General features: G+C 38.3%; 51 protein-coding genes and 1 pseudogene (2 of these 52 cut by a window edge). 18 read left to right on the top strand and 34 right to left on the bottom strand.

Annotated features, from left to right (window positions below; translation table 11 throughout):
* The 8 genes from ICJ55_RS10175 to ICJ55_RS10140 form a co-directional block, all read right to left on the bottom strand.
* Window positions 1-749, bottom strand: partial view of an FAD-dependent monooxygenase gene (locus ICJ55_RS10175; RefSeq protein ID WP_188156697.1) — the 5' portion only. The gene continues 436 nt to the left of window position 1, outside the view; the window shows 749 of its 1,185 coding nt (coding positions 1-749); it begins with the start codon at window positions 747-749; the stop codon falls past the left edge of the window.
* Between the two features lie 87 nt (window positions 750-836).
* Entirely contained in the window at window positions 837-1,703 is an 867-nt protein-coding gene (gene rapZ, locus ICJ55_RS10170; RefSeq protein WP_188156696.1) for an RNase adapter RapZ, read from the bottom strand.
* Between the two features lie 9 nt (window positions 1,704-1,712).
* A complete protein-coding gene (locus ICJ55_RS10165) occupies window positions 1,713-2,243 on the bottom strand; it encodes a PTS sugar transporter subunit IIA (protein ID WP_188156695.1) in 531 nt (176 codons plus the stop codon).
* A gap of 42 nt (window positions 2,244-2,285) precedes the next feature.
* Complete coding sequence (lptB, locus tag ICJ55_RS10160) at window positions 2,286-3,011, bottom strand: LPS export ABC transporter ATP-binding protein (RefSeq protein ID WP_188156694.1); 726 nt, start codon at window positions 3,009-3,011, stop codon at window positions 2,286-2,288.
* A gap of 9 nt (window positions 3,012-3,020) precedes the next feature.
* Window positions 3,021-3,527: a lipopolysaccharide transport periplasmic protein LptA gene (gene lptA, locus ICJ55_RS10155; protein WP_188156693.1), complete on the bottom strand. Its 507-nt coding sequence runs from the start codon at window positions 3,525-3,527 to the stop codon at window positions 3,021-3,023.
* A 24-nt stretch (window positions 3,528-3,551) separates the two neighbouring features.
* Window positions 3,552-4,136, bottom strand: a complete 585-nt coding sequence (lptC, locus tag ICJ55_RS10150; RefSeq protein WP_188156692.1) for an LPS export ABC transporter periplasmic protein LptC — start codon at window positions 4,134-4,136, stop codon at window positions 3,552-3,554.
* A 146-nt stretch (window positions 4,137-4,282) separates the two neighbouring features.
* Window positions 4,283-5,086 carry an exodeoxyribonuclease III gene (gene xthA / locus ICJ55_RS10145; protein ID WP_188156691.1) on the bottom strand — a complete coding sequence of 268 codons (804 nt, stop codon included), beginning with the start codon at window positions 5,084-5,086 and terminating at the stop codon, window positions 4,283-4,285.
* Window positions 5,087-5,180: 94 nt separating this feature from the next.
* Window positions 5,181-6,557, bottom strand: coding sequence for a Na+/H+ antiporter family protein (locus ICJ55_RS10140; protein WP_188156690.1), 1,377 nt, complete (start codon window positions 6,555-6,557; stop codon window positions 5,181-5,183).
* Window positions 6,558-6,772: 215 nt separating this feature from the next.
* Between ICJ55_RS10140 and ICJ55_RS10135 the strand changes: the two genes are divergently transcribed.
* Window positions 6,773-8,431, top strand: coding sequence for a putative transporter (locus tag ICJ55_RS10135; RefSeq protein ID WP_188156689.1), 1,659 nt, complete (start codon window positions 6,773-6,775; stop codon window positions 8,429-8,431).
* Between the two features lie 72 nt (window positions 8,432-8,503).
* Here ICJ55_RS10135 and malQ read toward each other — a convergent pair whose 3' ends face one another.
* Window positions 8,504-10,582, bottom strand: coding sequence for a 4-alpha-glucanotransferase (gene malQ, locus ICJ55_RS10130; RefSeq protein WP_188157729.1), 2,079 nt, complete (start codon window positions 10,580-10,582; stop codon window positions 8,504-8,506).
* Window positions 10,583-10,664: 82 nt separating this feature from the next.
* The gene (malP, locus tag ICJ55_RS10125; protein WP_188156688.1) at window positions 10,665-13,034 is read right to left on the bottom strand and encodes a maltodextrin phosphorylase; all 2,370 of its coding nucleotides are present in this window, start codon (window positions 13,032-13,034) and stop codon (window positions 10,665-10,667) included.
* Window positions 13,035-13,197: 163 nt separating this feature from the next.
* Between malP and malT the strand changes: the two genes are divergently transcribed.
* The gene (malT, locus tag ICJ55_RS10120; RefSeq protein ID WP_188156687.1) at window positions 13,198-15,924 is read left to right on the top strand and encodes an HTH-type transcriptional regulator MalT; all 2,727 of its coding nucleotides are present in this window, start codon (window positions 13,198-13,200) and stop codon (window positions 15,922-15,924) included.
* A 101-nt stretch (window positions 15,925-16,025) separates the two neighbouring features.
* On the opposite strand, the gene ICJ55_RS10115 is transcribed toward malT, so the two are convergent.
* The 4 genes from ICJ55_RS10115 to malE all read right to left on the bottom strand — a co-directional run bounded on the left by ICJ55_RS10115 (window position 16,026) and on the right by malE (window position 21,919).
* The gene (locus ICJ55_RS10115) at window positions 16,026-18,083 is read right to left on the bottom strand and encodes an alpha-amylase (RefSeq protein ID WP_188156686.1); all 2,058 of its coding nucleotides are present in this window, start codon (window positions 18,081-18,083) and stop codon (window positions 16,026-16,028) included.
* A 70-nt stretch (window positions 18,084-18,153) separates the two neighbouring features.
* Window positions 18,154-19,044 carry a maltose ABC transporter permease MalG gene (gene malG / locus ICJ55_RS10110; RefSeq protein ID WP_188156685.1) on the bottom strand — a complete coding sequence of 297 codons (891 nt, stop codon included), beginning with the start codon at window positions 19,042-19,044 and terminating at the stop codon, window positions 18,154-18,156.
* Window positions 19,045-19,096: 52 nt separating this feature from the next.
* Window positions 19,097-20,635: a maltose ABC transporter permease MalF gene (malF, locus tag ICJ55_RS10105; RefSeq protein WP_188156684.1), complete on the bottom strand. Its 1,539-nt coding sequence runs from the start codon at window positions 20,633-20,635 to the stop codon at window positions 19,097-19,099.
* Between the two features lie 93 nt (window positions 20,636-20,728).
* Window positions 20,729-21,919, bottom strand: coding sequence for a maltose/maltodextrin ABC transporter substrate-binding protein MalE (gene malE / locus ICJ55_RS10100; protein WP_188156683.1), 1,191 nt, complete (start codon window positions 21,917-21,919; stop codon window positions 20,729-20,731).
* 357 nt (window positions 21,920-22,276) lie between these two features.
* Here malE and malK point away from each other — a divergent pair, with 357 nt between their 5' ends.
* The 3 genes from malK (at window position 22,277) to malM (ending at window position 25,744) form a co-directional block, all read left to right on the top strand.
* Window positions 22,277-23,395, top strand: coding sequence for a maltose/maltodextrin ABC transporter ATP-binding protein MalK (gene malK, locus ICJ55_RS10095; protein WP_025235595.1), 1,119 nt, complete (start codon window positions 22,277-22,279; stop codon window positions 23,393-23,395).
* Between the two features lie 97 nt (window positions 23,396-23,492).
* Window positions 23,493-24,764, top strand: coding sequence for a maltoporin (locus tag ICJ55_RS10090; RefSeq protein WP_025217808.1), 1,272 nt, complete (start codon window positions 23,493-23,495; stop codon window positions 24,762-24,764).
* 83 nt (window positions 24,765-24,847) lie between these two features.
* Window positions 24,848-25,744, top strand: coding sequence for a maltose operon protein MalM (gene malM, locus ICJ55_RS10085; RefSeq protein ID WP_188156682.1), 897 nt, complete (start codon window positions 24,848-24,850; stop codon window positions 25,742-25,744).
* 105 nt (window positions 25,745-25,849) lie between these two features.
* On the opposite strand, the gene ICJ55_RS10080 is transcribed toward malM, so the two are convergent.
* The 3 genes and pseudogenes from ICJ55_RS10080 to oppB all read right to left on the bottom strand — a co-directional run bounded on the left by ICJ55_RS10080 (window position 25,850) and on the right by oppB (window position 29,290).
* Window positions 25,850-27,445 carry an ABC transporter ATP-binding protein gene (locus ICJ55_RS10080; RefSeq protein ID WP_188156681.1) on the bottom strand — a complete coding sequence of 532 codons (1,596 nt, stop codon included), beginning with the start codon at window positions 27,443-27,445 and terminating at the stop codon, window positions 25,850-25,852.
* Between the two features lie 9 nt (window positions 27,446-27,454).
* Window positions 27,455-28,303, bottom strand: a pseudogene (oppC, locus tag ICJ55_RS10075) (oligopeptide ABC transporter permease OppC); the annotation flags it as partial.
* Window positions 28,304-28,366: 63 nt separating this feature from the next.
* Window positions 28,367-29,290, bottom strand: a complete 924-nt coding sequence (gene oppB, locus ICJ55_RS10070) for an oligopeptide ABC transporter permease OppB (RefSeq protein ID WP_188156679.1) — start codon at window positions 29,288-29,290, stop codon at window positions 28,367-28,369.
* 214 nt (window positions 29,291-29,504) lie between these two features.
* Here oppB and ICJ55_RS10065 point away from each other — a divergent pair, with 214 nt between their 5' ends.
* Genes ICJ55_RS10065 through ICJ55_RS10055 form a run of 3 tightly spaced genes read left to right on the top strand, consistent with a single transcriptional unit; the run spans window position 29,505 to window position 31,719 of the window.
* On the top strand, window positions 29,505-30,185 hold the full coding sequence (locus tag ICJ55_RS10065; protein WP_188156678.1) for a CDP-alcohol phosphatidyltransferase family protein: 681 nt from the start codon (window positions 29,505-29,507) through the stop codon (window positions 30,183-30,185).
* Window positions 30,166-30,792, top strand: coding sequence for a lysophospholipid acyltransferase family protein (locus ICJ55_RS10060; RefSeq protein ID WP_188156677.1), 627 nt, complete (start codon window positions 30,166-30,168; stop codon window positions 30,790-30,792). The genes ICJ55_RS10065 and ICJ55_RS10060 overlap by 20 nt, the downstream gene beginning before the upstream one ends.
* A gap of 3 nt (window positions 30,793-30,795) precedes the next feature.
* Window positions 30,796-31,719, top strand: coding sequence for a phosphatidate cytidylyltransferase (locus ICJ55_RS10055; RefSeq protein WP_188156676.1), 924 nt, complete (start codon window positions 30,796-30,798; stop codon window positions 31,717-31,719).
* Between the two features lie 69 nt (window positions 31,720-31,788).
* On the opposite strand, the gene ruvB is transcribed toward ICJ55_RS10055, so the two are convergent.
* From ruvB to ICJ55_RS10000, 11 genes are all read right to left on the bottom strand, one after another.
* Complete coding sequence (ruvB, locus tag ICJ55_RS10050) at window positions 31,789-32,793, bottom strand: Holliday junction branch migration DNA helicase RuvB (RefSeq protein WP_025236422.1); 1,005 nt, start codon at window positions 32,791-32,793, stop codon at window positions 31,789-31,791.
* 10 nt (window positions 32,794-32,803) lie between these two features.
* Window positions 32,804-33,409 carry a Holliday junction branch migration protein RuvA gene (gene ruvA / locus ICJ55_RS10045; protein ID WP_025236421.1) on the bottom strand — a complete coding sequence of 202 codons (606 nt, stop codon included), beginning with the start codon at window positions 33,407-33,409 and terminating at the stop codon, window positions 32,804-32,806.
* Between the two features lie 107 nt (window positions 33,410-33,516).
* Window positions 33,517-34,143: a LysE family transporter gene (locus tag ICJ55_RS10040; RefSeq protein WP_188156675.1), complete on the bottom strand. Its 627-nt coding sequence runs from the start codon at window positions 34,141-34,143 to the stop codon at window positions 33,517-33,519.
* Window positions 34,144-34,148: 5 nt separating this feature from the next.
* Window positions 34,149-34,622 carry a phosphatidylglycerophosphatase A family protein gene (locus ICJ55_RS10035; protein ID WP_188156674.1) on the bottom strand — a complete coding sequence of 158 codons (474 nt, stop codon included), beginning with the start codon at window positions 34,620-34,622 and terminating at the stop codon, window positions 34,149-34,151.
* 5 nt (window positions 34,623-34,627) lie between these two features.
* The gene (gene thiL, locus ICJ55_RS10030) at window positions 34,628-35,608 is read right to left on the bottom strand and encodes a thiamine-phosphate kinase (protein ID WP_188156673.1); all 981 of its coding nucleotides are present in this window, start codon (window positions 35,606-35,608) and stop codon (window positions 34,628-34,630) included.
* Window positions 35,609-35,669: 61 nt separating this feature from the next.
* Window positions 35,670-36,083 (bottom strand): transcription antitermination factor NusB, encoded by a 414-nt coding sequence (gene nusB, locus ICJ55_RS10025; RefSeq protein ID WP_188156672.1) that lies wholly within the window; start codon window positions 36,081-36,083, stop codon window positions 35,670-35,672.
* 79 nt (window positions 36,084-36,162) lie between these two features.
* The gene (gene pilQ / locus ICJ55_RS10020) at window positions 36,163-37,476 is read right to left on the bottom strand and encodes a type IV pilus secretin PilQ (RefSeq protein ID WP_188156671.1); all 1,314 of its coding nucleotides are present in this window, start codon (window positions 37,474-37,476) and stop codon (window positions 36,163-36,165) included.
* 8 nt (window positions 37,477-37,484) lie between these two features.
* Entirely contained in the window at window positions 37,485-37,898 is a 414-nt protein-coding gene (locus ICJ55_RS10015; RefSeq protein WP_188156670.1) for a hypothetical protein, read from the bottom strand.
* A 1-nt stretch (window position 37,899) separates the two neighbouring features.
* On the bottom strand, window positions 37,900-38,433 hold the full coding sequence (locus tag ICJ55_RS10010; protein ID WP_188156669.1) for a hypothetical protein: 534 nt from the start codon (window positions 38,431-38,433) through the stop codon (window positions 37,900-37,902).
* A 1-nt stretch (window position 38,434) separates the two neighbouring features.
* Window positions 38,435-38,956, bottom strand: coding sequence for a hypothetical protein (locus ICJ55_RS10005; protein WP_188156668.1), 522 nt, complete (start codon window positions 38,954-38,956; stop codon window positions 38,435-38,437).
* Entirely contained in the window at window positions 38,932-39,633 is a 702-nt protein-coding gene (locus ICJ55_RS10000) for a competence protein ComA (protein WP_188156667.1), read from the bottom strand. Before ICJ55_RS10000 ends, ICJ55_RS10005 begins: the two co-directional genes overlap by 25 nt.
* Window positions 39,634-39,758: 125 nt before the next feature.
* Here ICJ55_RS10000 and ICJ55_RS09995 point away from each other — a divergent pair, with 125 nt between their 5' ends.
* The 5 genes from ICJ55_RS09995 (at window position 39,759) to ICJ55_RS09975 (ending at window position 46,460) form a co-directional block, all read left to right on the top strand.
* Window positions 39,759-42,308, top strand: coding sequence for a penicillin-binding protein 1A (locus ICJ55_RS09995; RefSeq protein WP_188156666.1), 2,550 nt, complete (start codon window positions 39,759-39,761; stop codon window positions 42,306-42,308).
* A 230-nt stretch (window positions 42,309-42,538) separates the two neighbouring features.
* Entirely contained in the window at window positions 42,539-43,063 is a 525-nt protein-coding gene (gene aroK, locus ICJ55_RS09990) for a shikimate kinase AroK (protein ID WP_025236410.1), read from the top strand.
* 29 nt (window positions 43,064-43,092) lie between these two features.
* Window positions 43,093-44,181 carry a 3-dehydroquinate synthase gene (gene aroB, locus ICJ55_RS09985; protein ID WP_188156665.1) on the top strand — a complete coding sequence of 363 codons (1,089 nt, stop codon included), beginning with the start codon at window positions 43,093-43,095 and terminating at the stop codon, window positions 44,179-44,181.
* Between the two features lie 8 nt (window positions 44,182-44,189).
* Window positions 44,190-45,017 (top strand): Dam family site-specific DNA-(adenine-N6)-methyltransferase, encoded by an 828-nt coding sequence (locus ICJ55_RS09980; protein ID WP_188156664.1) that lies wholly within the window; start codon window positions 44,190-44,192, stop codon window positions 45,015-45,017.
* 84 nt (window positions 45,018-45,101) lie between these two features.
* Entirely contained in the window at window positions 45,102-46,460 is a 1,359-nt protein-coding gene (locus tag ICJ55_RS09975) for a sodium-dependent transporter (RefSeq protein WP_188156663.1), read from the top strand.
* A gap of 85 nt (window positions 46,461-46,545) precedes the next feature.
* On the opposite strand, the gene ICJ55_RS09970 is transcribed toward ICJ55_RS09975, so the two are convergent.
* Window positions 46,546-47,934, bottom strand: a complete 1,389-nt coding sequence (locus ICJ55_RS09970) for an SLC13 family permease (RefSeq protein WP_188156662.1) — start codon at window positions 47,932-47,934, stop codon at window positions 46,546-46,548.
* A gap of 220 nt (window positions 47,935-48,154) precedes the next feature.
* Here ICJ55_RS09970 and ICJ55_RS09965 point away from each other — a divergent pair, with 220 nt between their 5' ends.
* The 3 genes from ICJ55_RS09965 (at window position 48,155) to ICJ55_RS09955 (ending at window position 51,409) form a co-directional block, all read left to right on the top strand.
* Window positions 48,155-49,330, top strand: a complete 1,176-nt coding sequence (locus ICJ55_RS09965; protein ID WP_188156661.1) for a phosphoglycerate kinase — start codon at window positions 48,155-48,157, stop codon at window positions 49,328-49,330.
* A 103-nt stretch (window positions 49,331-49,433) separates the two neighbouring features.
* The gene (fbaA, locus tag ICJ55_RS09960; protein ID WP_027074148.1) at window positions 49,434-50,510 is read left to right on the top strand and encodes a class II fructose-bisphosphate aldolase; all 1,077 of its coding nucleotides are present in this window, start codon (window positions 49,434-49,436) and stop codon (window positions 50,508-50,510) included.
* Window positions 50,511-50,614: 104 nt separating this feature from the next.
* Window positions 50,615-51,409, top strand: a complete 795-nt coding sequence (locus tag ICJ55_RS09955; RefSeq protein ID WP_188156660.1) for a peptide ABC transporter ATP-binding protein — start codon at window positions 50,615-50,617, stop codon at window positions 51,407-51,409.
* 85 nt (window positions 51,410-51,494) lie between these two features.
* Here ICJ55_RS09955 and aspA read toward each other — a convergent pair whose 3' ends face one another.
* Together aspA and sodC are read right to left on the bottom strand one after the other, a co-directional pair.
* Window positions 51,495-52,922 (bottom strand): aspartate ammonia-lyase, encoded by a 1,428-nt coding sequence (aspA, locus tag ICJ55_RS09950; protein WP_188156659.1) that lies wholly within the window; start codon window positions 52,920-52,922, stop codon window positions 51,495-51,497.
* Between the two features lie 214 nt (window positions 52,923-53,136).
* Window positions 53,137-53,676, bottom strand: coding sequence for a superoxide dismutase family protein (gene sodC, locus ICJ55_RS09945; protein ID WP_188156658.1), 540 nt, complete (start codon window positions 53,674-53,676; stop codon window positions 53,137-53,139).
* A gap of 165 nt (window positions 53,677-53,841) precedes the next feature.
* Here sodC and asd point away from each other — a divergent pair, with 165 nt between their 5' ends.
* Both asd and ICJ55_RS09935 read left to right on the top strand, forming a co-directional pair.
* Complete coding sequence (gene asd / locus ICJ55_RS09940; protein WP_188156657.1) at window positions 53,842-54,957, top strand: aspartate-semialdehyde dehydrogenase; 1,116 nt, start codon at window positions 53,842-53,844, stop codon at window positions 54,955-54,957.
* 111 nt (window positions 54,958-55,068) lie between these two features.
* Window positions 55,069-55,995, top strand: a complete 927-nt coding sequence (locus tag ICJ55_RS09935; protein ID WP_188156656.1) for a LysR family transcriptional regulator — start codon at window positions 55,069-55,071, stop codon at window positions 55,993-55,995.
* 73 nt (window positions 55,996-56,068) lie between these two features.
* Here ICJ55_RS09935 and ftsX read toward each other — a convergent pair whose 3' ends face one another.
* The 3 genes in view from ftsX to ftsY are tightly spaced (at most 9 nt apart) and all read right to left on the bottom strand, a layout consistent with a single transcriptional unit that may run on beyond the window.
* Complete coding sequence (ftsX, locus tag ICJ55_RS09930; protein WP_188156655.1) at window positions 56,069-57,001, bottom strand: permease-like cell division protein FtsX; 933 nt, start codon at window positions 56,999-57,001, stop codon at window positions 56,069-56,071.
* A 9-nt stretch (window positions 57,002-57,010) separates the two neighbouring features.
* Complete coding sequence (gene ftsE / locus ICJ55_RS09925; RefSeq protein ID WP_188156654.1) at window positions 57,011-57,664, bottom strand: cell division ATP-binding protein FtsE; 654 nt, start codon at window positions 57,662-57,664, stop codon at window positions 57,011-57,013.
* A protein-coding gene (ftsY, locus tag ICJ55_RS09920) for a signal recognition particle-docking protein FtsY (protein ID WP_188156653.1) crosses the window boundary here: on the bottom strand, window positions 57,657-57,671 show its 3' portion. 1,476 nt of this gene lie beyond the right edge of the window; 15 of the gene's 1,491 nt are visible here — the last part of the coding sequence; its start codon lies off the right edge, out of view — the gene reads right to left on this strand; the stop codon is at window positions 57,657-57,659. The genes ftsE and ftsY overlap by 8 nt, the downstream gene beginning before the upstream one ends.

Genomic DNA, 57,671 nt, shown 5'->3' with positions numbered 1-57,671 from the left:
GCTTTATTAAAGTCGTGCTCGCTGCAATCGCTCAAGGTTTTGGCTTTTTCTGGTGGTAATGACCAAACAATTGAGCAAAGATTTTCATCTGCCATTGGTAAGAAAGCCAAAATGCTATCTTCAGCAAAGATTTGACGAGCAGTTTTATTATGCTTTTCCGTTGTTTTTACATTACACACTAAGGCGGTATGTTGATAATCTTTGCTGGTTAAGGGGATTTTAGTTTGATGACGAACCCAAGAATTTGCTCCATCAGCACCTACCACTAATTTAGCTGAGATCATTTCACCATTATCGAGTGTTAAAAATGCCCCATTCTCGCTTATACCTAATGTTTTCGGGGTTGCGACAATATATTCCACATTGGATTGTTGAGATACTTGTTGCCAAAGAGAGTGTTGAATAACCGCATTTTCAATAATAAAGCCAAGTTGTGATAAGCCTAACTGCTTAATTTCGGCATCGTTATTATCGAAATGAATGTTGGCAAAGCTGTCTTTTTCCCAAACAAACATTTCAGTATAAGGGGAGAGGCGATGTTCGGGAATTTGTTGGAATGCTCCAATTTGCTCCAACATTTTTTGGCTTGAGGCGTTGATAGCACTGACACGGTGGTGAGTTTTGCTATCATCAAATTGAGGCGTGTTTTTTTCAATGATTTTAATTTGGCAGTTGGTCTCTTTTAATAATCCTGCAAGAGCAAGCCCAACCATTCCGCCGCCAATAATAACAATATCTGTAGATTTCATAACTGATTACATTTCAAAATTTACAAGCGGTCAAAATTTTTCTAAAAATTGCAATTTATGGAAGAAATTTAACCGCTTGTAGCTTAACTAATTAGAGGTTTTTTTATGATGTTTTTCCAAACTTTTATGGCGAATTTGTACATTCTTGCCTTTCGCTTGGAAATATTTTGCCAATTGCTCGGCAATAAATACAGAACGGTGTTTCCCGCCGGTACAACCAATCGCAATAGTCAGATAGCTACGGTTATTTTTCTCTAACATTGGTAGCCACATTTCTAAATAGTTGCGTGTTTGGTAGATGAAATTATGTACGTCGGTTTGGCGTTCTAAAAAATCGATCACAGGCTGTTCCAAACCGGTCATTGGGCGTAATTCTGGGTTCCAATGCGGGTTAGGTAAAAAACGGACATCAAACACATAATCGGCATCGGCAGGCAAGCCGTATTTAAAACCGAAGGATTGGAAAATAATTTTAAGTTCTTTATCGCTAGAACCTTTTAATAAATGACGTAGATTTTCTGCCAACTCGTGTGAAGAGAGATTGCTGGTATCAATAATATAGTTAGCATTTTGTACTAATGGCTCAAGCAATTTCCGTTCGAGATCAATAGCTCCTTCCAATGAAAGATCATTTTGAGTGGAGAGTGGATGAATACGACGAGAGTCGCTATAACGGCGAATGAGCGTATTACGATCACAATCTAAGAAAATCAGCTTAGCATTTAAAGGTTCAAGCTGAGTGATTAACTCTTCAATGGCATTAGGCGTATTCGGTAGATTGCGAATATCTAAGCTAATGACCGCAGAACGATTTTCTTGGGTAAGATAGTAGGTTAAGGTTGGAATTAACGCTAAAGGAATATTATCAACGCAGTAATAACCAGCATCTTCTAATGCTCTTAATGCCACTGACTTACCGGAGCCGGAATGCCCACTGATAATGATTAATTCCATATTGCCTCACTATTCTTCTTCATCTTTTGGGTGATTATCAGCATACACCAAAATTTGCCAAATATCCTCTGCTGATTCTGCTGCTCGGAGTTGTTTTAATAAGGATTTATCCGTTAATTGTTTAGCAATTTGTGGCAAGCAGCTTTTATATTGCTCGCAGCTATTTTCAGGGAACATAATAGCATAAATAAGATCAACATCTTTGTTGTCTTGTGCTTCATAATCAATAGCTTCTTCTAACTGCAAAAATACCGCAATTGGTTTATCTAATGTTAAGGTTTCGCAAGCGGGTAATTTTGCGTGAGGAAGTGCAATACCTTGATTTAAACCTGTAGAACCTAACTTTTCACGCTTAAATAAATTCGCAAAACAGTCAATAGGGCAGATGGCTTCATTCTGTGTTTCTGCTTGTTGTAAGTGTGGTTGATTAATGGATTCGGCTATCACTTTTCCCACTAACTCTAACGCCCGTTTTTTACTGGAAACTAACACGCCTTGACGAATGTTTTCCGGGCTTAAAAATTCTGTTAATTTTGTCATAATTTTCATCTAAAGATGAAATCCCCTAAAAAGGGGATTTAGTTAAAGTTTGAATTGATCGCCTAAATAAACACGTTTTACATCCGGATTTTCAAGCACTTGCTGTGGCGTACCACTGGCAATCATTTCACCACTCCCTACAATATAAGCACGTTCGCATACATCTAAGGTTTCACGCACGTTGTGGTCGGTAATCAGAACGCCTAAACCACGCTCTTTTAAATTCACAATAATTTTTTTTATATCGATCACCGAGATAGGATCAACTCCGGCGAAGGGTTCATCTAACAGAATAAATTTCGGATTTGCAGCTAATGCACGGGCAATTTCCACACGACGACGTTCTCCACCGGAGAGCGATTGCCCTAAACTGTTGCGGATGTGCTCAATATGAAATTCAGCAATAAGTTCCTCAGCACGAGCTTTACGTTGTTCGTTATTAATATCTTTACGCACTTGTAGCACAGACATTAAATTATCATACACGCTCAAACGGCGGAAAATTGAGGCTTCTTGCGGCAGATAGCCAATGCCTTGTTTGGCTCGGTCGTGCATTGGTAATGTACTGATATCTTCATTATCAATGCGAATTGTACCGTGATCGTGGCGAACCAACCCAACAACCATATAGAAAGTAGTTGTTTTACCTGCACCGTTCGGACCAAGCAAGCCAACAATTTCACCTGATTTTACATTCAGACTGACATCTTTTACCACTTGGCGTTGTTTATAACTTTTCGCTAAATGTTCTGCATAAAGTACAGACATAGACTAACCCTATTTTTTCTTGTTATCTTGAAGTTCGTTTGGAATTAACACGGTTTTTACACGTGATTTACCGCCGCTAGTTGCTTTGAGTTGCTGTTTTTTTACATCGTAAGTAATTTTTTCAGCTTTAATAAAACTACCTTGCTGTTTTAATTCAGCATTGCCGATTAAGGTTAAAAATTCCGAATTTAAGTCATAGTGAACACTGCTGCCTTTGCCATTTACTGGCTTACCATTGTCCAATGTTTGTTGAAAGGTAACAGGCGAACCTGTGGCATCAATGGTTTCTTTTTTACCCTCTTGACGAGTAATTTTTACATTTTCAGCAGTTACTTTAATAGAGCCTTGTGTAATCACTACGTTGTCGCTAAAGGTAACGATATTATTTGTCATATCTAAAGATTGGCTGCCCGAATCAATATTGATAGGTTGATCGGTATCACCTTTTAACGCATAAGCTGAAAAACTGCTACCTAGTAACATTGTTACTAAAATAGATTTAAACATTAATTTCATTTTTATTCCTTATCCAAAAGCAAATTATTCTTTTGTTTCTTTAATAATAGTCGGTTCAATGTAAGATTTTACTTCTTTTTGCAAGGTGGTAACCTGCTGTTTTAAGTTACCTTTTAATCCAACCCCTGTTGTCGTAAAACCAGAACCTATTGATTTGACCGTACTTTCGGTAAAAATATCCTGCGTATTTAAATCAACGGTTAAAGTATCTGTAGTGATTTGTTGTAAACGGGAGGCAGGATCTAACGCATCAAGTTTGATATTACCTTTTAAATTGAGCATTTTTTCTTTGGTAATTTCAGCGTAATCAGCACTGATTTTCCATTGTTTTTGCGTAGATTCTTTCGCAAAAAGTTCAATAAAAGGTTTAAAAAACTCGGTTCGCTCGGTGGATTCATAACGTTTGATTTCCGTAGCCTGAGCGAAATATTGTGGATTGCCTTTCAAATCATAAACTGTGGTGGACATTTTATTCCCTACATATTCAGGCTGCCCTTCCTTTTTAATCAGCTGATCAAGCCCTGTGTTATCTTTCTCTTGTAAGCTGTAATACCAACCGCCGAGTATGGCAACAATAATCAGTAAAATAACGGTTAAGCGTGTATTCATAATCTAAATATAGTCTAAAAATAGTGTTTGATTGTAGCACAAATTTGAAAAGGGATATAGTATGACGTGAAAATGCAAAAAAGTGAGAAAAAACAACCGCTTGTGAAAGCACTACAAGCGGTTAAAAAAGTAAATTTTTTTGCAAATTATTTAAAGGTTGCCCAAACAGGGGAGTGGTCAGATGGTTTTTCCATCGCACGAATTTCTAAATCAATTCCTGTTTCTACACAACGCTCAGCAAGTGATTTTGAGGCGAGAATTAAATCAATACGCAAGCCGCGATTGTCGTCAAAGCCTTTAGATCGATAATCAAACCACGAGAATTTATCGTTTACTTCCGGGTTAGCAACACGGAAAGTATCAACTAAACCGTAGCTGTGTAAGCGATCTAACCATTCCCGTTCTTCGGGTAAGAAAGAGCATTTACCATCACGCAACCAACGTTTACGGTTCGGCTCGCCGATGCCGATGTCTAAATCTGTTGGGCTGATATTCATATCGCCCATAATGATAATTGGATTTTCTGGCTTTAGCTCGGTTTCCAAGTAGTGTTGCAAATCGGCATAGAATTTCTGCTTGGCAGGGAATTTGGTTTCGTGGCTACGATTTTCTCCTTGTGGAAAATAGCCGTTTAACACGGTTAAAACGCCAAAATCGGTTTCGATATCTGCCATAATCATTCGCTTTTGAGCATCTAACATATCGGTTGGGAAGCCTTTACGCACAGCAATAGGCTCTTTTTTAGTTAATAAGGCAACGCCATAATGCCCTTTTTGTCCGTGATGGAAAACGTGATAGCCCAAATGATTGACTAAGTCGTAAGGGAAATCTTCATCAGCCACTTTGATTTCTTGTAATCCTAATACATCTGGTTGGTGTTTTTCGATAATGGCTTCAAGCTGATGTGGACGAGCTCGCAATCCATTGATATTAAAAGAGATAAACTTCATTCTATGTAACCTGATTTTGTAAAATATAAATGAAAATAGACCGCTTGTGAGTTTACAAGCGGTCTTTTTTTCGCAAAATTTTGCGTATTATAACTTAAAGTGTCATTGCTGCAATCCAGCCAAACACTAATAGTGGAATATTAAAGTGGATAAAGGTTGGCACAACGGAATCCCAAATGTGGTCGTGTTTGCCGTCAGCGTTCAAGCCTGATGTTGGACCAAGCGTAGAATCTGATGCTGGAGAACCTGCATCGCCTAATGCGGCTGCTACACCCACAATCGCCATTGTTGCAAGTGGTGAGAAACCAAAAGACACACAAAGTGGCACGTAGATTGAGGTAATAATAGGTACAGTTGAGAATGATGAGCCAATTCCCATTGTAATGAATAAGCCAACTACGAGCATTAATAATGCTGCCATCTCTTTTGATGAGATGACATCACGCAGGCTTTCCACTAATGCTGGCACACCACCGGTTGAATTAACCACGCCGGCAAAACCGGAAGCAGCAATCATCACAAAGCCGATCATCGCCATTAAACGTAAGCCTGCTTGGAAAACATCATTGCTCTCTTTTAATCTAAATACGCCACCCAGAGCAAAAATCACTAAGCCGACTAAACCACCGATAATGGTTGAATTTGTTGCTAATTGTACCGAACAGGTTGCGACAATTGCTAAAATGCTAATGCCGATATGGAAAGGTTTAACGTTAGCTACTCGAGTTTCAATATCATCAACAGTTGGTTCAGGTGTATTTTCTGCATAGACACGAGGTTTACGGTATGAAATAAAGAATGCAAAAAGTAAACCAACAATCATACCTAATACAGGAATAAGCATTGCTTTTGTCATCTCAGCAGTGGTTGCCACTAATTGAAATTGCTCGCCTGCTTGATTAATATTTTTTACTAAAATGCTCTCAATAAAGATTTGCCCGAAACCTGCCGGAATTAGCATATACGTGGCGGTTAAACCAAATGTTAAAGCACAAGCAACCGCACGGCGGTCAATCTGTAATTTATTCATCACACTTAATAGTGGTGGAATTAAGATAGGAATAAAGGCAATGTGAATTGGAATTAAGTTTTGTGAAGACATTGCAAAAGCAACTAGCACAAATAATACAATGTATTTAAACCAAGTTACAGAGCGACCAGACGGGCTGTGTCCGAATGATTTAATCACTTTATAAGCTAATAAATCGGTTACGCCTGATTTTGAAAGAGCTACTGCAAAAGCACCAAGCACGGCATAGTTCATTGCTGTTTCTGCACCGCCACCTAAGCCACCGGTAAAACTTTTTATTGTTTTTTGTAGTGCATCAGTAAATCCGACACCTTCAACACCTAAATTGCCGATTAAGCCACAGGTAAGTGCCGAAATAATAAGAGCGATTACCACGTTAATTCTAAGCAAGCTCAGTACTAATAACACGATAATCGAAATAAAAACTTCGTTAGATAACATTGTGTTTGTCCTTAAGTAATAAAAATAGTGTTTAATTTACCCCAAAAAATAGAGTTGTCGAGAATTTTTTTTAAATTAGGGAACTTTTTTGAAAATTAGCATTGGAGTAATGCTATCAATATTTATTTTTTTGATATAGATCGCATTTTTGGTTTTTGAGATTTGCTAAAATTAACTACCATTTTTGAGGTATTTCGTATTAGATAGAGGCTGTTATGAGCGAAATTGCACTTACTGTCAGTTTATTATCTTTAGTGGCAGTACTTGGTTTATGGATTGGTCATATCAAAATTAGAGGCGTTGGTTTAGGCATTGGTGGTGTGTTATTTGGCGGGTTATTGGTGTCCCATTTTATGGCACAATTTGGTGTAAAACTTGATGCCCACACTCTCCATTTTATTCAGGAATTCGGTTTAATTTTATTTGTTTACTCAATAGGTATTCAAGTAGGTCCGGGTTTCTTTGCTTCCCTTAAACATTCAGGCTTAAAGCTCAATGGTTTTGCCGTTTTAATTGTGTTACTTAGTGGTGTCCTTGTTGTTCTTATTCATAAATTGTTCGGTGTTCCATTACCTGTGATTTTAGGCATTTTCTCGGGAGCGGTTACTAACACACCTTCTCTTGGGGCTGGTCAACAAGTGCTTGCCGAACTAAGTGGCGAAAATGTAACCGAAATGATGGGTATGAGCTATGCCATTGCTTATCCGTTTGGGATTATCGGTATTCTGTTGGCAATGTGGTTAATTCGTATCATCTTAAAAGTTAATATTGATAAAGAAGCAGAAGCTTTTAACCAATCTCAAAATCAAGGTAAAGAACAACTCAGCACTTTAAATGTGCGTTTAACAAATCCTAATATTAACGGTTTAACACTTAATCAATTACCTGATTTTGATTTGCACGAAGTTTCCTACTCTCGTTTAAAAAGAGGTGAGGAGCTTTCTATTCCCCGAGTAGATACGGTATTACAAGTTGGTGATATATTACATTTAGTAGGCGATCAAGCATCGTTACATAAAATGCAAATTATTTTGGGCGAAGTTGCAGATGTATCTGTTTCCACAAAAGGCACAATTTATCGTTCAGAACGAGCAGTAGTTACTAACGAAAAAGTATTCGGCAAACAAATTCGTCAATTAATGCTCAAAGGCAAATATGATGTTGTGATTTCACGCCTCAACCGTGCTGGGGTAGAGTTAATCCCAACGGGCGATATGACGCTGCAATTCGGTGATGTATTGAATTTAGTTGGTCGTCAAGCTGATATTGAAATGGTAATGACGATTATCGGCAATGCTCAATCGAAATTACAACAAGTCCAAATGTTACCTATTTTTATTGGGATTGGTTTAGGCGTGCTACTTGGCTCTATTCCAATTTATTTACCGGGCTTCCCTGTTGCGTTAAAGCTGGGTTTAGCCGGAGGACCTCTGGTGGTGGCTCTCATTTTGGCAAGAATTGGCAGCATTCGTAAACTTTATTGGTTTATGCCACCGAGTGCGAACCTTGCTCTGCGTGAAATTGGGATTGTGCTTTTCTTAGCGGTTGTTGGTTTAAAATCGGGCGGAAGATTTCTTGAAACATTACTCAGTAGCGAAGGTATGGAATGGATTCTCTTTGGTGCAATCATCACCTTCTTTCCGCTTATGATTACAGGATTGATTGCCAGAATTTACGCCAAAATGAACTACCTAAGTCTTTGTGGATTACTTGCCGGTTCAATGACCGACCCACCGGCTCTTGCATTCGCTAACGAAATCAAAGAAGGTAACGGTGCAGCTGCTCTCTCTTATGCTACTGTTTACCCACTTGTAATGTTTCTACGCATAATGTTGCCACAAGTGCTGGCGATAATGCTTTGGGTTGCAGGGTAGTATTCTTCTTAATATACGAAAGGGGTAAAAGAATAAATTCTTTTACCCCTTTTTCTGTTTACTGTGTATTTGTTATTTTTCTTTACGGATTTTGTTCACTTTCCTCAATAAAGCTTGGATTGCAGTATCAGCAAAAATATCTTCAATATTTACGGTCAAGCGACGTCGCCAGTTGGCATATTGCGTACTGGTTCCCGGTATATTAACCGGCTCGGTCATGCCCAACCAATCTTCAGGTTGGAAGCCGAATAGTCCGCTACTCACATTTGCTACATACTTTTGTAAACGATGAATAAATGAGGTATTTACCGCGGAATTGAGCTGTTCGTTGATTTCAGGTTCTATCGTGACATTATGTTGCTTTAGTCGTTTTAATATTTTTGCTTTTGCATTTACCCGTTCTTGTTTCAGAATTGCCAGAATTTCTGCATTCGGATATACACCGAATTTTTCGCCTAATTCAAAATCATAGCCTCGCCAATAACCATTAATAGTTGGTAAATCATGAGTGCTTAACGTTGTCATTGCTTGATAAGGATAATGCTGCAAATCACGGCTTTGGCCATGTTCGTCAAATTCAAAGTAGAAGATTTTGTAAGACAAAATACCTGCATTTTTGAGTTTGCTGACAATTTCTTTTGGCACAGTGCCTAAATCTTCACCGATAATCAGGCATTGATGGCGTTGGCTTTCAAGTGCCAAAATAGCAATTAAATCATCAACAGGATAACGGATATAAGCACCATTCACTGCACTGTCGCCTTTTGGAATCCACCATAATCGTAATAAAGACATAATATGGTCAAGGCGTAATGCTCCGCAATGCTTCATATTAGCTCTGACCAACTCAATAAACGGGCGGTAGGCTTGTTGTTTTAACACGTGTGGATTCATTGGGGTTAAGCCCCAGTTTTGTCCTTGTGGACCTAATACATCAGGTGGAGCACCGACAGACGTATTTAAACAATAAAGTTGTTTGTCATTCCACGTTTCTGCTCCATTGGGGCTGACGCCAACGGCGAGATCGCGATACATACCAATGTTCATATTTTGCTGACGGCAAATTGCATCACATTCTGCTAATTGCTGATCGGCAATGAATTGCAACCAAAGGTAAAATTCCACGTCTGCTTTATGTGTTTCTCTAAATTGTTGTACGGCAGCAGAATGATAATCTTGGTACGCTTTCGCCCAGAAATCCCAGCCCCATTGGTCCGCAAATTGTGTGGATAAATATTGATGAAGAGCATCAAATGTAGCTTGAACTTGTAGACTCTCACCACCTTTTTGTACAAATTCAGTGAAGGCTGAGTCGGAACAAGCGGTCATATTTTGCTGGAATTTTGCAAAAGCAAAGCGTAGCCCTTTCAATTTCAATGGAATGATTTGATCGTAATTTAACCAGGCTTGATTGCGTAATTGAGATAACTGTTGCTGGATTTCAGCGGAATGAAACCAAGTTTGAGCTTCATCGCTTTGTTGAAATTCTACCAACTGATTGACATCAATGTAGGCGATATTCAGCCATCGGCGAGAGGATGGGCTGTATGGGCTTGCAGAATTCGGGTTTGCCGGAAAAAGAGAGTGAATCGGATTCAAGCCAATAAAATCTGCTTGGTAAGGTGCAATTTGTTGGATGAAGTTTTTTAAATCACCAAAATCACCGATTCCCCAGTTGTTGGCTGATTTTAAGGTGTAGAGCTGTAGAAATGTTCCCCATAATTTTTTTTGTTCAAGCACGGCTTGAGGTTGATAGCAACGCTCCGGAGCGATAATAATAGTGCAATTAAAGGTTTTATCTACCGTGTTTAGTTGTAATTGGTGATAACCTAAAGGTAAGTCTTGGGGTAATGTAATTCCCCGAGCTTTAATTTTACCGGAAATAACTTGGCTTGAGTTTTCTAGTTGGAGCTGCCAATTGCCGGTTAATGGATTTTTTTTATCGGCTAAATGGAAAGGTAAAAAACAGGGTTGGTGCTGATAAAAAATTTTGACAGCAGGAATTGGTGTAGAGCTTACTTGAATATTGCCGTTAAATGTTTTGAATAAAGTATATTTTATTTTTTCGGACGCTGATTTTTTTACACCACGTTCATCGAAAAAATAGGGCATAATACCTGCCCGATGATATTGTTTGGTAGTTATTTTCATCATTTTTCTCCACATATCAAATATATATGAAATACAACAGAAAATAGGCGACTTCCTGTTGAGAAGAAGTCGCCCGAAGTTATTATCTATTCAACCAAATACGTTGTTGATAATCTTTAATTGAGCGGTCTGAGCTAAACGTACCTAAACGGGCAGTATTTAAAATCGCACTACGTAGCCAAGCTTCTTGATCTAAATAGGCTATACCAATTTTCTCTTGTGTTTGGCGGTAGCTGTCAAAATCGGCAAAGACTAGGAACGGATCGCGTTCTAGCAGGCTGTCTAACATTAGTTTGAATGTTTCTTTATTGCCGTGAGAGGCTTTCCCTTTGGCTAAGAAATCAACCGCATTTTTCAGAATCGGATCTTGATTGTAATAGGTTTTAGGCTGATAACCTTTTGCTAACAGTTCCCGCACGCTTTCTACGGTATGTCCGAAGATAAAGACATTTTCCTCACCCACCATCTCGGCAATTTCCACATTAGCTCCATCTAGTGTACCTAATGTTAATGCACCGTTAAGTGCCAATTTCATATTACCGGTACCGGAGGCTTCTTTTCCTGCCATTGATATCTGCTCTGAAACATCGGCAGCGGGAATAATTTTTTCAGCAAGGCTGACTCGATAATCCGGTAGGAATACCACTTGTAGTCTATCATTCACTTGTTTATCGTTGTTGATAATATCTGCCACATTGTTAATGGCGTGAATAATATTTTTTGCTAAATAATAACCCGGTGCCGCTTTGCCTGAGAATAGGAATACACGTGGAGTGTAATCTTGGTTTGGGTTAGCTTTTAGCGACTGATAGGTCGCAATAATATTTAATAAATTTAAATGTTGGCGTTTATATTCGTGGAAACGCTTGATTTGTACATCAAAAATCGCACTTGGATTGACATTTAATCCTAGTGTTTTATGGATTTCATTTGCTAAAACCACTTTATTGTTACGTTTAATACGTTGATATTCTTCACGGAAGCCGGTGTCATCAACATATTTTTCAACGCCTTTTAATAATTCCAGATCGTGTGTCCAATCTTGTTTTAAGGTACGATCCAATAAATCACTTAATTGTGGGTTTGCTTGTCTAATCCAACGACGAGGTGTGATGCCGTTAGTAACATTACAGAATTTTGTTGGGAACAATCGGTGATATTCCGGGAATAAGTCGGTTACTAAGAGATCCGAGTGAATTTCTGCAACACCGTTTACACGGAAACAGGTAACAACGCAAAGGTTAGCCATACGCACACGATAGTCAAATAGTACGGCTAATTTTTCCCAAATTTTGGCATCATCGCCAAATTCCGCCCGTACTTGGTTGTGGAAAATATCATTGATTTTTTCCACAATTTGGTAATGGCGAGGTAATAATTGCTTAAATAGGCGTTGATCCCATTGCTCAAGAGCTTCAGGTAATAAGGTATGATTAGTGTAAGCAAAGGTATTTGAGCAAATATCCCAAGCCTGTTCCCAAGTGAATTGGTGATCATCTAACAGTACACGCATTAATTCAGGTATAGCGAGTGTTGGGTGAGTATCATTCAATTGGATTACTTGGCGTTTAGCCAAATCTTCTAACGGATAACCTTCGCTGAGGTGGCGATCTAAAATATCTGCCACAGAGCAGGCACAATGGAAGTATTGTTGCATTAAGCGTAATTTTTGCCCTGCTTTATGGTTATCATTTGGGTAAAGTACTTGCGTAAGTGCGGCTGCATTGACAATAGTTTTATCTGCAGTTAAGAATTTACCGTCATTAAAAGCATCAAAATCAAAAGATTGATCACTATCTGCCTGCCATAAACGCAGCGGTTGAATGATGTTATTTTTGTAACCTACGATTGGCAAATCAAATGCTTTACCTTGAATTGTTAATTTAGGTTGCCACTCATATTGATCGGCTTGAATTTGTTTGATTTTTCCACCAAACCCGATATGACGGGTTTTAGATGGATTAAAACGATGCCAAGGGTAGCTATCACGAGCCCAAGTATCCGGAGCTTCTTTTTGCATTCCCTCTTTAAAGCTTTGTTTGAATAGACCGTATTGATAGTGAAGCCCGTAGCCGGTCGCATTTTGTCCAACAGTTGCCATTGAGTCTAAAAAACAGGCAGCAAGACGACCTAATCCACCATTTCCCAATGCTGGATCACGCTCTTGCTCTAAAACATCTACTAATTCAACTTGATATTGTTTAAGATATTCACGAATTTGTTCGTAATATCCTAAATTCATTAAATTATTGCCGGTTAAACGACCGATTAAAAATTCCATCGAAAGATAGTTTACGTGGCGTGATTCTGTCGGTTTAGTTGCAGGCTGACTATAAATAAGTTCAAGGGAACCTTCTGCAACGACTTGGTACCATTGCTGTAAGGTGAAGTGTTTTGGATCTGCCACATCAAAGTAGCGACAGTATTTTTCTACAATAGAATTAAATGTCATAGGAAACCCCCAGTTAAAAATGAACACCGCTATTATGTGAAATCCGAATAAAATCAAATCATCCTTATAATCACCTTGTGTGGTATGATTATTAGGAAGTAGTTAGAACATAAATGGAGGATATATCATCCCCATTTTGTTATGAGGGAAAATAGAATTTATTATGTTAATACCATCAAAACTTGTTTGTTCTTTTCGATTACAAAACAGCATCCCTAGAAAACGTTTAATTCAAGAATTAGACAAATCTTGCAGTTATCCGGTTGTATTAATAAATGCACCAGCCGGTTATGGCAAAACTACCCTAGTTTCTCAATGGATTGAAAATAAAAAGAATATCGGCTGGTATGCGTTAGATGAAGGCGATAATAATTCGGATCGTTTTGCTGCTTATTTTAGTGCTGCCTTGCATTCTGCAATTAATGAAGAAATAGATGTATTGTTAGAGGAAAATCGCAAAGCTAATTTATTAGCTTTATTTAATCAATTATTGATTAAAGCAGCGGCGTTTTCGGAACATTTCTATCTTGCTATTGATGATTATCATATTATTGAAAATGATGAAATTCATGAGGCATTAAAATATTGGATTAAACATCAGCCATCTAATATGACGCTTATCTTGATTTCTCGATCTATTCCGCCGTTAAGTGTTGCGAGTTTAAGAGTACAAGAACAATTGTTGGAAATCGATATTAACCAACTTATGTTTGATCACCAAGAAAGTACTGCGTTTTTTCAAGCAAGATTAGGTTCAGAGTTAAATCAGCAAGATGCTATCGCACTTTGTAACGAAGTTGAAGGTTGGCCAACGGCTCTTCAGTTAATTAGCCTTTTTGCGAAAAATAAATCGCATACACTACAAGTGCCACTGCAAGATATTGCCAAACGCTTAGCCAAGTCGAATCATTTTCATATCAACGAATATTTAGCTGATGAAGTGCTCAATAAAGTAGATGAAGAAACCAGATTGTTTATTTTACGTTGTTCCGTATTACACTCAATGAATGAATCGTTGGTACAAGCAGTTACCGGAGAGCAGAATAGTCGAACTAAATTAGAATCTCTTGAAAAACAAGGCTTATTTTTGCAACAAATGGCAAACAGTAAATGGCAGAGCAGTGATGATAGTTGGTGGAAATTCCATCCGCTTTTTGCTTCCTTTTTGAATTTATGTTGTCAAAATGAGTTGTATGCTGAACTGCCACAATTGCATCAAAAAGCGGCGAATGCGTGGTTACAATTAGGCTATGTAACCGAAGCCCTGCATCATGCAATGCAGTTATCGGATACCGGATTATTGCTCAATATTTTAGGCAAGCACGCGTGGACTGTATTTCATCAAGGTGAGTTAAAATTATTGGAAGAGAGTTTAAATTGTTTGGATTACGCACATTTAACCGAACATACTAATTTAGTTTTACTCAAAGCTTGGCTGGTGCAAAGCCAGCACCGTCATAGTGAAGTAGGTGGTATTTTGGCAGATTTTTCTCGAGCTTTGACGGAAAATAAGATTGAGTTAAGTAAAACTGCCAATGCGGAATTCAATGTACTACGGGCTCAGATTGCTATCAATTCCGGTGATGAAAATACGGCACTTCAATTAGCCTCAGAAGCGTTAAATGATCTCTCGGAAAATGCTTATTACGCTCATATTGTTGCCACCTCAATTATTGGAGAAGCTCATCATTGTCATGGCAATCTGGCAGAAGCGTTAGTAATGTTACAAAAAGCAGAGCGTATGGCACGCCAACACCATACTTACCACAATATTTTATGGTCGCAGCTTCAACAATCTGAAATTTTGCTTGCTCAAGGTTTTTCACAAGCTGCCTATGAAATGCTAGATAAAGCAAGTAACTTCGTAAAAGAAAACCACTTACAAAAAGTGCCGATGTATGAATTCCTGCTACGTTCTAAGGGAAAAATTTTGTGGGAATGGTATAACTTGGATAAAGCTGAGTCGATGGCAGTTGCCGGAATGAATGCCTTATCTAAATTTGAAGACAAGTTACAATGCTTAACCTTACTCACTAAAATTTCATTAGCTCGTGGCAATTTGGATAACACTGCTCGCTTATTAGGTGAAGTTGAGCAGTTAGAGCATTCTCACTCTTATCACCACGACTGGATTGCGAATGCTGATCAAGTGAGGATGTTTTATTGGCAGATGACAAATGACATTCAGTCTGCTCGTAATTGGTTGATTCAAAATCCATCACCAATTTCTGATAAAAACCATTTTACTCAAATTCAATGGCGTAATATTGCACGGGCTCGAATCTTGCTTGAAGAATATACTGAAGCGAAAGTAATTTTAGATAATTTAATTGAAACTGCTGAAAAATTTTCTCTGATCAGTGATTTAAATCGTGCATTAATTGTTCGTAACAGGCTTTATTTTTTACAAGGCGAGAAAGAATTAGCTCAGCAAGACTTAATTCAGGCACTAAAACTGACACGGCAAACAAACTTTATCAGTGCTTTTGTGATTGAAGGAGATGTGATGGCACAACAGATCCGCCATTTATTGCAACTCAATGTGCTGGATGAATTAGTGTTACATAAAGCACAATTTATTTTACGCAACATCAATCAATTTTATCGCCAAAAATTTGCACACTTTGATGAAAATTTTGTGAATCAATTACTGAAAAATCCGAAAGTACCGGAGCTATTAAGAATTAGCCCATTAACACAGCGGGAATGGCAGGTACTAGGCTTGATTTATTCAGGGTATAGCAATGAACAAATTTCAGATGAATTGCAAGTAGCAGCAACCACAATTAAAACCCATATTCGAAATCTGTATCAGAAAATCGGTGTTACTAATCGTAATGAAGCGATCAGCTATACGAAAGAGCTGCTTATGTTGATGGGGTATAATTGATCTTAGTCTCACAGGGGAACAAGCGGTCTGTTTTTTGTGATTTTTTGCAATATCGTCCACATTCCCCTAATCGGCTTCGATTCTTCCCCTAACGGGGAAGATTAATTTCCCACCCAAATCGCCATAATTTTATCCTCATTCAGTAGACGGCTAAATGCAAAATAGCTGTCATTTTTAATGGTTCGGTGAGCACCGGCACCAATAGCCGGATGACGTTGGCGGAATTGTGCCAGCTTTTGCCAGTGTTGATACAACGCCTGCTTCTGAGCGTTTTGTCGTAACTCTTGCCAATTCATATCTGAACGAGTGCCTTGTATCGGGTCTGAACCGGTTGCTCCAAATTCTCGTCCGCTCTCATCACCATAGTAGATTTGCACAGCACCGGGAGAAAGCAACAGTAAATTAGCGGCAATTTTTTGTTTTTCGATATTTTGTTCACTATCAGAATGGAAGAATAATCTTGTATCGTGTGAAGATAAATAGCTCAGCACATTGAAGTCGCTTAATTTACGGCTCATTTCACTATAAACCGGTTCAATATGGGCAAAGCAATTTAGTCCTTTTTTAGCCTGCTCTTGAAAATCGAAGTTGATCATTGCATCAAAGCCGTTTTGATAATAATCACTTTTGAACACGCCGTGCCCCCAAGCCTCTCCTGTCATCCAAAAGTTATCATTAAAGCTGGCTTGGGGATTGGCTTGTTGCCATTCGTTTAAAGCTTGTTGAGCGGATTGTTTTAATGCTAGCCACGTTGATTTTTCAACGTGTTTGGCGGTATCAACCCGAAAGCCGTCAATTCCATATTTTCGCACCCAATCCGATAACCAACTGATTAAATAATCACGCACTTTAGCATTTGGCAATACTTTGGCATTGGTATTTTTATTTGCAAAAAATTCAGGTAATTTGACCGCTTGTTCACTCTCGGTTTTTAGATCCGGAAGGGCAGAGAGCGACATTTTTAAATCATCAAATTTAGGGCTGTCGTAATCGGCAATATCGGCACGAACCCACGCTTTTCCCCACCAATTTTGCCAAGCCTGATTATCATTAAAGCGAATAAAATCGTTAAAGCTGTGCCAGTTTTGTCCTGATTTAGGTTTCCAATGTGTCCATTTTTCGCCTAATGTGTGATTGATTTCCTCCGGTTTTAGGTAAAATCCACCAAAGTTAAATTCCTGCATATCCGCAAGCGTAGCATAGCCGGTATGGTTCATCACCACATCAAACAGTACTCGAATGCCACGTTGATGGGCTTGTTGAACAAAATGGCTTAAATCGTCCTCGGTGCCCATATTGGCATCTAATTTTGTCCAATCCAAATGATAGTAACCGTGATATCCATAATGCGGAAAATCGCCTTTATCACCACCGCCAACCCAGCCGTGCATTTGCTCCAGTGGGGAACTAATCCATAAAACATTGACACCTAGCTGCTGTAGATAATCTAATTTTGAGGTTAAGCCTTTTAGATCTCCGCCGTGAAACGTGCCGATTTCTTGTATTCCGTCTTTTTGTCGGTTGTAGCTGTGGTCATTGCTGGGATCGCCGTTATAGAATCTGTCGGTTAGTACGAAATAGACAGTAGCATTTTTCCAATCGAAGGTCGCATTATTTGAGGTGTTGCTTTTTTCCAGCAAAATTAGACCGCTTGCGTTTTCGTCAGGCATTAAGGTAACTTTGCCGTTTTTAACTATGGCAGTGTTTCCTGAATAGAAATCCCTCACTGATTCTCCTTCGGAAAAAGTAGAGGAAACATCAATTTCAATCGGTTTTTTGTCCCAATTCGGGCAACTTTGAAGTACAGAGTCATTATGCTGTGGTTGCTGTTCTACACTGATTTTTAGTGTCGGTGTGCCACCTCGCATATCAATTTGTGCCATATAATTGCCTTGACGAAATAGGCGTAGTTGAGGAGCATCATTCACACAAGGTACTAACGTAACAGATTGATTTAATTTTATCGTTTGTTGTGGCTGATAACATTGTTCGCCAAATTTAAACGTAAGCGGATAATTGCCTTTTTCTAACTGCACTTGGGATTGAAACAACTGTTTTTCGAGATTATCGTTAAAATCAGAAAAATGGGAATGTTGCCAAGATTGGGCAAAAAGGCTTGAGGTATAGAATAAGCAAAGATAAGGTAACGCATTTTTCATAGACACCTCTATAAATGACGACCGCAGTATCAACTTGACAAGCGGTCGTTTTTTGAGAATTTTTTGCAAACTAGCCTTTTACACCGCCGGCAGTTAATCCACCGATTAGCCAGCGTTGTGCCAATAAGAAGACGAGTGTAATCGGAATCGCAGATAAGACCGCTGCGGCTGCAAAATCACCCCATAAGTAATTTTGCGGATAGAGATATTGTTGCATACCAACGGCTAGGGTGTAGCTGTTTACATCACGTAATAAGAGTGAGGCAACCGGTACCTCTGTAATAGCAGCAATGAATGAAAGAATGAATACTACCGCTAAAATTGGTACGGAAAGCGGTAATAAGATTAATCGGAACGCTTGCCACGGGGTTGCACCGTCAAGAGATGCTGCTTCTTCCAGTGAGCCATCAATGGTTTCAAAGTAGCCTTTTATTGTCCAAACGTGTAAGGCAATTCCGCCTAAATAAGCAAAAATTACGCCGCCGTGTGTGTTTAAGCCAAGAAACGGTACATACTGCCCAAGACGATCAAACAACGCATATAAGGCAACTAAGGAAAGCACTGCTGGGAACATTTGGAATATTAGCATACCTTGTAGAATAGTTTTTTTGCCTTTAAATTTCATTCGGGCAAATGCATAAGCACAGGTTGTTGATAAGGTTACAATACCGATAGAGGTAATTGTTGCTACTTTGATAGAGTTCCATAACCAGCGTAGCACCGGGAACGGTGGAGGTGTTATCGTGCCGTCAGAATGTGTTACGTCAAAGCCTAATGCAGCCTGCCAATGCTCCCACGAAATTTGGCTTGGAATAATATCACCGATAGCCAGATTTCCCGGTCGTAATGAGATACCAATAACCATCAATAAAGGGAAAATAATTAAGGCAAGGAAACAAATTAAAAAGAAATGGGTTGCCCATACACGATAACGCACAGATTTAGATTGAACAATTGCCATATATAACTCCTGAAGTTAGTTTGGGTCAGGGATTGTTAAATCCCTACCACGTTTATAATTCCATTTTGGTTGCTTTGATATTTAAGAGTGCTAAGCCACCGACTAATAAGAAAATAATCGTTGCGATAGCGGCTGCTAAGCCGAAATCTTGTGTACCACTTCCTTCAAAGGCAATACGGTAAGTATAGCTGACTAATAAATCGGTATAACCGGCAGGGGTGGTGGTTCCAATCATATCCGGGCGACCATTTGTTAATAATTGAATTAATACAAAGTTGTTAAAGTTAAATGCAAATGAAGCAATCATTAACGGAGTAAGCGGTTTTAACAGTAATGGGAACGTGATTTTGCTGAAATTTTGCCAAGTGGAGGCTCCATCCATTGCGGAGGCTTCATATAAATCAGATGGAATAGCTTTGAGTAATCCCATACATAAAATCATCATATAAGGATAACCTAGCCAGGTATTCACAATCAGAATCATCACTTTAGCAAGTAGCGGATCGTTAAACCATTCAGGGCTGATGCTGAACAGTTGGTTTAAAATCATATTGATTTCACCAAAACTTTGGTTGAATAACCCTTTAAAAATCAGAATAGAAATAAACGATGGCACCGCATAGGGTAAAATCAATAAGACACGATATATCGCTTTACCTTTTAATGCCTCCCATTGTACTAGGCAGGCAAGTACCATACCGAGAATAACGGTAAAGACTACGGTTAATAAAGAGAAGATTACCGTCCAAATAAATATTTGTATAAAAGGTTTTTGAATACCTTCATCGGTAAAAATTTTAATGAAGTTATTAAGGCCAGATGTAACAGTATAACCAGGCTCAAGCGTTTCACTTTGCCAATTACCGTTTTCATCAATAGCTTGGAAGAAGCCGGTTTCGTCATTTGCTTTATAACGTTTGCCTGTCTCATTATTGAATAATATTTTACTCTCTTCATCAAATTGATAGCGTGGTTTTTGTTCTGAAAATTGGCGTAATGAACTCATTGTCAGTTCATTATTATTTGGTAATACAACTTTCATTGACTGAAATGCAGCCCGATTTTGCGTAATCACTTTAAGAGGAGCAACATCTCCATTCGGTATACTTTGCTCAGTAACAACCACATTCGTTCCGGTAGTTAATGAAACAGGATCTGACACAAAAGTTTGCTCGGTTGCCGGATTTGTTAATGCGATGCGGTATTGATTATCTGCGTGTGGATAAAGTGTGAATTGGTATTTATCTCCGGCGAAATAACGTTGTTCTGTCAAAACAGATACGGCTCGTTCAAAGGATAATTGATTAGAACCACTATAATTGGTAAACGCAATTGCAATGGTAGCAATCAGCGGAAACAAAATGAAAATTGCCATTCCGGTAATACCCGGGTAAACATAACGCCAAGCATAGGCATTTTTATTGGTAAAAATATAGACACCGGAGGTCAGAATAATCAGTGTTAAAATAGCAAAAAGATATTCACCTTGTGAGTACATTAATACAACAAGATAGAAGTCAAGGAGCAAGACTAATCCGGCTAAGAGATATTTGAGCCAATGGGTGGGTTTGGATTGAGTTTGAGTTAGCATAACAGCACCTCGAATTTTTACTGCATATTTACTGTACTTAGGGTGGATTTAAAAATAGAGTGGGTCATATAACCCACCCTGAATGATAAATAATTATTGTTGTTTTTGAATGCGTGAATGTGCATCATCTAATGCTTCTTTCACTGATTGGCGACCGGTTACTGCATTATTGATAGCAGATTTTTCGGCATACCAGAAAGAAGACATTTGCGGGATATTTGGCATAATTTCGCCGTTTTTCGCATTTGCCATCATTGCTGCGATACGAGGATCAGCGGCTAATTTTTCTTGGTAAGATTTTAACGCTACTGCACCTAAAGGTTTATCTTTATTGACTGCGTCTAAGCCGTCATCGGTGAGTAAGTAATTCTCTAAGAATTCTTTAGCTAAATCTTTGTTTGGGCTTGAGCTGTTTACACCAGCACTTAATACTCCTACGAATGGTTTAGAGGCTTGACCGTTCAATGTCGGCAGTAAAGTTACACCATATTTAATACCGCTTTTATCAATATTGCCCCAAGACCAAGGACCATTGATGGTTAAGGCACTTTGTCCTTTATTAAAGGATGCTTCAGCAACAGCGTAATCCATATCGGCACTAATATGTTTATTTTTCACCATATCTACTACAAACTGTAATGCTTTTACTGCACCTTCATTATTCACACCAATATCTTTTGGATCGTATTTGCCGTTAGCAAATTTAAATGCGTATGCTCCGTTTGAAGCTGCAATTGGCCAAGTGAAATATGGTTCGGATAAGTTCCACATAATTGCATTTTTGCCATCTTTTTTGAGTTTTTTATCTAACTCAATAATTTCTTCCCAAGATTTAGGAGCTTCTTTAACTAAATCTTTATTATAAATTAACGAAATAGCTTCAATCGCAACCGGATAACCGATAATTTTGCCATTGTAGGTTTCTGCATCCCAAGCAAAATCGACAAATTTATCTTTAAATTCTTTGCTTACGTTCACTTCAGCCAATAAACCTGATTGTGCATAGCCACCGAAACGGTCGTGAGCCCAGAACATAATATCCGGACCATCACCAGTTGAGGCAACCTGTGCAAATTTTTCTTCAAGTCTATCCGGATGTTCGACTAACACTTGAACACCGGTATCTTTTTCAAATTTCTTACCGACTTCAGCAAGCCCGTTATAACCTTTATCACCATTAATCCAAATAACGAGTTTACCTTCCGTCATTTTTGCCATTACTGTTCCGGAAAGAACTAAAGTAGCAAGAGTAGCTAAGGTGAATTTGGCACATTTGTTTTTCATAAAAAACTCCTTGAAGTTAAATAAAAGAAACGGATATGAAACAACCCATTTATTAAATTATGGCAAATTATGGGCTATAGAATCTATTTGAGATCACCCCTTGCTCTACGCCCCCCGAACTAAAAGTATGATCTAAGTAACATTTTTCATCATTTTGTGATCTGATTCACAAAAAAAAGCGTTAAAAATGAGAGCTTGATCACAAAATTTATTAAATTTCTTTAAATGGGCGTTCTTTACGTAATTAAGGCTCTAACCCTAAAAAAAAGTATTCTAGGATGATTTCTTCTTTAGATAAAAAGGCGACCATTCAGCCTAAATTCAAACCACAAGCAAAAGCAAAAAAGAGGTTTAATTATGGCGAATGTATCATTGCGTAATGTGGGAAAATCCTATGGTGATGTTCATATTTCTAAAGATATTAATTTAGAAATTAATGAAGGGGAATTCGTTGTTTTCGTTGGTCCGTCAGGTTGTGGTAAATCCACGCTATTACGAATGATAGCAGGTTTGGAAGATATTACGACAGGAGAACTCTATATCGGTGGAAAGCTGATGAATGAAATAGAGCCTTCAAAACGTGGTATCGGTATGGTGTTTCAATCCTATGCTCTATACCCGCATTTAGATGTTGCTGAGAATATGTCTTTTGGATTAAAGCTGGCAGGTGTGAGTAAAGCAGAACGGGAGCAACGAGTTAATCAAGTTGCCGAAATTTTACAACTTGCTCACTTACTAGACCGCAAACCTAAAGCACTTTCCGGTGGGCAACGCCAACGGGTTGCCATTGGTAGAACGCTAGTTTCCCAACCGGAAGTATTTTTACTTGATGAGCCACTTTCCAATCTTGATGCAGCATTGCGTGTGCAAATGCGGGTAGAAATTTCCAAATTACATAAAAAATTAAATCGCACTATGATTTACGTTACCCACGATCAAGTTGAAGCAATGACATTAGCAGACAAAATCGTGGTATTAAATGCTGGCGGTATCGCTCAAGTAGGCAAGCCGTTAGAACTTTATCATTATCCGGCAAACCGTTTTGTAGCAGGGTTTATCGGTTCACCTAAAATGAACTTTTTACCGGTAAAAGTTATTGATGTAGAGGCGGAACGAGTAAAAATAGAATTACCTGATGCAAATCACCATAATTTTTGGATTCCGGTTTCCGGAGAAGGAGTAAATGTTGGAGATAACCTATCTTTAGGTATTCGCCCGGAGCATTTACTTCCTTCGGATCAAACTCAAGTAACCTTACACGGTATTGTGCAAGTAGTGGAATTGCTTGGAAATGAAACACAAATCCACCTAGAGATCCCTGAAATCAAACAACCAACCTTAATTTATCGTCAAAATGATGTGGTATTAGTCAATGAAGGCGACGATATGAATATCGGCATTTTGCCGGAACGTTGCCATTTATTTAAGGAAGACGGCACCGCTTGCAAACGTTTGTTTGTTGAAAAAGGGGTATAACAATTTCAGCTTATTACTGATTTTAGGAGATATTTTCAATCTTCTAATCAATTAATACTTAACCTAAGTAAAATCAAATCTTAAGAGAGGTTCTATTATGAAAAAAACAGTCTTAGCAGTTGCAATCAGCGGTGCAATGTTCGCAGCCAGTGCATCAGCGGTCGATTTTCACGGTTACGCTCGTTCAGGTATCGGTTGGACATCCGGTGGTGGTGAACAATCGGCATTTACTGTTAATGGTGGTGGTTCAAAATACCGTTTAGGTAACGAATCTGATACCTATGCAGAATTGAAATTAGGTCAGGAATTATTCAAAAGTGGTGAGAAATCCATCTATTTTGATACTAACCTTGCTTATGGCGGTACGCTTCACAACAATGACTGGACAGAAACCAGCCCGGCATTACGTGAATTAAACGTACAATTCAAAAACTTTGCGGATAGCTTACCGGGTGCAACCTTATGGGCTGGTAAACGTTTTTACCAACGCCACGATGTTCATATGAACGACTTCTACTACTGGGATATCTCAGGTCCGGGTGCTGGGGTTGAAAATGTTGATTTAGGCTTCGGAAAACTCTCTTTAGCGGTAACTCGTGATACAGAGAAAGACGGTGCATTCTCTTATTACTATGACTATGCTAAAAAAGCGTATGTAAATAACCGCGATGCGAAAAAAGATGTATATAACGACATTTTTGATGTTCGCTTAGCAGGTATTGAACTTTGGAAAGACGGCTCATTAGAGTTAGGCTTTGATTATGGCAATGCTCATACTAAAGATGGTACTAAACTCAATAATGAAAAAGCGACCAAAAACGGTTATATGGTAACAGCGGAATACACTCAAGGTAACTTCTTTGGTGGTTTCAATAAATTTACTGCACAATATGCAACCGACTCTATGACTTCTTGGAATAATGGTCACGCACAGGGTTCGAAAGCAGATAATAAAGGCAATATGCTTCGTTTAATCAACCAAGGGGTAGTGCAAGCGAGTGATAAAGTTGAAGTAATGTATGCCTTAATCTACGAAAAAACAAAACTAGATAATAAACAAGGTAAAACTTGGTACTCTGCCGGTATTCGCCCAATGTACAAATGGAACGATACAATGAGCACATTATTAGAAGTTGGTTATGATCGCATTAAAGATCAAGCAACAGGCAAGAAAAATGATTTAGTGAAATATACCATTGCACAACAGTGGCAAGCAGGTAACAGCATTTGGGCTCGTCCTGCAATCCGTGTGTTTGGTACCTACGCACATTGGAATGATAAATTCAACACCAAAGCTCGTACTGATGCTGGTTACAAAGCTAAAGACGGCGAGTTTATCACCGGTGTTCAATTTGAAGCTTGGTGGTAATCATCAAACAGTTATGTGGGTAGGGCGGTAACCTACCCACAATTTAATCACATCATCATTTTTCACAATTTTTAGAGGTTAATATGAAAAAAACGCTTCTTTCAACAGCAATATTATTCGCCCATCTTTTTGTGGCATCTCCGAGTATGGCAAATAATTTGGCAGTTAAACCTATTCATATTAACTCGTCTGAATTAGCTCAAATTCAATGGCAAGATGTGCCATTCTCGCAAACTGTAAAAACAGAATTAAATGAACAGCATAAACAAGCATTTACCGCTTCGTTTGCCGGTATTGCCAGTCCAATTGCTGCCTATCGTATTCCGGCAAATCAAGGGACATTGGAAATTGAAATTGAAAGCCCGGTGATAGACAAAAATGTTTTTGTACCAACAGCTGTAGTATTAGATAGCCACTTTAATGTGGCAGCAATATACCCTTCTTCTGAATTTAAATTATTAGAAGAACGAGGGCTAAAAGGCAGTCGTTTAGGGGCAGAACTTAATTTAACGCCGGCAATGAACCAAGAGTATATTTATTTGCTCATTTATACTACGCAGCAAGATTTAGCCAAAACTACGATGATGCCACATCCGGCAAAAACTTATGCAAAAGCAACAGGTAAACAACCACCGGCAATTAACGATATTGAAGTGGCACATAGTTTAAAAGGGCAAATTCACATTAATGTTTCCGGCTCAAACGGTACAAAATTTATCGGTTTACCGACTGAAATTTTCAACTCAAATAAAGCGGCAACTCCGGTAGGTAAAACGGTTGCACAGATGCCACTAAAAGAAAATCCGGTTGCAGTAAAAACAGCAGTTGATAAAGATACGGAAGCCTATTTTAATCAGGCGGTAATGAAAGCGATTAAAGCGAAAGATATTAACAGAGCGATGAATTTGGTTAATGAGGCAGAAAAATTAGGACTTACTTCCCCACGCCAAATTTTCCTAAAAAATGTAAGTTCAAATTGATTTATTTATTGTTTTTTTCATAGACATTTCCTTGTCATCGAATGGAGAACTCTCCATCAACACCCTATCAGGATAATCTGATAGGGTGCTTTTTTATAGCGTTATTTACAAATTAGAGGCTAAAATTAACCGCTTGGTATAGGCTTGTTGTGGGGTTTCGAAGATCTGCTGTACAGAGCCGCTTTCCACAATATCGCCTTGACTCATTACAATCACTCGGTCGCTTAATGCTTTAATTACCGCTAAATCGTGGCTGATGAAAATATAACTTAAGCCATATTTTTTCTGTAAGCGATTGAGCAATTCAATCACGGTAATTTGCGTTGAGCGATCCAGTGCAGAGGTTGGCTCATCTAAAAGAACAAATTTGGGTTCTAAAATGATTGCCCTTGCAATTGCAATACGTTGGCGTTGCCCGCCTGAGAACTCGTGTGGATAGCGATTGATCATTGCAGGATTAAGATTTACTTCTTCCAAAATTTTCATCACTTTTTCACGGCGTTCGGCTTTGCTCATTTGTGGATAATGTACCGTTAAACCTTCCGCAATGATTTCGCCTACTGTTAAACGTGGCGAAAGTGAGTTAAATGGATCTTGGAATACCATTTGCATATCTCTTTTTAACGCTTTCTGTTCAGATTTACTTAGTTTTGTAATATCTTGGTCAGCAAAAGTGATATTGCCACGATAATCTAAAATCTGCATAATTGCCCGCCCAAGAGTGGATTTGCCCGAGCCGGATTCGCCTACAATCCCCAACGTTTCGCCTGTTTTAAGGTGCAGTGAAATATCTTTCAATGCATTGAAGACTTTCTTCGGCTTGCCGAATAGTGAGCGTTTTAAAATATAGTCCACCTCAATATTATCTGCCTTAATTAAGGTTGGTGCATTAAGCGGTAATTCGCCTTTTAAATTATTTGGAATTGGGGTTAATAGCTCAATTGTGTAAGGGTGCTGCGGATTGGTAAAGACCGTTTCCGTTTCACCACGCTCAATAATTTCCCCATTTTGCATTACACAAACCATATCACTGTATTTATGCACTAAGCGTAGATCGTGAGAAATTAAGATAATCGCCATTCCCATTTCACTTTGTAGATCGTGCATCAAATCAAGAATTTCTGCTTGAGTTGTTACGTCTAACGCTGTTGTTGGCTCATCAGCAATTAATAAATCAGGTTTATTGATAATTGCCATCGCAATCATAATACGCTGTAGCTGACCACCAGAGAACTCGTGCGGATAACAAACCATTTTCTTTTCGGCATCTGGAATTTTTACTTTCTGTAAAGTTTCCAATACCAATTTTTCGGCTTGAGCATTGGTAATTTGTGGATTATGCGTTTGGATTGCCTCTGCTACTTGTTTACCAATCGGCATATAAGGATTGAGCGAGGTCATCGGCTCTTGGAAAATCATACCAATACGATCGCCTCGAATAGCCTGCATTTCTTTTTCAGAAAGATTTAACAGGTTCTGCTCTTCAAACACAATTCTGGAGTTTTCACCAAATTTAACAATATTTTTTGGCAATAATTGCATAATTGCCATTGAGGTAACTGATTTACCTGAACCGGATTCCCCAACAATGGCAAGTGTTTGTCCTTTCTCAATGGAGAAAGAAACATTACGAACTGCGTGAACTAATTCTTCGTCCGTTTTTAAATAAACATCGAGATTATTTACTTCTAATAATTTCATCTTAAACCTCTATTTATCTTTTGGATCGAGTGCATCACGCAAGCCATCACCAATAAAGTTAAAGCAAAATAGCGTTAAACATAAGAAAAATGCAGGGAATGCGAGCAACCAAGGGGAAGTTTCCATCTGTGCTGCACCATCGCTTAATAATGCTCCCCAGCTACTCATCGGCTCTTGTGTACCGAGCCCTAAGAAACTTAAGAAAGATTCAAACAAAATCAGAGAGGGAACTTCAAGCGAGGCATAAACCACCACTAAGCCTAAAACGTTTGGCACAATGTGTCGCCAGATGATTTGACGGCGAGAAACACCGCATACAATCGCGGCTTCCACGAACTCTTTATTTTTAAGCGAAAGGGTCTGTCCACGCACAATACGAGCAAGGTTAAGCCAAGCCACCATACCGATTGCCACGAAAATCAGGAAAATATTTTGCCCGAAGAAGGTAACAAGTAAAATAACAAAGAACATAAATGGGAATGAGCTTAAAATTTCTAAAAAACGCATCATTACCATATCCACTTTGCCACCGAAGTAGCCGGAAATTGCACCGTAGATTGTACCAATAAGCACAGCAATTAACGCACCGGCAATCCCTACCATTAATGAGATGCGTCCGCCCATTGCAACACGTACCAGCAAATCACGCCCAGAGGAATCTGTACCAAAATAGTGTTGAGATTCAAAATCCGGTGGAATACCCATCATATTCCAATCGGTATCTTCATAGCTAAACGGCATTAGCATTGGGGCAAAGATAATAAAAAGGATAATACAGCAAAGAATAATCAGACTTGCCACAGCCGCTTTATTGCGGAAAAAACGGCGGCGGGCATCTTGCCATAAACTTCTGCCTTGAATCGTTGAGGTAACATCAACAAGCGGTTGTTTTTTATCAGAATTTTGCATTTCCGCTCCTACTTATGAATAACGAATTTTCGGATCGATTACCGCATATAAAATATCGACAATCGCATTGAATAAAATAGTTAATGTGCCAACTAAAATGGTAAGACTTAGCACTAAAGAATAATCACGGTTTAACGCACCGTTCACGAAAAGCTGCCCGATACCCGGCAAGCCAAACACGCTTTCAATCACCATTGAGCCTGTAATAATTCCCACAAAAGCAGGACCTAAATAGGTAATCACAGGTAGTAGAGCAGGGCGTAGAGCGTGTTTGAAAATAATTTTACGCATAGGTAAACCTTTTGCTTTAGCGGTACGAATGAAGTTTGAATGTAGCACTTCAATCATTGAACCTCGAGTGATACGGGCAATCCCTGCAACATAGCTGATGGTTAAAGAGAGAACAGGCAGTACCATATAATAGAGCTGACCGCCATTCCAGCCGCCGGCAGGTAACCATTTGAGATAAATAGCAAAGATGAGAACCAAAAGCGGAGCGAATACAAAGCTTGGCATAATGATCCCTGTCATTGAAAAGCCCATCACCCAATAATCCCATTTACTGTTTTGCTTAAGGGCAGCAACTGTTCCCGCCGTTAAGCCAATAATGACGGCAAAAATAAAGGCAGTAATGCCTAGCTTTATCGAAACCGGGAACGCAGAGGCAATCAAACTGTTTACGGTTTGATCTTTATATTTAAATGAAGGACCAAAATCCCCTTTTGACAGATTTTCCATATAAAGGAAATACTGTTTATAAAGCGGTTCATTAAGATGATATTTGGCTTCAATATTTGCCATTACTTCTGGCGGATAGGCTTTTTCACTGGTAAACGGACTGCCAGGAGCAAGTCGCATCAGGAAAAAAGAAAAGGTAATGAGGATAAATAGGGTTGGAATCGCCTCAAGAAGACGTTTAAAAATAAACTTCAGCATAAGTACCACTCTTTTTAGTTATATTGGTAAGCAATTAATAGCGTAAATTAAAGGCTTTGTAAAGATATTGATTAGTTATAGTCAGTTTATGATGAAGAATTTGGAGCGTTAATGCCACAAGCGGTCATTTTTTATTAAAATTTTGCTATCTATTCATCTCATAAAAGTTAAGTTAAACTAAATGAAATCCCTTTATACCTGAAAGGAAAATACGATGTCTGGAAATCTTGTCAACAAGTCTGAAAATAATATAAAAAATCGCCGTCCACTAAGTTCTCGCAACAATAAATGGCTTGCAGGATTTGCCGCTTGGCTTGCTCGTAAACGCTTCCCAACACCTAATCAAATTTCGTGTTTAAGTATGTTGTTTGCGTTATTTGGGGCAGTTGCTTTATTTTTTAGCCAATCGATTTCGGCACTGATTTTCTGTGCTTTGATGGTGCAACTGCGTCTGTTGTGTAATTTGTTTGATGGAATGGTAGCAGTAGAAGGCGGAAAGAAAACCGCAAATGGAGCAATTTTTAATGAATTTCCAGACAGGGTAGCAGACAGTTTATTTTTAATTGCATTAGGCTATGCCACACCATTTTTCTGGTTAGGCTGGTTGGCTGCATTGTTGGCGGCTTTAAGTGCTTATATTCGCATCTTTGGCGGAAGTTTAGGATTGCCTCAACGTTTTCAAGGTCCGATGGCAAAACAACAAAGAATGGCAGCAATCACTATTGGTTGTTTGCTTGCTGCGGTAGAAATCTATTTCAATTTAACTACTTATATACTTTCTGCTACTTTAATTATTATTACGCTTGGCACAGCTTATACTTGCTATGTTCGCACAATGGCAATTTCTGCCGAACTCAATTATTTGGAGAAACAGAATGAAAACGTTACTCGCTAAATTTATTGACCATATTATTTGCTTTTTTACCTCTTTTATTACAGGTGTTCGACCTCAGCAATTAACTGAAAATAGCGTGCCGACGGTTTATTATGCAAACCATCATAGTCACGGTGATTTTATTTTAGTTTGGATCTCATTACCGCAGCATTTACGCCTGAAAACCCGACCTGTTGCGGGGGCGGATTATTGGCAGAAAGGAGCTATTCGCCGTTTTATTGCGAATACTGTTTTTAATGTATTGTTGGTAGAACGTAACAGTGATAATCCGCAACTTGCGATTGAAAATATGGCTAACCGACTTTCAACGGGCGAAAATCTGATTATTTTCCCGGAAGGTACACGTAATTTAAGTGAAGAAGTACTACAACCTTTTAAAAGTGGGATTTATCATCTCGCCAAACAACAAGCTAATATTCAATTTGTACCGGTCTGGATTGATAATATGAAACAAGTTCTGCCAAAAGGGGCAATTTTGCCGATTCCATTGATGTGCCAAGTACGCTTTGGTGAAGCAATTTCATTGCAAGAGGGAGAAGAAAAAGCCGATTTTATCGAACGCACACGCCAAGCGTTGCTTGCTCTTTCCCCAACGCATAAGGAGTAAATAATGACAATGAGTACAATTTTTCTCTCTTTTTTCGGGATTTTAGTTTTAGCATCATTGATTGGCTTTGTGCTTAAAAAACGCAAAGGCAATACGAATACCATTGAGAATTTAAATGCTCGTATTTATGCCTGGTGGATAATGCTTTTTGTGTTGTTATTTGCCTTTGCGTTCGGGCAAAACGGCACGATTTTACTCTTTTTCCTTATCTCTTTTGCAGCTTTAAGAGAATTTATGACACTGGTCTATCAAGATAGACACGACTACTACGCACTTGTAGTCTGCTTTTATTTACTTCTACCGTTACAATACTATTTTGTGTGGACGGAATGGTATGGAATGTTTTCTATTTTTATCCCTGTTTATGGCTTCTTATTATTACCGATTGTGGGCAGTTTAACAGGCAAAACCGAGCATTTTTTAGGGCGTTCAGCCAAAATTCAATGGGCTGCGATGATTAGCATTTTCTGTCTTTCACACGTTCCGGCATTGCTTACCTTAAATGTTCAAGGCTTGGATAAAAATCAAAATATCCAATTGCTGATTTTCTTAATTGCGATTGTTCAGTTAAGTGATGTATTACAGTACATTTGGGGTAAACTGGTGGGCAAACGTAAAATTATGCCAAGCCTATCGCCATCTAAAACGGTTGCCGGCACAGTAGGCGGTATTCTAAGTGCAACTCTCATTGCGATGTTACTTGCCCCTATTACGCCATTTTCAACATTACAGGCAGGTATAATCGGTTTTGTGGTTTGTTTAATGGGCTTTTTCGGCGGATTGGTGATGTCTGCCATCAAGCGAGATTACGGTGTGAAAGATTGGGGCAGAATGATTAAAGGACACGGCGGAATGCTAGACCGAGTGGATTCTATTTGCTTTTCCGCACCGGTGTTCTTCCATATTGTCCGATATTATTGGGCATAGCGTATTCAACAAGCGGTTGTTTTTATCTAAAATTTTGCAAATTATTAAACAAAAACAACCGCTTGTGAGTTAGCCAATTTTCGTAATGCCAAGATGAGCATAGGTTCTATTGGTTGCAATTCTTCCTCTTGGTGTGCGTTGTAGGAAGCCTTGTTGGATGAGATAAGGTTCTAGCACATCTTCAATAGTATCTCGTTCTTCGCCAATAGCCGCTGCAAGGTTATCTAAACCAACAGGTCCGCCGTCAAAACGTTCGACAATCGCTTGCAAGAGTTTGATGTCCATAAAATCAAAACCTTCAGAATCTACATCAAGCATTGCTAAGGCTTGCTTTGCAATATCAGACGTAATAATGCCGTTATTGCGAACATCAGCGTAATCTCGCACACGGCGAAGTAGGCGGTTAGCAATACGAGGTGTACCACGTGAGCGGCGAGCTACTTCATAAGCTCCATCTGCGGATAAATTAAGATTGAGACAGTCCGCACTGCGTTTTACAATTAACGTGAGATCGTCCACTGAATAAAATTCTAACCGTTGTACAATGCCAAAGCGATCCCGTAATGGTGAGGTAAGTGATCCAGCTCGAGTGGTAGCTCCTACTAGTGTAAAAGGCGGTAAATCGAGCTTGATAGAGCGTGCAGCAGGACCTTCGCCGATCATAATATCCAGTTGATAATCTTCCATTGCAGGATAAAGCACTTCCTCGATAGCAGGAGAGAGGCGGTGAATTTCATCAATGAAAAGCACATCATAAGGTTCAAGATTAGTTAGCATTGCCGCTAAGTCTCCCGCTTTTTCTAGAACCGGACCGGAAGTAGTGCGGATATTAACGCCCATTTCATTCGCAACAATATTGGCAAGGGTGGTTTTACCTAAACCGGGAGGACCAAAAATCAGTAAATGATCGAGAGCCTCATCACGCAATTTGGCGGCTTTGATGAAGATCTCCATTTGATCACGCACAGAGGGTTGTCCAACATAATCGGTAAGTAATTTAGGGCGAATTGCTCGGTCGATGACTTCTTCCTCACGCTTTGGCGAGGCACTGATGATTCTATCTGCTTCAATCATAATTTAATACTTATAAGGAATTTTTTAATGCCTCACGAATGAGCTGCTCGCTCGTTGCTCCTGCTTTATTGACTTTCTTGATCATTTTCTCTGCATCATTTGGTTTGTAACCTAAAGCAATTAGAGCATCAAGAGCTTCATTTGCCGGGTCTGGCGTGCTGCTTGCCACAATTTGATCGTGTGAAACTTCAACAAAGAAATCGCTTTGGGCAATGCCTTTGAATTTACCTTTTAGCTCAACAAGCAAACGTTCAGCGGTTTTTCTACCAATACCCGGAATTTTCGTGAGTTTTGCTAATTCTTCATTTTCAATTGCTGTCGCAAATTGTGAAACCGACATAGCAGAAAGAATGGCGAGAGCAAGTTTTGGACCAACGCCATTGGTTTTAATCAACTCACGAAATAAGGTTCTATCTTGTTTTTGGGCAAAACCAAATAGCAAGTGAGCATCTTCTCGCACTACTAAATGCGTAAAAATAGTCGTTTCATCGCCTATTTGTGGTAGGCTGTAGAAACTTGTCATTGGGAGTAGCAGCTCATAACCTACACCTTGCACGTCCAGTAAAATTTCCGGTGGCTGCTTTTCAATAATCTTGCCGTGTAATCGTCCTATCATTGTTCTATCCGAAAGTTAAAATTGGCAGTAGCATAGCAGAAACTGTATAAAATAACACTATTGAATTTATGTCAAATGTGCAAAATTTTGTAAAAAACAACCGCTTGTTAGCTGATAAGATGAGTAAATCCTTCATAAATCAACATCAAGCCAAACAGGATAAAAATTACGCCTGAGATGTTATCAATATAGCGACTATGCTTTGAGTAAAATTGTCTGATAGGCTTACGAGAAAAGAGTAGGGCTACCACACAGAAATAAGCTAATGTGCTTATCACAAATAAAAAGAGTAGCTCAAACATTTGTGATATTTGAGTAAAATTGCCTAAATAAGCGGAAATAACACTGGTAAAGTAAATTCCTGCTTTAGCATTAAAAATATTGATTAATAAGCCTTTTCTAATTTCTTCACAGTTATTGAGCGGCATTAGTTCGGTTTTATGTTCTTTAAACCTAACACTTTCAGTTACTCTTACCATTTTTGAGCCAATATATACCAGATAGCAGCCACCAATTAACATAACGCTATATTGGAAAATTTCACCCATACTTTTGCTTAACCAAGCCAGTCCGAAAATAGCGAAACTTGCCCAAAAAATAATGCCAATAGAAATACCAATTGCCGCTAAAATGCCTTTTTTAATTGAGTGGCTTGCCGATTGCCTAACGACATAAAAGAAATCAGGACCGGGGCTAACCAGCCCTGCTAAGTGGATAAATAAAATTGTCAGCATAATATTTAAATAAAATAGTACAAAAGATGAAGTGAAATAAGAGCGAAAATGGCTGCAAGAATATCATCAAACATAATGCCCAAGCCTCCCTCTAATTTTTCGTCAAAATAGCGGATTGGAAATGGTTTGAGAATATCAAAAATGCGGAAGCTGATAAAAGCCAATACATAACCTAATAAATTATATTCAGGCAGATAAGTAAACATTAAAAAGATAGCAACGATTTCGTCCCAAACAATTCTACCATCATCGTGAACATTCAGATCTTGGCTGGTTTTGTGGCAAATATAACACCCTGAAATAAAGCTAATTAGGGTAAGAATAGCAAAGAAAATGCTGGATTGGGTTGCTGTCCATAAAATAATAGCAATTATTAAACCTACTAGGCTTCCCCAAGTACCGGGGGCAGGTCTTAGTAAACCGGAACCAAAGCCTACTGCTAAAAAATGAATTGGATTTTTAAGATTAATTGGTTTCATTATTGTTATTTTTTAAAATGGTCGAAGCCTCTTTGAGCTGGCAATGTTACCACTTCATTATTGCGTACTAAGGTTAAGCTTTCTTTTGCAGAACGAATTTGCCCGATGCAAGTATAGCTTACGCCAATGTTGGCGAGGGCTTTTTCTAGTTTGTGTTTATTGTCGTTATGAACAGTAAAACAAAGCTCGTAATCTTCCCCGCCACTTAATGCAAACTGTTCGGCATCTTCTTTTGAATAGCAATTTAGCAGAGGTTCGGAAAGTGGTAAATCATCAAGATTTAGCACTGCTCCGCAGTTACTGCGTTTTAGAATATGCCCTAAATCAGAGAGCAATCCGTCTGAAATATCAATAGCAGCATTTGCAATAGAGGCAATAGTTAAGCCAAGTAATACTCGAGGCGTTGGGCGTAAATGACGTTGAATAAGATAACTTTCATCTTTATTCCAACTTACATTATCAGTTTTCTGGTTAAGCAGTAATTGCAAACCGGCTGCACTATCGCCTAGTGTGCCGGAAACATAGATCCAATCGCCTATTTTGGCATTGTGGCGAAAAAGTCCTTTATCTTGTGGCACAATGCCTTGTGCGGTAAGAGTTAAAGATAAATGCCCTTTGGTTGTATCGCCACCAATCAGATCAACATTATAGTGATCTAAGATATCAAAGAAATGTTCACTAAATTCAGCCAGCCAATCGTGATCGATTTCAGGTAAGGTTAAAGCTAATGAGATCCAAGCCGGTTCAGCCCCCATTGAGGCGAGATCGCTTAAATTAACCGCCACACTTTTATATGCCAAATCAGCAGGTGAAATAGTTGGAAGAAAGTGAGTACCACAAACTAAAGTATCTGTTGTGATAGCTAGTTGCTGATTGGGTTTAAGGGAAGTAACTGCACAGTCATCACCAATAGCCAATACGACATCTCTACGAGCAGGACGTTGAGAGGCATTGAAATAACGTTCGATAATATCAAATTCACCCATAAAATATCCTTAAGCCTATGATCAACAAAATCCCCAATTTTATCTAAAATTGGGGAATATTTTATTTCTTACCGAGTGCAGGGGCTAATTTGTCTAAAATACCGTTGATGTATTTATGGCTGTCATCAGAACCAAACACTTTTGCGACTTCAATACCTTCGTTTATTACAACACGGAAAGGCACATCATCTTCAAATTTCAGCTCATAGCCGGATAGGCGAAGAATAGAACGCTCAATAGGATCGATATCGTCTTCAGCACGATCTAAATAAGGGCGTAATGCTTCATCAATGGCTTCAACATTATCTACAACGCCACGAAAAAGTTTGCGGAAATAAGGCATATCCACGCCTTTCATATCTTGATCTGCAACAAATGCTAATTCCACTTCTTCAACCGTATTTTTGGAAATATACCAAGAATAAATGGCTTGAACCGCACACTCTCTTGCACGGCGACGTGGGGAAACTTTCATAAAACCTCTAATTCTATAACACAAAAAATGACGGTTGATTTTAGCATACTTCCCCTACTTTTGCTTGCGTTTATCTTAGCTATTTTGATTTTTTCGTACCGCTTGCTTTTTCGTTTGATTGAAGAATGTAGGGAGTAACGAAAATCACAAGTTCTCGTTTGCTGATTTTGTCTCTCGTTTGGCTGAATAAACGTTTAATAAAGGGAATTGAGCCTAAAACTGGCACTTTATCTTCCCCTTTTTGGGCTAAATGCTGGAAAATTCCACCTAATACAATAGTTTCTCCATGCTTAGCAAAAACTTGTGTGTTGAGTTCTTGTTTATCAATAGTAATTAAGCCACTGCTACCTGATTGAGAGTTCGGTGAGTTTTGGGTTACGATCAAATCCAGCAGAATTTGATTTTGAGTAGAAAGATGAGGAACAACTTCCAACCCTAACACCGCTTCTTTAAATTCGACATCAGTGGCTTCTGATTTGGTGTTGTACATCACATAAGGAATTTCTGTACCTTGCTTGATGCTCGCCGGTTTTTTATTCGTGGTTAAAAGACGAGGGCTGGCAATAATTTCCACACTGTTTTCCTGCTCTAATGCACTGAGTTCCAAATCTAGCACACGGCTATTAATGGAAGCCACTTGTAAAACGGCGGAAGCTCCATTCGTAACGGGGAAATTCACATTGAGATTATTGGCTACATTATTTAATCCATTGCCTTCAAGTCTCCCTCCAAATTTATAGTGATCTGCTCCTCTGGAAAACATTCCCCAACGCACACCTAGTTCCTGCAAATGCTCACTACTGATAGTAACGATGCGAGCTTCAATCGCAATTTGTTCGGTAGGTTGGTCGAGTTGTTTGACTAATCGCTCAATATTTTGCAGTGATTTCGCACTATCTTTGATAATTAAGCTATTACTTCGCTCATCAAAATGGATATAACCATTCTCAGATAAAAACGTGCCACTGCCTTTAGTTAAAGATTCAATTACTTCTGAGGCTTTAGCATAATTGAGCTTTATCGTTTTAGTTATCAATTTTGGTGTAGTTACAAGCGGTAGATTTTGCCCATTATTTTGCAAATGATCAAACGGTATTGTATTTAAATCAGCTACTTTTTCGTCTTTTTTATGAATATAAACGATATCTCCATCATAAGTGAGCGATAACTTATTCACTTTGCTGAGTGTTTTAAATATCTCTTCAATAGATTTATTTTCTAATCTTAAAGTGGATTTAGTTTGAATGTCATCATCTAATACTATATTTTTTCCTGTTTCTTCAGCTAAATAAGTTAGCAGAAGTGAAGTTGGTGCATTTTTTACTGAAAGAGAAATAGTATCAGCCAATGCTAATGAAGAGCTAAGTAATAAATAAAGAAAAATTTTAAACATACTAACCTCTATGGTTTTATCGTGATTTCATACGGAAAATGACAATCTTTTGTGAGTTTCCAATTAATATAAGTGAGTGATTTTAAATTAATGTTTTTTATTTCAATTTCTTGCTGTTTAATTAATTCATTTTCTTTGAAATCAAAAATTTTTTCTTTTTCATCAATGAATAAAGCGGTAAATTTTTCATTGATTTTAACCAAGCCAATGAGTGTTAATTTCTCAAATTCAGTGGATAAATTGAGGGAGTTTTTATGTTCGGAAGTCTTACAAGCGGTTAAATTTTCCGAGTTTTTTGCAATTTCAGGTAGAACTTCAACAGTATTCTGTTCATTTTTTATCTGTAGTTGTTCGCCAAAAAATGGATCAACAGCCAGTACATTGCAGCTAATGAGTAAAAAAGAGAAAAAATAATTACGCATATTATTCCTTATTCGCTAAAACAACTAATGTAGTAATGAGTTCTACCTTTCTTTCTTCAGTAAATTTAGTTAGAGTAAGCAAGTGATATTTTAAATAGTCAATTTGGTTAATATCTTTCATAAAGTTAAACAACGAATGGCTATCAGCAGTTATTTTTAATTCAATACTTTTACCTTGCTCTAAATTCCAATTTAGACTATCAATATTCAGTTGATACTTTTGAGATATTTTTTGTATTATAGTATTAATATCCGTTAAATTATTTTCGAAGTTTTTAGACTTAATCTTATTAAATAATCTATTGTATAAGTTTTTCTGATGAGTAAGGTTTGTATGTTGATTGCCTATCCTCTCTAGGATCTGATTAATATCTAAGTGAGTTTTACCTATATAAAGTATCGGTAAAATAATCAGAATAAGAAATAGAGAGAATTGTATGGTTTTTTGCTTTACTCTAATGATATTTACGGTTTTAAAAATATGGCTGTTTGGATTTAAATATAAGTTTTCTAATTTATTTTTGATTAAAATCATCTTAGTTTCCTTTATGCTTTATGGTAAATATGAAAGAGATTTCATTTTTGTGATTAACACTTACTTGTTCTGTTTTTGTTTCAATAAATTCTTGTTGATATAAATATTGTTCTAGATTTTTAAACTCTTCTTCTATGCTTAAATTACCACTAATTCTTAAATAAAGATCTTTTTCTTGATATAACTGTATTGCATCGATCCCTCCATTTTTTAAAGGGATATGCTGAATTATTGTAAATAGCTGTTCGACTTTCTGATTTTCAGCAAAAGGTAAAATAATGTTATTGTTATTTTTAAGGTGTGAAATTTTGTTTTCAAAATCAACAGTATCTGCTTGTAGTTTCTCTAATTGCTGTGTAAGAGATTCAATTTCATTCTTTTTCTGAACACTATAAAAGAGCAAACATAAGCTGATAAGGCTGATTAATAAAAATGTATAAGCGATATTTTTGATGCTTTTATAGTGAGTAAATACCCATTTACTTTTTCTATTTCCGCTTAAATCAATGCCTTGCCATTCCATAAACTTGCTCCAAGTGCGAGACAATAAAGTTGCTTTGATTCATCCGATTGCATATCGGTATCGGTAATTAAAATATCAGATAAATAAATACAATTCTTAGGTTCAACCAGAGGAAATAGTAGTTCGCTTTCTGTAAATTGAACTGTTTTTTGCTTAAAAGAAAAACAGGGAAAGTTATTATCAAGTTGAGGATTTAAATGAAAAATACCTCGAATATAACAATGCAGTTCGCAATCTAATATATTGTTAAATTGGTTTAAACTTTCAGCATAGTTTTTATTTAATGCATAAATTGTTATTTTATCAAGATTGTTATTACTGCTTGGCAATCGCTGATACTCAAAATTGAGTAATTCAATTGCAAGTGGTTGCTCATTTTTTAAAATTTGGATAACTTGCCTATGTAATTGGATTTCATCAAGTTTTTTAGAGATAAAAATAGTTTTTCGCCAGATATATTGGTAAGGAATGGTGCGAACGAGGGTAAAAGGTTCGTTTACCGTTTCTGTTGCGATGATTTTTTGAATAGCCATCTCTAATCCTTCACTCTTTTGCTGCCAAAAAGTACTGAATTTTTCAGCTTGATTTTTGACTAAGCAATAATATTCTTCATTTTCGCTTAAGCCTAAAACTGTGGGCGAGACAGGCTTTTTCACTGGTGGTTTAAGTAGTTTCATAATGAGTTCAATAAGTAAAATTTATAGCAATTTAGTTAGGTTAAATGGGCGTTTTCGCTTATACTTAGCAACTTAATATTGGCTTTAAATTTATATTTCGTCATTAACCAAAAGAGATTTTTTCGATGCGGATCGCAAAAATAATATTTAGTGCTTTACTTTCACTGTTAATTTTAGGTGGGGTAATCGGTGGTTTACTTTATATGCATATCAAGTCTGACTTACCTGATGTTGCAACACTTAAAAATGTTGAGTTACAACAACCAATGCAGATTTTTACTTTAGACGGTAAATTAATTGGTGAAGTGGGCGAAGAACGCCGTATTCCGGTTAAACTTGAGGATGTTCCTCCAATGTTGATAAAAGCAATTTTAGCAACAGAAGATGCTCGTTTCTATGAACATAAAGGGATTGACCCTAAAGGGATTATGCGTGCATTGTGGCGTACCAGTCAGGGCGATACACAAGGGGCAAGTACCATTACTCAACAGCTAGCCAAAAACTTTTTCTTAACGCCTGAGCGTAGTATTGAGCGTAAAGCAAAAGAAGCTATCTTAGCGTTAGAAATTGAACAAGTTCTGACGAAAAATGAAATTTTAGAGCTTTATTTAAACAAAATTTATTTGGGGTATCGCTCGCACGGTGTAGCAGCAGCGGCTAAAACCTATTTTAATAAAGCGTTAAAAGATCTCACACTTTCGGAAATTGCGATTATTGCAGGGCTTCCAAAAGCACCATCAACGATGAACCCACTTTATTCGGTAAAACGAGCAGAAGATCGCCGTAATGTAGTTTTGGGTAGAATGCTTGAAACTAAAGATATTACTCAAGAACAGTACGAAAAAGCGAAAGCTGAGCCAATTGTAGCAAATTACTATGGTGCAGCATTAGAGTTTCGTGCTGATTATGTTACAGAAATGGTTCGCCAAGAAATTGTAAAACGTTATGGTGAAAACATTGCTTATAACAAAGGTTTAAAAGTCTATGCAACCGTGCTTTCAGCAGACCAAAAAGCCGCACAAGATGCATTGCGTGAAAATTTGATTGATTATGATCGCAGACGAGGATGGCGTGGAGCTGAAAAATTATGGACGGGGAATGACGTTTGGGATAATGAGAAAATTATTGATCACCTAAGTAAATTACCAAAATCAGAGCCTTTTACGCCTGCAGTCGTAATGCAAGCAGATAAATCTAAATATACTATCTTGCTAGCTAATGGTGATTCTTCTACTTTAAAGAGAGCTAATGCTTCTTTTGCTCCTAAAGGCTTAAAAGTTGGCGAACAAATTTGGATAAGACAAAACAAAAATAAAGAGTGGGTTTTAGGGCAAATTCCTGAAGTAAATTCAGGATTGGTTTCTATTAATAGTGAAAATGGTGCGATTGAAGCGATTGTTGGAGGTTTTAGCTTTGAACATAGCCGCTTTAACCGTGCTACACAATCAGTTGTTCAAGTTGGTTCTGCCATTAAGCCATTTATTTATGCAGCGGCAATGAATAAAGGGCTAAGCCTTTCAACTACAATTAGTGATGATCAAATTGTGATTAAAAAGCCGGGGCAAAAAGAGTGGAGACCAAAAAATGCCGATGGTGTTTATGGTGGTCCAACACGAGTAAGGGTAGCGTTAGGTAAATCCAGAAATATGGTAGCAATTCGTGTGCTACAAATGGCAGGTATTGATTATACTGCCGATTATTTACAACGCTTCGGATTTAACCGTAATCAGTATGTGGCAACAGAAGCCTTAGCCTTAGGTGCTGCTTCATTTACGCCACTAGAAATGGCTCGTGCTTATGCTGTGTTTAATAATGGCGGTTACTTAATTGAGCCGTATATTATTGACCGCATTATTGATTCACAAGGTTACGAACTTTACCAAGCAAACCCTGTGATAGCTTGTTCAGTTTGCGATAATCCAGTGATTTATCCTGAGCCACAATATTTTGATTCGGTGAAAATTCATGATGAAACACAGGTTAGTGCTATACCAACTAATACCTCGAACAATGACGAAGAGGTTGTTGAAGATATTGATGATGCAGAATTGGATCTAAATACTACTCCTGCAGAAACAGATTCTCCAAGTTTAATGGCGGAGTCTTCGCATCACGTTAAAGGCTTACGTTATGCACCGCACGTAATTAGTAATGAATTAGCTTTTTTAATGCGGAGTGCTTTAGCGACAGCAGTGACCGGTGAGGCTGAATATGGCTGGCGAGGAACAAGTTATCGAATGCTAAATACGATTAAACGTACTGATGTAGGCGGTAAAACAGGTACAACGAATAATTCTAAAGCAACTTGGTATGCGGGCTTTGGTGCAGATATTGCAACCGTTGTTTATGTTGCCTTTGATGATAATAAAAAAGTATTGGGCAAAGGTGCAACTGGTTCAAATACGGCTTTACCTGCTTGGATAAACTATATGAAAGTTGCCTTATCAGACAAAAAAGTTGAAAAACAGGTTGTGCCAAAAAATATCGTTGAAGTGAAAATCGATCCAAATAGTGGTTTCTTAGGCGATGGGCGTAAAGAGTTCTTCATTAAAGGAACAGAACCAACAAAACGTTATATTATAGAGAGAGGTTATACGGAACAATCTCCAAATCAAGCTCCTGCCCGATTGGGGCTTCCACCACCGGGTGTATTGCAAAGTGGAGAGTTATTCTAAAAATTGCAATGAATATAATCTTAAAAGTTGAAAAATAGGGGCATTTCTTGCGATAATAGCGACCAATTTTATTTTGGGCGATTTGTGAGTTATTTATATACTTTTAGTCAATAAACCGATTTTATTGCAATTTTTATAAGAAATCAGACCGCTTGTATAACAAGCGGTCGTTTTTTCTTTTAATTTCACAAATCAGATGTTTATAAATTTTAATAATAGAAGAAGAAATAATGGCTGAAAAACGTAATATTTTTCTAATTGGACCGATGGGGGCTGGAAAGAGCACAATTGGTCGCCAACTTGCTCAAACATTAGGAATGGAATTTTTGGATTCCGACAGCGTGATTGAAGAAAGAGCCGGTGCAGATATTGATTGGATCTTTGATGTTGAAGGTGAAGCGGGTTTTCGCAAGCGTGAAGAGCGTATCCTGAACGAATTAACGCAAAATCACGGTATTGTGCTTTCAACGGGCGGTGGCTCTATTTTGTCGAAAGATAACCGCAATGTATTATCAGCTCGTGGCATCGTGATCTACCTAGAAACAACGGTGGATAAGCAATTTGAACGTACGCAACGGGATAAAAAACGTCCTCTGTTACAAACAGAAGATCCACGTAAAACATTAGAAGAATTAGCGAAAATCCGCAATCCGCTTTATGAAGAAATTGCGGATATCACTATCCATACTGATGAACAAAGTGCGAAAGTGGTTGCAAATCAAATCATTGATATGATGGATAATTTAGTCGCATAGGAAACCTAAATTAAGCTAAGGAGCGAGATATGTTACAGGTTAATGTGGAATTAAAAGAACGCCGCTATCCGATTATTATTGGAGAGGGAATACTTGCTCAGGCTGCAAGCTATTCGCCGTTAAAAGCAGCCGATAAAGTGATGATTGTATCTAATCCAACCGTTGCCTTTCATTATCTCGAAACTGTTACCCGTACTTTGACTGAATTAGGTTGCCAAGTAGATTTAGTGCTAATTCCTGATGGCGAAGAGCATAAAAATCTGGATTCGTTAAATTTGATTTTTACTGCGTTATTAGAAAAAAATCATAATCGTGATAGCACCTTAATTGCTTTAGGTGGCGGTGTAATTGGCGATGTGGCAGGTTATGCCGCTGCTTCTTACCAACGCGGTATTCGTTTTATCCAAATTCCAACCACGTTATTGGCACAGGTGGATTCTTCCGTTGGTGGTAAAACCGCAGTTAATCACCCGCTTGGCAAAAATATGATTGGGGCTTTTTATCAGCCTATTTCTGTTATTGTGGATACCAACACGCTTGCGACTTTACCAAAAAGAGAAGTGAGTGCTGGCTTAGCGGAAGTAATCAAATATGGAGCGATTTTTGATATTGCTTTTTTTGAATGGCTTGAAAAGCATATTGATGATTTAGTTTCTCTCAAACAAGATGAGCTGGAATATTGCATTCAACGTTGTTGCCAATTAAAAGCAGATGTTGTTGCCCGTGATGAAACGGAAAAAGGCGATCGTGCGTTGCTTAATTTGGGGCATACTTTTGGACACGCAATTGAAGCTCGTATGGGCTATGGCGTATGGCTACACGGTGAAGCTGTTGCGGTTGGTATGCTTGAAGCGGCTGCTTTGTCGCACATTTTAGGTGATTTGAATGTGGAAGATGTAGCTCGTTTAGAAAAATTACTGGCGAGAGCAAATCTACCTACTATTTCGCCGGATGGTATGGAGCCTTTGGAGTACTTGCCGTATATGTGGCGAGATAAAAAAGTATTAGGTGGGCAATTACGTTTGATTTTACTGAAATCTCTTGGTCAAGCTTATGTCTCAGCAAGAGCAACCGAAGAACAAGTGCTGGCATCTATAGAACGTTTTACCCAGCGTTAAAAATTTAAATGAGTCATTCTAAACACCGAGCCTTTTTAAAATGGGCGGGCGGTAAATATCGCCTTATTTCAGATATTCAAACCCATTTGCCGAAAAAGGCTTGTCTAGTTGAGCCTTTTGTCGGTGCGGGTTCGGTGTTTCTGAATACTGACTTTGAACACTATATCCTTGCCGATATTAACCCTGATTTAATTAATCTTTTCAATACGGTAAAAGCAGATGTTGAGCATTATATCGCTCAAACAAAATTGCTTTTTCTACACCCAAAAGCGAATACTGAAACCTTTTATAAAGCACGCCGTGCGGAATTTAATCGTTCAAAAGATATTTTTCGCCGTTCGGTTATTTTTCTCTATTTAAATCGTTTTGGTTATAACGGGTTATGTCGTTATAACCAAAAAAAAGGTTATAATGTGCCGTTTGGGCGTTATAAAACCCATTATTTCCCTGAAAATGAGTTGCGGTTTTTTGCAGAAAAAGCTCAAAAAGCGACTTTTATTTGTGCGGATTTTGAACAGGTGTTTGAGCTGGTAAAAAATAGTGCGATAGATTGTGTTATCTATTGCGATCCGCCTTATGCCCCTTTATTGCAAGAGACTAACTTTACTCAATACGCAGGAGGGGGATTTAGTTTGTTACAGCAAGCTCGCTTGGCAAATCTTGCCCTAGAGATGAAAGAGCAGGGCATTCCTGTATTAATTTCAAATCACGACACTGATTTTACTCGGCTGATTTATCAGTCCGCTCAAATCACATCAGTGCAAGTTCTGCGTTCAATTGGGCAGAAGGCGGATTCCCGAATTAAAGTCGGCGAACTATTTGCGTTATTTTCCTAATCATTTGCAAATTTTTCTAAAAATTTCACCGCTTGTATTCATATTTAAGCGTTATTTTTTATTTTTATGCCTATGGAGTATCAAATGGCAAATCAAAATGCAGAGCGTCAATCGTGGTCTAGCAGATTGGCATATATTATGACGGTTGCAGGAGCAACCGTAGGGTTCGGAGCAACGTGGCGTTTCCCATATTTAGTTGGGGAAAATGGTGGTGGTGCTTATGTATTCCTATTTTGTATTGCAATGATTGTGATCGGCATTCCAATGATTTTAGTTGAAAATGTGATTGGCAGAAGAATGCGAGTGAATGCCGTTGATGCTTTTGGCGGTTCGGCAAATGGTAAAAAAATCTCCTCTGCTTGGAAAATACTAGGTTATATGGGGTTACTCGGTGCATTCGGTATTCTGGCATATTATATGGTACTCGGTGGTTGGGTACTCAATTATATTGGTAGCCTAATTATGGGCAACCTTGACCTCTCAACGCCTGTTACGGTAGAAACTACTTATCAATTCTTCCAACAAAGTATTTTTAATAGTCCGGGAACCATTATTACTTATACTGCTATTTTTGTACTGGTAAACTATTTTATTTTAGTGAAGGGCGTTGTTGATGGTATTGAGCGTTCGGTTAAATACTTGATGCCTATTCTATTCGTGTTTTTACTGGTAATGGTCATCCGCAATGTAACTTTACCGGGAGCGGTGGAAGGAATTAAATTTTATTTGATGCCTGATTTCTCTAAAATCACGCCAAAACTTTTTGTATTTGTGCTAGGGCAGGTGTTCTTTGCATTAAGCTTAGGATTTGGTGTGTTGATTACGCTTTCAAGCTATTTAGATAAAAATGAAAACCTCGTTAAAACGGCGACTATTACGGGTGTGATGAATACGATTATTGCGGTTCTTGCCGGTTTTATGATCTTTCCATCATTATTCAGCTTTGGTGTTGCACCAAACTCCGGTCCGACATTAGTCTTCCAGAGTTTGCCGATTGTGTTCTCAAATATGTGGGGCGGTACGATTTTTGCGATTATTTTCTTTGCTTTGTTGGTTGTTGCGGCTTTAACTACTTCATTAACCATTTATGAAGTGATTATTACTTCATTACAAGAGAAGACAAAGATGAGCCGCCAAAAGGCAATATTTATTACCTTAGCAACCATTTTTGTATTAGGTAATATTCCTTCTGCGTTAAGTGATAATATACTAAAAGATGTACAAATTATGGGCAAAAGTATTTTTGATGCTTTCGATTACATCAGTGGCAATATTCTCTTTATTTTAACCGCCTTAGGCAGTGCCATTTTTGTCGGCTTTGTATTAAAAGATGAAGCAAAGGAAGAGCTAGGAGCGGGTAAAACATTGACTAATATTTGGTTTAATTATGTTCGTTTTGTGATCCCTGTAATTATTTTAGTGATTTTCTTTAATTCTCTATAGAACGAAATCTATAAATAAAGCTGTTTGAATGTGTATTCAAACAGCTTTTTTGTTACAAGCGGTTAAAAAATATAATTTTTTGCAATTAATGCCAAGTCATCCAGAAGAAATAAGACAAGCAACCAATAATAGATATACAGAAAATATTTAGTATAAGACCGACTTTTACCATCTCACTTTGCTTGATGTAACCTGTTGCAAATACAATTGCATTTGGTGGAGTTGCAATAGGTAACATAAAGGCACAAGAAGCACCACAAGCAATGATTGCAGCTAACGAAATTGGCGGTAAACCGAGTGAATTTGCAACCGTAATAAAGATTGGTAACATTAAGGCTGCACTTGCCGTATTTGAGGTAAATTCGGTTAAGAATACAATAAAGGCGGTCATCACTAAGGTCATAATCAGCCAGTGTTTTGTACCGATATAATTAACGATAGTATCTGCTAGAATCTTACTCGCACCTGTTTCTCGTAACACAATACTTAACACTAATCCGCCACCAAATAGCATTAACACTCCCCATTCGGTACGCCCTTGAATTTCAGACCAAGTAGCGGTGTTACAAATACAAAGTGAGACAACCGCGATCATTGCAATTACGGCATCAAAATTTTTGATGGATTCTTTTAATGCTAGTACATTGCGGATAAAAGGTTCAATATAGCTACTAAAAGTCAATAAAATTGCAGTAATGATAAAAATGATGAGAGTAGCAAGCTGTTTTCCGTTGAGTTTTGAGTCTTCAATTTCAACATTAAACGGCACGTTAAAGTTTGGTTTTAGAATAACGAGTAAGCTGATAACCATTGCAATCATCAGCAAAATGGCAACCGGCATACCGTATGGTAACCACTCGGAAAATGAGATTTTAATTTGAGAAGCGAGTAACGCATTCGGTGCTGAGCCCACTAATGTGCCAATACCGCCGATACTGGAACTAAAGGCAATGCCTAGTAGTACAAATACATAAAGATTGCGATTAGTTTTAAGATCGACTTTGTGTAGGATACCAAGCGTGAGAGGCAACATCATTGCGGCAACAGCGGTATTATTAATAAAGAGAGAAAGCAGGGCAGTTACAGCGAATAGATAAATGACGGTACGTTTTAAATTACCTTTGGCTAAGCGGATAACGTGATTAGCAATCCAAAGATCGATTTTTTGGATATTTAACACTGCTGCAATCACAAAGCCACCAAAGAACATAAAAATAATTGGCTCTGAGAATGGAGCAAAAGCGGCTTTAGTTGATAGCACGTTAAGACCGATAGCAAATATTGGTACCATCAATGCAGTTACGGTAATGTTGAAGGCTTCAGTAAGCCAAAGAATACCAATAAAAACAAGTAGGGCTAAGCCTCTGTTTTCTTGATCATTGAAAGGGAGAAATTGCAGTAATAGAAAGAAAATAACGATATCAACTGCAAGTATGATTAACCCTCTTAAAGGATTTTTAGTTGTGCTAGACATATACACTCCTGATCATTTCTTTATTGTTTTAAATCGAAGGTTTTAGCACTATACCAGAACTTTTTATTGAAAAGAGATTAAAAATTGTTAAAGGTAAATATTTTTAGAAAATTTATAAAAATTATCATTTTATTTGATCTAGGTTAGCCCAAAATGATTAGAAGCTGATATAATCAAACCGTTATCACTTTTTAAATTCTAATCAAAAGAGGAACAAACTATGTCTGTTATTAAAATGACCGACCTTGATTTAGCAGGTAAACGCCTATTTATTCGTGCTGACCTTAACGTGCCGGTTAAAGATGGTAAAGTAACATCTGATGCTCGCATTGTGGCAACCATTCCAACCTTAAAATTAGCTTTACAAAAAGGAGCTAAAGTAATGGTAACTTCTCACTTAGGTCGTCCGACTGAAGGCGTGTTTGAAGAAGCAAACTCTTTACAACCTGTTGTGGATTATTTAAATGCTTCAGATTTAGGTGTTCCTGTACGTTTAGTGCGTGATTATTTAGACGGCGTTGATGTGCAAGAAAATGAAGTAGTTGTACTTGAAAACGTGCGTATCAACAAAGGTGAGAAGAAAAACGATCCTGAATTAGCGAAAAAATATGCAGCACTTTGTGATGTGTTTGTTATGGATGCTTTCGGTACGGCTCACCGTGCAGAAGGTTCAACCTACGGTGTGGCAGAATATGCCCCAGTTGCTTGTGCAGGTCCATTATTAGCAGCTGAATTAGATGCGTTAGGCAAAGCATTAAAAGAACCACAACGTCCAATGTTGGCAATCGTAGGTGGTTCAAAAGTGTCTACCAAATTAACTGTTTTAGATAGCTTATCAAAAATCGCTGACCAATTAATCGTAGGCGGCGGTATCGCAAATACCTTTATTGCGGCAGAAGGGCACGCGGTAGGTAAATCATTATACGAAGAAGATTTAATCCCTGAAGCAAAACGTTTAGCACAAGTAACGAACATTCCTGTGCCTGTTGATGTGCGTGTGGGAACAGAATTCTCTGAAACTGCACCGGCAACTGAAAAAGCAGTGAACGAAGTGCAAGCGGATGAATCTATCTTCGATATCGGCGAAAAATCAGCAGAGCAATTAGCAGAAATTATCCTCAATTCAAAAACCATTCTTTGGAACGGTCCGGTGGGTGTGTTTGAATTCCCTAACTTCCGCAAAGGTACAGAAGTAATTTCAAATGCAATTGCTGAAGCAACCGCAAATGGTGCATTCTCTATTGCAGGCGGTGGTGATACCTTAGCTGCGATCGATTTATTCGGCATTAAAGATAAAATCTCTTATATTTCAACCGGTGGTGGTGCATTCTTAGAATTTGTTGAAGGCAAGGTATTACCTGCAGTGGAAATCTTAGAAAAACGCGCAAACGGCTAAAATGAATTAAATTACAAGCGGTCAAATTTCAATGAAATATTGCAAATTTGACCGCATATTTTAACAATGTGCATTTGCACATTTCATACAAAGGAAGCAAAAAATGTCATTATTAAACATCGTAAAACCGGGTGTAGTAACAGGCGACGACGTACAAAAAGTTTTCGCTTACGCTAAAGAACACAACTTCGCGATTCCTGCAGTAAACTGCGTAGGTTCTGACTCTGTAAATGCAGTATTAGAAACCGCAGCTCGTGTTAAATCACCGGTAATCGTTCAATTCTCAAACGGCGGTGCACAATTCTACGCAGGTAAAGGCATCAAGCCAACTTCAGGTGCACGTCCTGATGTATTAGGTGCGATTGCTGGTGCAAAACACGTTCATCAATTAGCGGTTGAATACGGTGTGCCTGTTATTCTTCACACAGACCACGCTGCGAAAAACTTACTTCCTTGGATTGACGGCTTATTAGAAGCTGGCGAAAAACACTTCGCAGAAACCGGTCGTCCATTATTTTCATCACATATGATCGACTTATCTGAAGAGCCAATTGAAGAAAATATGGAAATCTGCCGTGAATATCTTGCACGTATGGATAAAATCGGTATGACCCTTGAAATTGAAATCGGTGTAACCGGTGGTGAAGAAGATGGCGTAGATAACTCTGATGTAGATGAATCTAAACTTTACACCCAACCATCAGAAGTGTTATACGTTTACGACCAATTAAGCCCAATTAGCCCACGTTTCACTATCGCTGCGGCATTCGGTAACGTACACGGTGTTTACAAACCGGGTAATGTAAAATTAAAACCGTCTATTTTAGGTGCATCACAAGAGTATGTGTCTAAAGAGCGTGGTTTACCGGCGAAATCATTAGACTTCGTATTCCACGGTGGTTCAGGTTCTTCTCGTGAAGAGATCCGTGAAGCAATCAGCTACGGTGCAATCAAAATGAACATCGACACTGATACACAATGGGCTGCGTGGGACGGTATTCTTCAATTCTACAAAGCAAATGAAGCTTACTTACAAGGTCAATTAGGCAACCCGACCGGTCCTGATGCACCAAACAAAAAATACTACGATCCACGTGTTTGGTTACGCAAAATGGAAGAATCTATGTCTAAACGCTTAGAGCAATCTTTCGAAGACCTAAACTGTGTAAACGTATTATAATTTGCAACGTTTTTAGTGAATCTGACCGCTTGTTCTATACAAGCGGTCTTTTTTTATTTATTTTTTGCGGTAAACTATGGCTTTATTTTTCTATATCAAATGTTATGCCATTACTTGAAATCAGCAATCTGAGTAAACGTTTTATTGAGCGTACCAGCCTTTTCCATAAACAAGATTTTTATGCAGTAAAAGAGGTTTATTTTACGCTTAACCATAAAGAAACTTTGGCGATTATCGGAGAAAATGGGGCAGGTAAATCTACCTTAGCTAAGATGATTGCAGGTATGGTAGAGCCTACTTCCGGAGAAATTATTTTTAGAGGCTCAAAACTAGGATTCGGAGATTATAAGTACCGTGCAAAACATATTCGAATGATGTTTCAAGACCCGAATGATGCCTTTGATCCAAACTACAATATTGGACAAATTTTAGATGCTCCTTTGAGACTGGCAACAGATCTAAGTGAACAGGAACGAAATGAGCGTATTTTTAATACCTTAAAATTAGTAGGAATGTATCCTGAACACGCACTTATTCCAATTTCTGAAGCTTCAAGCGGACAAAAGCAACGAGTTGCATTTGCCAGAGCATTAATTCTAGAACCGGAAATTATTATTGCTGATGATACAATTAATTCACTTGATTTCTCAGTAAAAACCCAACTTCTTAATTTAATGCTCGGCGTACAGCAAAAGCAAGGCATTGCTTACATTTATGTCGGACAAAATATTGGATTAATTAAACATATTGCAGATAAAATTATGGTTATGCAAAATGGAGAAGTCGTTGAATATGGCAAAACGAAAGAAGTGCTACTTAATCCGGAGCATCAAATTACAAAAAGATTGATTGAAAGCCACTTTGGAAAACCACTTACGGAAGCTGCGTGGCTTAGCTAAATTAACAATAATAGGGCAAGCAGAAATAATTCACTGCTTGCCCTATTGTAATGAAATTAAGTGATTTAATTTTTTATGGAAGATTTTATTCTTCTTCTGTAAAGCGTTTTGCTTTATAAGTTGGATTCATTAAGTTCTCAACTGAAAGAATATCATCTAACTGTTCTTCTGTGAGTAAGCCTCGCTCGAGTACTACTTCACGTACGCTTCTGCCTGTCGTTGCACAGATTTTACCAACAATGTCGCCGTTGTGATGCCCGATAAACGGATTTAGGTAAGTTACAATACCGATTGAGCTAAACACATAGTTTTGGCATATTTCACGGTTGGCAGTAATGCCGTCAATACATTTATCACGCAAATTCACACAAGCATTCGAAAGAATCTCAATAGATTCAAACATTGCTTGACCGATCACAGGCTCCATCACGTTTAACTGTAATTGACCGGCTTCTGCAGCGAATGTAACAGTAGTATCATTACCTATTACTTTAAAGCAGACTTGGTTTACCACTTCCGGCACAACAGGGTTTACTTTTGCCGGCATAATAGAAGAACCGGCTTGAAGTTCCGGCAGGTTGATTTCGTTTAAACCCGCACGTGGACCTGATGAAAGTAAGCGTAAGTCGTTACACACTTTAGAAAGTTTGACTGCTGTGCGTTTTAATGCACCGTGAACCATTACATAAGCACCGCAGTCTGAAGTTGCTTCAATTAAGTTTTCAGACAGTACGCAAGGCAATTCAGTTACTTCAGATAAATATTTTACAGCTAATTCAGAATAACCTTCAGGCGTGTTTAAACCTGTGCCGATGGCAGTTGCCCCTAAATTCACCTCAAGCAATAAAGCTGCTGTTTTTTTCAGATTACGTACTTCTTCATCTAATAATACGGCGAATGCCTTAAACTCTTGACCGAGTGTCATTGGTACAGCATCTTGTAGCTGAGTTCGCCCCATTTTTAATACATCAGCAAATTCGGTAGCTTTGTTGTCGAAGGCAGTTTTTAGATAAGTGATTTTATCAATTAATTTAATAATGCTATTGTAAACGGCGATACGGAAACCTGTTGGGTAAGCATCGTTAGTGGATTGGCTGGCATTAACATGATCCATTGGGTTGATTATATCGTATTTCCCTTTTTCTTCGCCTAAAATTTCTAACGCAAGATTGGCAATAACTTCATTGGTATTCATATTGACAGATGTGCCTGCACCACCTTGATAAACATCAGATGGGAATTGGTCTAAGCATCTACCTTTTACTAATACTTCATCACAAGCCTCAACAATTGCATTGGCAACTTTTTTTGGAATTGCACCTAACTCGCCATTTGCTAATGCAGTAGCTTTTTTAACCATTACCATACCACGCACAAATTCAGGCACATCAGAAATAGTAACATTTGAAATATTAAAATTCTCAATCGCTCTTAATGTGTGAATACCCCAATAAGCCTCATTCGGCACTTCTCTTTCGCCTAATAAATCGTGTTCAATTCTTACATTTGCCATATTCATCTCCTTAAAATAGATTGTGGTAGGTTATTCTTGAATAATACCTATTTTAAGTAATAAAGAATGTGATCTGCATCAAATTTCTGAATAGAGAACTAGGATATAAATTGGGCTTTCGGATTAGAAAAAATAATGGTTACTTGGTGCGATAATCAACCATAAAAAAGAGGCTATATAACCAGTATATAGCCTATGATTTTAGATATTACCTTTATCTAATTACACCGCACGCCATACGAGGACCACCACCGCCAAGAGGTGCCGGATGATCTGAGTGGTTATCTCCGCCGGCGTGAATCATCAGTGAGCGACCTTTAATTTCATCTAATTTTTTCAAGCGAGGAGCTAATACAGGATTAGTTGCTGTACCATCGTGTAAAACAGTTAATGCGGGTAAGTCACCTAAATGAGCCTCATCAGACCACGGGAAGCCGTGATGTGGTGCTTTATGCGGATTCCAGTGTCCACCGGCGGCTAAACCTGCGGTAAGTTTGCCATCTTTTTCTTTTGCATCACAACTTGGATTTTCGTGAATATGGAAGCCGTGCAAACCTTCTGTTAAATCTTTTAGATTTGGCGTAAATACCAAGCCGTATTTAGATTCGGTAATCTCTACCGTACCAATATCTTTGTTGCCTTTTTCTACATCTAATTGCTGAATATTGACAACAATCTTTGCCGGTTCTGCGGCTGTTGCTGAAAAGCTGAATAAAGAACCTAATGCAATTGCTAATGCTGTTTTCATTTTCATAAAACTTTCCTTATTTCATAGATAAGCCATAATTGGCAACCCATTTTACTCGTAGCGGTCAAATTTTGTCAAAGTTTTGCAAATAAATAAAAAACATTGATTTTTCAATGAAAATCCTGTATTTATTCACAATTATTTATAACAATTATTTTAGGAGCAAACATAATGCAAAATGTAGGTTTTATCGGCTGGCGTGGAATGGTGGGTTCAGTATTAATGGACCGTATGGTTGAAGAAAACAACTTTGCTAACATCAATCCAATTTTCTTCACCACTTCACAGGCGGGTCAAAAAGCCCCTGTGTTTGGCGGTAAAGATGCCGGCGAATTAAAAAACGCCTTTGATATTGAAGAATTAAAAAAATTAGACATCATCGTAACCTGTCAAGGTGGTGATTATACCAACGAAGTCTATCCAAAATTAAAAGAAAGTGGCTGGAACGGCTATTGGATTGATGCTGCCTCTGCACTTCGTATGAAAGATGATGCAATTATCGTATTAGACCCTGTAAACCAACACGTTATTTCAGAAGGTTTGAAAAACGGTATCAAAACTTTCGTAGGTGGTAACTGTACAGTAAGCTTGATGTTAATGGCAATTGGTGGCTTATTCGAGAAAGATTTGGTGGAATGGGTTTCTGTTGCAACTTACCAAGCAGCTTCAGGTGCTGGTGCGAAAAATATGCGTGAATTACTTTCACAAATGGGCGAATTGGAAGATAGCGTAAAAGCTGAATTAGCAAATCCTGCCTCTTCTATTTTAGATATTGAACGCAAAGTTACCGCAAAAATGCGTGCAGACGATTTCCCAACCGAAAACTTCGGTGCAGCATTAGGTGGTAGCTTAATTCCTTGGATCGACAAATTACTCCCAGAAACAGGACAAACCAAAGAAGAGTGGAAAGGTTATGCGGAAACCAATAAAATTTTAGGTTTAAGCGAAAATCCAATTCCTGTTGATGGTTTATGCGTGCGTATCGGTGCGTTACGCTGCCACAGCCAAGCGTTCACCATCAAGCTCAAAAAAGATATTCCATTAGCAGAAATCGAACAAATTATCGCGGCTCATAACGAATGGGTGAAAGTCATTCCAAACGACAAAGAAACCACATTACGTGAATTAACACCAGCTAAAGTAACCGGCACATTAAGCGTACCGGTTGGTCGTTTACGTAAATTAGCGATGGGCGGTGAATATTTAGCGGCATTCACTGTAGGCGACCAATTATTATGGGGTGCAGCAGAGCCTGTTCGCCGTATTTTAGTTCAACTAACTAAATAATTTGTTCTCATAATACTTGCAAGCGGTCAGATTTTGTAAATTTTTTACAGAATTTGACCGCTTGTTTGTTATAATTATTTTCATCTTTTTTCACTTTTAGATGAATAAATTATGAAACCCATTTTCCTCGAAATCCGCCATTTACGAACATTAGTTGCTTTAAAAGAAAGCGGAAGCGTATCTTTGGCTGCAAAGCGTGTTCATTTAACCCAATCAGCCCTTTCACATCAAATTAAACTATTAGAAGATCAGTATGATCTTACCCTCTTTGAACGTAAAAGCTCACCTATTCGATTCACTCAAGCGGGAGAACGCCTAATTAAACTTGCCTATGATATTTTGCCGCAAGTTATTGAGGCTGAGCTTGATTTAGCTCGTGTAAAACAAGGCGAAGTGGGAGAAGTACGTGTTGCGGTGGAATGTCATACTTGTTTTGACTGGTTAATGCCCGCAATGGATACATTTCGCCACCACTGGCCGTTAGTGGAATTAGATATTGTATCGGGCTTCCATACCGATACTGTAGGACTATTATTAAGCCATAGGGCGGATTTGGCAATTGTGTCTGAGGTTGAAGAGAACTCTAGTATTATTTGTAAGCCACTATTTTCTTATGAAATGGTGGGAATTTGCTCGAAAGATCACCCACTTGTAGCAAAAGATGTGTGGGAAGCAGAAGATTTCAAAGATGAAACTCTCATCACATACCCTGTACCTGATGATATGTTGGATTTATTGCGTAAAGTGCTAAACCCTGCCGGTATTAAAGTTACTCGTCGTAATAGCGAATTAACCATTGCCATCATTCAGCTTGTTGCGAGCCGTCGAGGAGTAGCAGCACTACCTTATTGGGCGGTTAAGCCTTATTTGGATAGAGGTTATGTGGTAGCACGCAAAATCACTCAGCAAGGTTTATATAGCAATCTCTACGGAGCAATTCGTGAAGCAGATTCTGCCCTTGCCTACCTAGATGATTTCCACGATACCGTTAAAGACCAAAGTTTTGCCACCTTGCCGGGCTTAATGGTATTGGAATAGAAATAACAAGCGGTCTATGTTATTCATTATTTTACAAATTGAATAACATAGACCGCTTTTTATTTAAAAGAGATTATCGGCTACCAATTCTGAAAATATTTCGCATTGTCGCTACTTTTGCCGACAGCCAACCGATAAATATGCAAAGCACAATTAAGAAAAAGGCTTCGCTAAAATTTAAGCTTTTTAATTCAAATTGAACGGTGAACATATCGGTGACATATTTCACAATGCCCGTAAAGTAACTAATAGTTACCGCACTAAACAGTACCGCCAAAAGACTACCGAAAAAGCCGTAAATCATTCCTGTATAGAGGAACGGGCGAGCAATAAAGTGATCGGTTGCCCCTAGAATTTGCTGAACTTCAATTGCAGCTTTGCTGTTCGCCACATCAGTTCTTACACTGTTTCCAATCACTAAAAAGACTGCTAATAGCATCAGTAATGTACATACAATCGCAATCCGTGCAATGAGCCAAGTTAAGGCAGTTAATTTTTCTAACCAGCCATTATCTAAACGAACTTCCTGTACGCCTTTGATTTGTTGTAAGCCATTGCGTAGCTCAACCATTGCATCAGCATTATTGAAATTCGCCTTGGGTTTTAAGGTAACCACTGCTGGCAATGGATTTTCATCTAAAATATCTAACGCTTCACCAAAACTGGTCCAAGAACGGAACTCTTCTAAACTCTGCTGGCGAGAAATATAATTAAATGAATCAATTTTATCCGATTCATAAGCTCGAATACGATCAACCACCGTATTCACATCGTGTTCAGCCAAGTTTTTGTGCAGATAAACTGTAAGTTGTGGCTCCGGATAAAACTGCGTTGCTGCAGTGTGTGTATTTTTCCATAGTAAATAACTTACCGTTGGAATCGTGAGTGAAACCGCAATCACTAATATGGTTAAAAATGTGCCAAGTTTGCGTTGCATTAAATCTTGCCAAACCGCTCGTAAAGAGTAGCTGGTTTGAGCACCTAATTTGTTAAATGAACGAATCATAATATTCCCTTAAAATTTAAGATGCCCTTGTTCCAACACCAAACACGGTTTTGGACGTTTTGAGATGATATTAGTATCGTGCGTAGCAATCAGCACCGTTGTGCCAGCTTGGTTAAATTCCTCGAATAAGCGGAAAATTTCAAACGACAGCTTTTCATCTAAATTCCCTGTCGGCTCGTCAGCCAATAAAAGAATTGGGCGATGGACAATAGCTCTGGCTATATCTACCCGTTGTTGTTCACCACCTGAAAGGTGTAATGGCAGGTAATTGGCTTTATCCGCAAGCCCAACCCGCTCAAGAGCAATGCGGGCTTCACGCTCCACAATAGCTTGGTTCATACCCAAAATAATTAATGGAAGGGCAACATTGTCTAAAATGGTTCTATCGGTTAATAAACGATAATCTTGATGCACCATACCAATTTGGCGACGTAAAAACGGCAACTCGTGATGAGAAAGTCGGGTAATATCGTGCCCGTTAAACAAAATTTGCCCACCATTGGCACGCTCAATCCCCATAATTAATTTTAAAAGCGTACTTTTACCCGCACCGGAATGCCCGGTAATATACGCCATTCCACCTGCGGGCAGATGAAAATCAATGCCTTGTAAAGCTGGTTTACCGCCTTTGTAAACCTTGTTCACATTGGTAAATTTAATCATTGTGTTC

It is taken from the genome of Mannheimia bovis, assembly GCF_014541205.1.
Lineage (GTDB): Bacteria > Pseudomonadota > Gammaproteobacteria > Enterobacterales > Pasteurellaceae > Mannheimia > Mannheimia bovis.
This window is presented reverse-complemented; position numbering and strand designations above follow the sequence as displayed.

Coding starts and splice junctions, on each gene's coding strand:
- fbaA (WP_027074148.1), top strand. CDS start 49,434: ATGTCATTATTAAACATCGTAAAACCGGGTGTAGTAACAGGCGACGAC.
- ICJ55_RS10065 (WP_188156678.1), top strand. CDS start 29,505: ATGTCTGGAAATCTTGTCAACAAGTCTGAAAATAATATAAAAAATCGC.
- xthA (WP_188156691.1), bottom strand. CDS start 5,086: ATGAAGTTTATCTCTTTTAATATCAATGGATTGCGAGCTCGTCCACAT.
- ruvA (WP_025236421.1), bottom strand. CDS start 33,409: ATGATAGGACGATTACACGGCAAGATTATTGAAAAGCAGCCACCGGAA.
- ICJ55_RS10035 (WP_188156674.1), bottom strand. CDS start 34,622: ATGAAACCAATTAATCTTAAAAATCCAATTCATTTTTTAGCAGTAGGC.
- lptC (WP_188156692.1), bottom strand. CDS start 4,136: ATGAATACACGCTTAACCGTTATTTTACTGATTATTGTTGCCATACTC.
- ICJ55_RS09980 (WP_188156664.1), top strand. CDS start 44,190: ATGAGTCATTCTAAACACCGAGCCTTTTTAAAATGGGCGGGCGGTAAA.
- ftsE (WP_188156654.1), bottom strand. CDS start 57,664: ATGATTAAATTTACCAATGTGAACAAGGTTTACAAAGGCGGTAAACCA.
- lptB (WP_188156694.1), bottom strand. CDS start 3,011: ATGTCTGTACTTTATGCAGAACATTTAGCGAAAAGTTATAAACAACGC.
- malP (WP_188156688.1), bottom strand. CDS start 13,034: ATGACATTTAATTCTATTGTAGAAAAATACTGTCGCTACTTTGATGTG.
- ICJ55_RS10040 (WP_188156675.1), bottom strand. CDS start 34,143: ATGCTGACAATTTTATTTATCCACTTAGCAGGGCTGGTTAGCCCCGGT.
- aroB (WP_188156665.1), top strand. CDS start 43,093: ATGTTACAGGTTAATGTGGAATTAAAAGAACGCCGCTATCCGATTATT.
- rapZ (WP_188156696.1), bottom strand. CDS start 1,703: ATGGAATTAATCATTATCAGTGGGCATTCCGGCTCCGGTAAGTCAGTG.
- ICJ55_RS10115 (WP_188156686.1), bottom strand. CDS start 18,083: ATGAAAAATGCGTTACCTTATCTTTGCTTATTCTATACCTCAAGCCTT.
- malF (WP_188156684.1), bottom strand. CDS start 20,635: ATGCTAACTCAAACTCAATCCAAACCCACCCATTGGCTCAAATATCTC.
- ICJ55_RS10140 (WP_188156690.1), bottom strand. CDS start 6,557: ATGTTATCTAACGAAGTTTTTATTTCGATTATCGTGTTATTAGTACTG.
- ICJ55_RS10055 (WP_188156676.1), top strand. CDS start 30,796: ATGACAATGAGTACAATTTTTCTCTCTTTTTTCGGGATTTTAGTTTTA.
- aroK (WP_025236410.1), top strand. CDS start 42,539: ATGGCTGAAAAACGTAATATTTTTCTAATTGGACCGATGGGGGCTGGA.
- ICJ55_RS10165 (WP_188156695.1), bottom strand. CDS start 2,243: ATGACAAAATTAACAGAATTTTTAAGCCCGGAAAACATTCGTCAAGGC.
- ICJ55_RS10135 (WP_188156689.1), top strand. CDS start 6,773: ATGAGCGAAATTGCACTTACTGTCAGTTTATTATCTTTAGTGGCAGTA.
- ICJ55_RS09995 (WP_188156666.1), top strand. CDS start 39,759: ATGCGGATCGCAAAAATAATATTTAGTGCTTTACTTTCACTGTTAATT.
- ICJ55_RS09970 (WP_188156662.1), bottom strand. CDS start 47,934: ATGTCTAGCACAACTAAAAATCCTTTAAGAGGGTTAATCATACTTGCA.
- ICJ55_RS09975 (WP_188156663.1), top strand. CDS start 45,102: ATGGCAAATCAAAATGCAGAGCGTCAATCGTGGTCTAGCAGATTGGCA.
- lptA (WP_188156693.1), bottom strand. CDS start 3,527: ATGAAATTAATGTTTAAATCTATTTTAGTAACAATGTTACTAGGTAGC.
- oppB (WP_188156679.1), bottom strand. CDS start 29,290: ATGCTGAAGTTTATTTTTAAACGTCTTCTTGAGGCGATTCCAACCCTA.
- ICJ55_RS10015 (WP_188156670.1), bottom strand. CDS start 37,898: ATGCGTAATTATTTTTTCTCTTTTTTACTCATTAGCTGCAATGTACTG.
- ICJ55_RS09955 (WP_188156660.1), top strand. CDS start 50,615: ATGCCATTACTTGAAATCAGCAATCTGAGTAAACGTTTTATTGAGCGT.
- malM (WP_188156682.1), top strand. CDS start 24,848: ATGAAAAAAACGCTTCTTTCAACAGCAATATTATTCGCCCATCTTTTT.
- ICJ55_RS10005 (WP_188156668.1), bottom strand. CDS start 38,956: ATGGAATGGCAAGGCATTGATTTAAGCGGAAATAGAAAAAGTAAATGG.
- asd (WP_188156657.1), top strand. CDS start 53,842: ATGCAAAATGTAGGTTTTATCGGCTGGCGTGGAATGGTGGGTTCAGTA.
- ICJ55_RS09965 (WP_188156661.1), top strand. CDS start 48,155: ATGTCTGTTATTAAAATGACCGACCTTGATTTAGCAGGTAAACGCCTA.
- ICJ55_RS10090 (WP_025217808.1), top strand. CDS start 23,493: ATGAAAAAAACAGTCTTAGCAGTTGCAATCAGCGGTGCAATGTTCGCA.
- sodC (WP_188156658.1), bottom strand. CDS start 53,676: ATGAAAATGAAAACAGCATTAGCAATTGCATTAGGTTCTTTATTCAGC.
- ICJ55_RS10010 (WP_188156669.1), bottom strand. CDS start 38,433: ATGATTTTAATCAAAAATAAATTAGAAAACTTATATTTAAATCCAAAC.
- ICJ55_RS10060 (WP_188156677.1), top strand. CDS start 30,166: ATGAAAACGTTACTCGCTAAATTTATTGACCATATTATTTGCTTTTTT.
- malE (WP_188156683.1), bottom strand. CDS start 21,919: ATGAAAAACAAATGTGCCAAATTCACCTTAGCTACTCTTGCTACTTTA.
- ICJ55_RS10080 (WP_188156681.1), bottom strand. CDS start 27,445: ATGAAATTATTAGAAGTAAATAATCTCGATGTTTATTTAAAAACGGAC.
- malQ (WP_188157729.1), bottom strand. CDS start 10,582: ATGAAAATAACTACCAAACAATATCATCGGGCAGGTATTATGCCCTAT.
- aspA (WP_188156659.1), bottom strand. CDS start 52,922: ATGGCAAATGTAAGAATTGAACACGATTTATTAGGCGAAAGAGAAGTG.
- nusB (WP_188156672.1), bottom strand. CDS start 36,083: ATGAAAGTTTCCCCACGTCGCCGTGCAAGAGAGTGTGCGGTTCAAGCC.
- ICJ55_RS10000 (WP_188156667.1), bottom strand. CDS start 39,633: ATGAAACTACTTAAACCACCAGTGAAAAAGCCTGTCTCGCCCACAGTT.
- ruvB (WP_025236422.1), bottom strand. CDS start 32,793: ATGATTGAAGCAGATAGAATCATCAGTGCCTCGCCAAAGCGTGAGGAA.
- malK (WP_025235595.1), top strand. CDS start 22,277: ATGGCGAATGTATCATTGCGTAATGTGGGAAAATCCTATGGTGATGTT.
- thiL (WP_188156673.1), bottom strand. CDS start 35,608: ATGGGTGAATTTGATATTATCGAACGTTATTTCAATGCCTCTCAACGT.
- malG (WP_188156685.1), bottom strand. CDS start 19,044: ATGGCAATTGTTCAATCTAAATCTGTGCGTTATCGTGTATGGGCAACC.
- ftsX (WP_188156655.1), bottom strand. CDS start 57,001: ATGATTCGTTCATTTAACAAATTAGGTGCTCAAACCAGCTACTCTTTA.
- ICJ55_RS09935 (WP_188156656.1), top strand. CDS start 55,069: ATGAAACCCATTTTCCTCGAAATCCGCCATTTACGAACATTAGTTGCT.
- malT (WP_188156687.1), top strand. CDS start 13,198: ATGTTAATACCATCAAAACTTGTTTGTTCTTTTCGATTACAAAACAGC.
- pilQ (WP_188156671.1), bottom strand. CDS start 37,476: ATGTTTAAAATTTTTCTTTATTTATTACTTAGCTCTTCATTAGCATTG.